At 33.2% G+C, this 57,671-nt stretch carries 48 protein-coding genes (2 of these 48 only partly in view); 22 read left to right on the forward strand and 26 right to left on the reverse strand.

The window, feature by feature from the left end:
* On the forward strand, nt 1-362 hold the 3' end of the coding sequence (locus JM658_RS03495; protein ID WP_236957840.1) for an amidohydrolase. 412 nt of this gene lie to the left of the window's left edge; the window shows 362 of its 774 coding nt (coding positions 413-774); its start codon lies off the left edge, out of view; its stop codon occupies nt 360-362.
* On the opposite strand, the gene JM658_RS03500 is transcribed toward JM658_RS03495, so the two are convergent.
* Together JM658_RS03500 and JM658_RS03505 are read right to left on the reverse strand one after the other, a co-directional pair.
* A complete protein-coding gene (locus JM658_RS03500) occupies nt 349-1,956 on the reverse strand; it encodes an Ig-like domain-containing protein (RefSeq protein WP_236957841.1) in 1,608 nt (535 codons plus the stop codon). The two genes, JM658_RS03495 and JM658_RS03500, sit on opposite strands and share 14 nt — an antisense overlap.
* Before the next feature lie 141 nt (nt 1,957-2,097).
* On the reverse strand, nt 2,098-2,796 hold the full coding sequence (locus tag JM658_RS03505) for a ComF family protein (RefSeq protein ID WP_236957842.1): 699 nt from the start codon (nt 2,794-2,796) through the stop codon (nt 2,098-2,100).
* Between the two features lie 40 nt (nt 2,797-2,836).
* Here JM658_RS03505 and JM658_RS03510 point away from each other — a divergent pair, with 40 nt between their 5' ends.
* Nucleotides 2,837-3,757 (forward strand): hypothetical protein, encoded by a 921-nt coding sequence (locus tag JM658_RS03510; RefSeq protein ID WP_236957843.1) that lies wholly within the window; start codon nt 2,837-2,839, stop codon nt 3,755-3,757.
* A 35-nt stretch (nt 3,758-3,792) separates the two neighbouring features.
* Nucleotides 3,793-5,337 (forward strand): glycine--tRNA ligase, encoded by a 1,545-nt coding sequence (locus tag JM658_RS03515; protein ID WP_236957844.1) that lies wholly within the window; start codon nt 3,793-3,795, stop codon nt 5,335-5,337.
* 61 nt (nt 5,338-5,398) lie between these two features.
* Here the strand turns inward: JM658_RS03515 and JM658_RS03520 are convergent, their stop codons facing one another.
* Nucleotides 5,399-7,456, reverse strand: a complete 2,058-nt coding sequence (locus JM658_RS03520) for a TonB-dependent receptor family protein (RefSeq protein WP_236957845.1) — start codon at nt 7,454-7,456, stop codon at nt 5,399-5,401.
* Nucleotides 7,457-7,628: 172 nt separating this feature from the next.
* Between JM658_RS03520 and JM658_RS03525 the strand changes: the two genes are divergently transcribed.
* The 3 genes from JM658_RS03525 (at nt 7,629) to JM658_RS03535 (ending at nt 10,563) form a co-directional block, all read left to right on the forward strand.
* Nucleotides 7,629-8,393, forward strand: a complete 765-nt coding sequence (locus JM658_RS03525; protein WP_236957846.1) for an exodeoxyribonuclease III — start codon at nt 7,629-7,631, stop codon at nt 8,391-8,393.
* Nucleotides 8,394-8,427: 34 nt separating this feature from the next.
* The gene (locus tag JM658_RS03530; RefSeq protein ID WP_236957847.1) at nt 8,428-9,387 is read left to right on the forward strand and encodes an OmpA/MotB family protein; all 960 of its coding nucleotides are present in this window, start codon (nt 8,428-8,430) and stop codon (nt 9,385-9,387) included.
* 135 nt (nt 9,388-9,522) lie between these two features.
* Nucleotides 9,523-10,563: an aldo/keto reductase gene (locus JM658_RS03535; protein ID WP_236957848.1), complete on the forward strand. Its 1,041-nt coding sequence runs from the start codon at nt 9,523-9,525 to the stop codon at nt 10,561-10,563.
* An 89-nt stretch (nt 10,564-10,652) separates the two neighbouring features.
* On the opposite strand, the gene JM658_RS03540 is transcribed toward JM658_RS03535, so the two are convergent.
* Both JM658_RS03540 and radA read right to left on the reverse strand, forming a co-directional pair.
* Nucleotides 10,653-11,441: an META domain-containing protein gene (locus tag JM658_RS03540; RefSeq protein ID WP_236957849.1), complete on the reverse strand. Its 789-nt coding sequence runs from the start codon at nt 11,439-11,441 to the stop codon at nt 10,653-10,655.
* Between the two features lie 21 nt (nt 11,442-11,462).
* Nucleotides 11,463-12,824 (reverse strand): DNA repair protein RadA, encoded by a 1,362-nt coding sequence (gene radA, locus JM658_RS03545; protein WP_236957850.1) that lies wholly within the window; start codon nt 12,822-12,824, stop codon nt 11,463-11,465.
* A gap of 231 nt (nt 12,825-13,055) precedes the next feature.
* Between radA and JM658_RS03550 the strand changes: the two genes are divergently transcribed.
* A complete protein-coding gene (locus tag JM658_RS03550; RefSeq protein ID WP_236957851.1) occupies nt 13,056-14,492 on the forward strand; it encodes a glycosyltransferase in 1,437 nt (478 codons plus the stop codon).
* A gap of 201 nt (nt 14,493-14,693) precedes the next feature.
* Entirely contained in the window at nt 14,694-15,188 is a 495-nt protein-coding gene (locus tag JM658_RS03555) for a DinB family protein (RefSeq protein WP_236957852.1), read from the forward strand.
* 91 nt (nt 15,189-15,279) lie between these two features.
* Here the strand turns inward: JM658_RS03555 and JM658_RS03560 are convergent, their stop codons facing one another.
* Genes JM658_RS03560 through panC form a run of 4 tightly spaced genes read right to left on the reverse strand, consistent with a single transcriptional unit; the run spans nt 15,280 to nt 18,638 of the window.
* On the reverse strand, nt 15,280-16,425 hold the full coding sequence (locus tag JM658_RS03560; protein WP_236957853.1) for an alpha/beta hydrolase: 1,146 nt from the start codon (nt 16,423-16,425) through the stop codon (nt 15,280-15,282).
* A 33-nt stretch (nt 16,426-16,458) separates the two neighbouring features.
* Nucleotides 16,459-17,424: a lysylphosphatidylglycerol synthase transmembrane domain-containing protein gene (locus tag JM658_RS03565; protein WP_236957854.1), complete on the reverse strand. Its 966-nt coding sequence runs from the start codon at nt 17,422-17,424 to the stop codon at nt 16,459-16,461.
* Nucleotides 17,425-17,426: 2 nt separating this feature from the next.
* Entirely contained in the window at nt 17,427-17,777 is a 351-nt protein-coding gene (gene panD, locus JM658_RS03570; RefSeq protein WP_236957855.1) for an aspartate 1-decarboxylase, read from the reverse strand.
* Nucleotides 17,778-17,789: 12 nt separating this feature from the next.
* Entirely contained in the window at nt 17,790-18,638 is an 849-nt protein-coding gene (panC, locus tag JM658_RS03575; RefSeq protein WP_236957856.1) for a pantoate--beta-alanine ligase, read from the reverse strand.
* A 108-nt stretch (nt 18,639-18,746) separates the two neighbouring features.
* Between panC and JM658_RS03580 the strand changes: the two genes are divergently transcribed.
* The 5 genes from JM658_RS03580 (at nt 18,747) to JM658_RS03600 (ending at nt 25,287) form a co-directional block, all read left to right on the forward strand.
* On the forward strand, nt 18,747-19,556 hold the full coding sequence (locus tag JM658_RS03580; RefSeq protein WP_236957857.1) for a glycogen/starch synthase: 810 nt from the start codon (nt 18,747-18,749) through the stop codon (nt 19,554-19,556).
* Nucleotides 19,557-19,574: 18 nt separating this feature from the next.
* On the forward strand, nt 19,575-21,203 hold the full coding sequence (locus tag JM658_RS03585) for a DUF4270 domain-containing protein (protein ID WP_236957858.1): 1,629 nt from the start codon (nt 19,575-19,577) through the stop codon (nt 21,201-21,203).
* A 16-nt stretch (nt 21,204-21,219) separates the two neighbouring features.
* On the forward strand, nt 21,220-23,067 hold the full coding sequence (gene glmS, locus JM658_RS03590) for a glutamine--fructose-6-phosphate transaminase (isomerizing) (protein WP_236957859.1): 1,848 nt from the start codon (nt 21,220-21,222) through the stop codon (nt 23,065-23,067).
* 400 nt (nt 23,068-23,467) lie between these two features.
* The gene (atpD, locus tag JM658_RS03595; RefSeq protein ID WP_236957860.1) at nt 23,468-24,976 is read left to right on the forward strand and encodes a F0F1 ATP synthase subunit beta; all 1,509 of its coding nucleotides are present in this window, start codon (nt 23,468-23,470) and stop codon (nt 24,974-24,976) included.
* 32 nt (nt 24,977-25,008) lie between these two features.
* On the forward strand, nt 25,009-25,287 hold the full coding sequence (locus JM658_RS03600) for a F0F1 ATP synthase subunit epsilon (protein ID WP_236957861.1): 279 nt from the start codon (nt 25,009-25,011) through the stop codon (nt 25,285-25,287).
* A gap of 279 nt (nt 25,288-25,566) precedes the next feature.
* Here the strand turns inward: JM658_RS03600 and JM658_RS03605 are convergent, their stop codons facing one another.
* The 7 genes from JM658_RS03605 to trmB all read right to left on the reverse strand — a co-directional run bounded on the left by JM658_RS03605 (nt 25,567) and on the right by trmB (nt 30,454).
* Nucleotides 25,567-25,896, reverse strand: coding sequence for a 2Fe-2S iron-sulfur cluster-binding family protein (locus JM658_RS03605; protein WP_236957862.1), 330 nt, complete (start codon nt 25,894-25,896; stop codon nt 25,567-25,569).
* A 90-nt stretch (nt 25,897-25,986) separates the two neighbouring features.
* On the reverse strand, nt 25,987-27,039 hold the full coding sequence (locus JM658_RS03610) for an NAD(P)/FAD-dependent oxidoreductase (RefSeq protein WP_236957863.1): 1,053 nt from the start codon (nt 27,037-27,039) through the stop codon (nt 25,987-25,989).
* Nucleotides 27,040-27,226: 187 nt separating this feature from the next.
* Complete coding sequence (locus JM658_RS03615; protein ID WP_236957864.1) at nt 27,227-27,466, reverse strand: NifU family protein; 240 nt, start codon at nt 27,464-27,466, stop codon at nt 27,227-27,229.
* An 11-nt stretch (nt 27,467-27,477) separates the two neighbouring features.
* Nucleotides 27,478-28,608, reverse strand: coding sequence for an Mrp/NBP35 family ATP-binding protein (locus JM658_RS03620; RefSeq protein ID WP_236957865.1), 1,131 nt, complete (start codon nt 28,606-28,608; stop codon nt 27,478-27,480).
* A 199-nt stretch (nt 28,609-28,807) separates the two neighbouring features.
* Nucleotides 28,808-29,134, reverse strand: coding sequence for an MGMT family protein (locus JM658_RS03625; RefSeq protein WP_236957866.1), 327 nt, complete (start codon nt 29,132-29,134; stop codon nt 28,808-28,810).
* A 4-nt stretch (nt 29,135-29,138) separates the two neighbouring features.
* Nucleotides 29,139-29,780, reverse strand: a complete 642-nt coding sequence (locus JM658_RS03630) for a LysE family transporter (protein WP_236957867.1) — start codon at nt 29,778-29,780, stop codon at nt 29,139-29,141.
* A complete protein-coding gene (gene trmB, locus JM658_RS03635) occupies nt 29,780-30,454 on the reverse strand; it encodes a tRNA (guanosine(46)-N7)-methyltransferase TrmB (protein ID WP_236957868.1) in 675 nt (224 codons plus the stop codon). Before trmB ends, JM658_RS03630 begins: the two co-directional genes overlap by 1 nt.
* Before the next feature lie 70 nt (nt 30,455-30,524).
* Between trmB and JM658_RS03640 the strand changes: the two genes are divergently transcribed.
* A complete protein-coding gene (locus JM658_RS03640) occupies nt 30,525-31,577 on the forward strand; it encodes a glycosyltransferase (RefSeq protein ID WP_236957869.1) in 1,053 nt (350 codons plus the stop codon).
* Here the strand turns inward: JM658_RS03640 and JM658_RS03645 are convergent.
* Entirely contained in the window at nt 31,551-32,600 is a 1,050-nt protein-coding gene (locus JM658_RS03645) for a sensor histidine kinase (protein WP_236957870.1), read from the reverse strand. The genes JM658_RS03640 and JM658_RS03645 overlap by 27 nt on opposite strands.
* Before the next feature lie 123 nt (nt 32,601-32,723).
* Complete coding sequence (locus tag JM658_RS03650; RefSeq protein ID WP_236957871.1) at nt 32,724-33,410, reverse strand: response regulator transcription factor; 687 nt, start codon at nt 33,408-33,410, stop codon at nt 32,724-32,726.
* Between the two features lie 279 nt (nt 33,411-33,689).
* On the opposite strand from JM658_RS03650, the gene JM658_RS03655 reads away from it, so the two are divergent.
* The 3 genes from JM658_RS03655 (at nt 33,690) to JM658_RS03665 (ending at nt 38,856) form a co-directional block, all read left to right on the forward strand.
* On the forward strand, nt 33,690-36,512 hold the full coding sequence (locus JM658_RS03655) for a TonB-dependent receptor (protein ID WP_236957872.1): 2,823 nt from the start codon (nt 33,690-33,692) through the stop codon (nt 36,510-36,512).
* 39 nt (nt 36,513-36,551) lie between these two features.
* Nucleotides 36,552-37,733, forward strand: coding sequence for a multidrug transporter (locus JM658_RS03660; protein ID WP_236957873.1), 1,182 nt, complete (start codon nt 36,552-36,554; stop codon nt 37,731-37,733).
* A gap of 148 nt (nt 37,734-37,881) precedes the next feature.
* Complete coding sequence (locus JM658_RS03665) at nt 37,882-38,856, forward strand: LuxE/PaaK family acyltransferase (RefSeq protein ID WP_236957874.1); 975 nt, start codon at nt 37,882-37,884, stop codon at nt 38,854-38,856.
* Between the two features lie 29 nt (nt 38,857-38,885).
* On the opposite strand, the gene JM658_RS03670 is transcribed toward JM658_RS03665, so the two are convergent.
* Together JM658_RS03670 and JM658_RS03675 are read right to left on the reverse strand one after the other, a co-directional pair.
* Nucleotides 38,886-39,059: a hypothetical protein gene (locus JM658_RS03670; RefSeq protein WP_236957875.1), complete on the reverse strand. Its 174-nt coding sequence runs from the start codon at nt 39,057-39,059 to the stop codon at nt 38,886-38,888.
* Nucleotides 39,060-39,153: 94 nt separating this feature from the next.
* Complete coding sequence (locus tag JM658_RS03675; RefSeq protein ID WP_236957876.1) at nt 39,154-40,020, reverse strand: hypothetical protein; 867 nt, start codon at nt 40,018-40,020, stop codon at nt 39,154-39,156.
* Nucleotides 40,021-40,144: 124 nt separating this feature from the next.
* On the opposite strand from JM658_RS03675, the gene JM658_RS03680 reads away from it, so the two are divergent.
* A complete protein-coding gene (locus JM658_RS03680) occupies nt 40,145-41,164 on the forward strand; it encodes a LacI family DNA-binding transcriptional regulator (protein WP_236957877.1) in 1,020 nt (339 codons plus the stop codon).
* Nucleotides 41,165-41,167: 3 nt separating this feature from the next.
* Here the strand turns inward: JM658_RS03680 and JM658_RS03685 are convergent, their stop codons facing one another.
* Genes JM658_RS03685 through JM658_RS03705 form a run of 5 tightly spaced genes read right to left on the reverse strand, consistent with a single transcriptional unit; the run spans nt 41,168 to nt 53,321 of the window.
* Nucleotides 41,168-42,067, reverse strand: coding sequence for a GyrI-like domain-containing protein (locus JM658_RS03685; protein ID WP_236957878.1), 900 nt, complete (start codon nt 42,065-42,067; stop codon nt 41,168-41,170).
* Nucleotides 42,068-42,079: 12 nt separating this feature from the next.
* Nucleotides 42,080-43,429: a vanadium-dependent haloperoxidase gene (locus tag JM658_RS03690; protein ID WP_236957879.1), complete on the reverse strand. Its 1,350-nt coding sequence runs from the start codon at nt 43,427-43,429 to the stop codon at nt 42,080-42,082.
* A 4-nt stretch (nt 43,430-43,433) separates the two neighbouring features.
* Entirely contained in the window at nt 43,434-46,688 is a 3,255-nt protein-coding gene (locus JM658_RS03695; RefSeq protein WP_236957880.1) for a VCBS repeat-containing protein, read from the reverse strand.
* Nucleotides 46,681-50,025, reverse strand: a complete 3,345-nt coding sequence (locus tag JM658_RS03700; RefSeq protein ID WP_236957881.1) for a VCBS repeat-containing protein — start codon at nt 50,023-50,025, stop codon at nt 46,681-46,683. The genes JM658_RS03695 and JM658_RS03700 overlap by 8 nt, the downstream gene beginning before the upstream one ends.
* Nucleotides 50,022-53,321: a VCBS repeat-containing protein gene (locus JM658_RS03705; protein WP_236957882.1), complete on the reverse strand. Its 3,300-nt coding sequence runs from the start codon at nt 53,319-53,321 to the stop codon at nt 50,022-50,024. The genes JM658_RS03700 and JM658_RS03705 overlap by 4 nt, the downstream gene beginning before the upstream one ends.
* A gap of 260 nt (nt 53,322-53,581) precedes the next feature.
* Here JM658_RS03705 and JM658_RS03710 point away from each other — a divergent pair, with 260 nt between their 5' ends.
* The gene (locus tag JM658_RS03710; protein ID WP_236957883.1) at nt 53,582-54,850 is read left to right on the forward strand and encodes a sensor histidine kinase; all 1,269 of its coding nucleotides are present in this window, start codon (nt 53,582-53,584) and stop codon (nt 54,848-54,850) included.
* A gap of 6 nt (nt 54,851-54,856) precedes the next feature.
* Nucleotides 54,857-55,549, forward strand: coding sequence for a response regulator transcription factor (locus tag JM658_RS03715; RefSeq protein WP_236957884.1), 693 nt, complete (start codon nt 54,857-54,859; stop codon nt 55,547-55,549).
* A 51-nt stretch (nt 55,550-55,600) separates the two neighbouring features.
* Here JM658_RS03715 and JM658_RS03720 read toward each other — a convergent pair whose 3' ends face one another.
* Nucleotides 55,601-55,792, reverse strand: coding sequence for a hypothetical protein (locus JM658_RS03720; RefSeq protein WP_236957885.1), 192 nt, complete (start codon nt 55,790-55,792; stop codon nt 55,601-55,603).
* Between the two features lie 377 nt (nt 55,793-56,169).
* On the opposite strand from JM658_RS03720, the gene JM658_RS03725 reads away from it, so the two are divergent.
* Together JM658_RS03725 and JM658_RS03730 are read left to right on the forward strand one after the other, a co-directional pair.
* Nucleotides 56,170-56,601, forward strand: coding sequence for a hypothetical protein (locus JM658_RS03725; protein WP_236957886.1), 432 nt, complete (start codon nt 56,170-56,172; stop codon nt 56,599-56,601).
* Nucleotides 56,602-56,703: 102 nt separating this feature from the next.
* Nucleotides 56,704-57,671 carry the beginning of a TonB-dependent receptor gene (locus tag JM658_RS03730; protein WP_236957887.1) on the forward strand. The gene runs 1,261 nt beyond the window's last position, so 968 of the gene's 2,229 nt are visible here — the first part of the coding sequence; the start codon lies at nt 56,704-56,706; the stop codon falls past the right edge of the window.

The following is a 57,671-nucleotide window of genomic DNA, read 5'->3' on the forward strand; positions in this document are numbered from 1 at the left end:
AGTTATGTACGCAGATATGTTATGACTTACGCTTTCCCGTTTGGGCAAGAAATACCGAAGATTATGACGTACTTCTATATGTTGCTAATTGGCCAAAAAAGCGAATAAAAGCATGGGATGTTTTGTTGCAAGCACGCGCTATTGAAAACATGAGTTACTGCATTGGAGTAAATCGTGTTGGGTTAGATGGGAATGATTTTGAATATACAGGGCATTCTGCAATATACAATCCTCTTGGAGATGCTATTGTTTATAGCGAGCAAGATGAAACTCTTTATGCTACACTTTATAAAGAGGAAATTGCAAAGTACAGAAGCGGACTTAAATTTTTAAATGATAGAGATGACTTTACTTTAAAATAAAAGTCTGCTCAATTTCCCAATTGGCCCTTAACTCAACAGGATCCGGATAATAACTGATTCTTTCAGGCTGGATTTTCTTTAGGTAATTTCCAGTATCCCATTTTCCATTAGCATTATCATCATGAATTACACGAATTAGATATGTGCCAGGGTCGATATTTCTGAATTCATAAGCATATTTCTTTTCCTCGATATACATCTCTTCCTTTACATCGCCATTTTTATCTGTAAGCTGAAGTATTAATGGGTACGATTCTACATTCTTTAGATTTACACGCATACTCCCAAGATCGGCCACACTTTTTGTGGAAACACCATAAGAAAGGGTGTCGTTTTTATCACCATAGAAATCAGTAATAGCTCCAGGAAGTAAGGTGATTCTATATTTCTGATCGGCCTCAGAATCCCATTTTAAATTAAAGATGTTTTTCTTTTTATCTAATAACGGAGTAAATTCTAAGGTTGTAGAATCTTTGTCTATTACAGAAATAAGCTCTTTGTTATAAGATTCGATTGGCGTAGAACCAAGAATTTTTAAGGAATCATTTATACTGAAACTTTTATTCATTTGTGCTACCACAAGGGTGTCTGCATAAAGTTCTTTAATACGGACAGTAAAGGTGTCTATTTCCTTTTTGTTTTTTACTTCAAAAATTAACGAATCGGACTCAAAAGGAGTGAAGAAGTATTTAAGTGTATCTTTTTCAGCATCTGGAAAAATTCGGTAATCATAATCTTCTGGTTTGTCAGAAATTAATTTTATTTCCATTCCAGTAGGATCGCCTTCGTAACCAAAAAATATTTTATTCTTAGCAATTAAAGAGGGTCTTGCTGCTTTATATGCAGGAACTTCCGTAAAGAGATTTAATCCGTATATAGAATCGTTTGGAATATTTATAAGATGATCTATAAAACCTATTTTATCTGTTTTTGGATCGAATTTATAATTTCCAGCTTTATCTTTTATAGCGACTAATTTATAAGTTCCCTTTTTAAGGTTTGTAAGTCTAAAATTTGTAGAACTATCTAATGTATTTGTTATATATGTAGGTGGTTTCTGGTATATAACAGAGTCGGTATAAGCGCTATCCACTTCGTAAAGCATAACAGAAATAAAAGAATCTGGCTTTTTCTGAACTGCATCAATCACAAAACCTTCCAACTCTAAAGAATCGATATATGATCCAGTGGAAAAAACATATTTAAAAAAAGAATATGGATTTGCTTCATTGTTATCTACTACACTTTGTCCGAAATTAAAAACATAAGTGGTATTTTCCTTCAAGGTGTCTAATAATTCAATCTCCAAATATTTACTCGCTCCAGATTGTGGATATACATAAGGAGTGTTTTTTAATGGAGGAGAAACAATAAGTTGCTTCTGTAGGTCTTTAAGTTTGATGTATTCATCAAAATCAATTCTAATTTTTTCTGAAGTAAAATTAGTGGTATTATTCTCAGGTCTAGCTGAAACAATAGATGGTGGCGTTAAATCTTTAGGTCCTCCTTGAGGGGTTCCTCTTCTAGCGCAGTTTATAAGACTGAATAATAGAACAAAAAATAAAATATAACTTAAGAGATTCTTAGCTTTCATCAGATAATACTTAATTGTTTTTCAGTGGTCAGCTAGAAAACTTTTTAGTAATGATTATTGTAAATTATTACTGATTAAAAAGGTATTTCAAGAAGCCCAATTGAAGCTGCAAATTAACGATTATTTTTAGTAACGTTGAAATTATGTAGTAATTGCAATAGTGATAATACTAAATTTAATATTCTGATCTTTCGGGAAGGCAATAATACAACTCTCCATAGTGGCTCCCGTAGTGATTACATCGTCAACAAGTAAAATATGTTTTCCTTTCAAATTGATGTTTTCATTATATAAAAAACGATTTTTTAAATCCGAGACACGCTCACTTCTGTTTTTTCTTGTATGTGTTTTCGAAAACTTAATATTATAAAGAATTTCTTCGGAATAATTTGCTGCTATCTGATCGGCTATTTCCTTGCCAAATTTTGCCACTTGATTGTATCCTCTTTCTTTTTTCTTCTTTTTGTGTAACGGAACTGGGATTACATAATCAATATTTTTAAATCTTTCTGAATTTAAAATTTCTACTCCAATCCATTTACCAAAGAGTGTTCCAAGCTCTTGGTGGCCTCTATATTTTAGGTTATGGATAAGCTCTCTGACGATTCCTTTTTTATAATATCGAAGAAAAGAAGCTGCATTTTCAATTTTAACACGTCCGTATAAAATTTTTTCGGTAGGATTAGCGTTTGTATTAATAAATTGAGTGAGTGGTAATTGATGTCGACATTCAACACAAATAGAAGCACTACTAGGTCCTATTATTTCTGAACACCCTAAACAAGTGATTGGAAAGAATAAATTTTGAAGATCATTTAGTATCTTTACAGCCTTAATCAATTATGATAGTTGAAGTTATATCCAAATCTAACTAATTTAAATGAGTGCTCAAAAAAAGCAACTTGGACAAAAAATAATATTAGGAGTTTTACTGCTTTGTATAGCAGCACTGACTGGGTTTTCTTACTTTAATTATGTAGAAAGCGAAGAGAAAGTTTCTTTTTTGGAGAATGCTAAAGGGATGATTGTTGAAGATTTAGAGAGTATCCAAACAGATTTGAATAAGTTAGCTGAGGAGAATGAGAACCATATTAAACAAATCGATTATAGCAGGAAACGTATCGCTATGTTGATGGACTCCATCCAAATGCTAGATGTAGATTATCAGATTTTAGGCAGATATAGAAGAGAGCTCGCCGAGATCAGAAAAGAAAATAATTATCTTCATAAAGTTACAGACTCTATTAAACAACAAAACTTCTTACTATCTAAAGAAATAGATAGTACAAGATTAAGATATACAGAGTTAGAGCGTTATTCTAATGCCTTAAAAAGCGCCAACGAAAATCTTACGCAATTCACAGATTCTCTAATTAATGAAAATATTGAGCTTACCAAGAAAGTAGACAGAGATCCCGCTTTAAAGGTATCTGCTTTGGCAGGAATGGCATATAAAGCTAGAGGCAATGGTAAAGTTATAGAAACCAATAGAGCTTCTAAAGCAGAACGTCTTCGTGCTTGTTTTAATATAGCTCCTGGTACACTATTGCAACCTGGTGAGCGTGTGTTCTATATTCAATTCATAGATCCTAAAAATCAGATTCTAGGAAGTAGAAATGCAGTTAATTTGAATGGTAAAAAACTAATTTACAGTAAAAAAGTTGTGGTAGACTATGAGAATAAACCCATGGGAATCTGCGATTATATTATTGTAAAAGACCTCGAAATGGATGGAGATTATCGAGTGAATGTGTTTTATAAAGAAAATTTATTAGCATCTTCTGTTTTTAAGCTGAAATAAAATTCTAATTCTCCTAAAAAGTATATTTTTGCGACATGGCAAATCAAGACGATCAATTTAAGAAAGTGATATCCCATGCTAAGGAGTATGGGTATATTTTTCCTTCAAGTGAAATTTATGACGGATTAAGTGCAGTATATGATTATGCACAAAACGGGGTAGAACTCAAAAGGAATATCCGTGAGTACTGGTGGAAAGCAATGGTGCAAATGCATGATAATATTGTAGGAATAGATGCATCTATTTTAATGCATCCTACCACATGGAAAGCTTCTGGCCACGTAGATGCATTTAACGACCCGTTAATCGATAATAAAGATTCTAAAAAAAGATACCGTGCAGATGTTTTGGTAGAAGATTATGTTGCCAAACTCGAAGGTAAAGTAGAAAAAGAAGTAGCCAAAGCGGCAAAACGTTTTGGAGATTCTTTCGATAAAGAACAGTTTATAGCTACTAATCCACGTGTTGTAAAATACAATGAAGAGGGGCAGGCTATTTTAAAGCGTCTAGGACAGTCTTTAGAGAAAGAAGATTTGGAAGATGTAAAAGCACTTATTGAAGAGCTTGGAATTGCAGATCCTGAAACGGGAAGTAAAAATTGGACTGATGTTAAGCAGTTTAATTTAATGTTCGGAACAAAGTTAGGAGCTTCTGCAGATTCAGCAATGGATTTATACCTGCGCCCAGAAACTGCACAGGGGATTTTTGTAAACTTCCTTAACGTGCAAAAAACAGGACGTATGAAAATTCCTTTTGGAATTGCACAAACAGGAAAGGCTTTTCGAAATGAGATCGTAGCAAGACAGTTTATCTTCCGTATGCGTGAATTTGAGCAAATGGAAATGCAATTTTTTATCAAGCCAGGAACACAGAAAGAATGGTATGATTACTGGAAAGATGCTCGATTAAAATGGCATATGTCTCTAGGTATGGGAGCAGATAATTACCGTTTTCATGACCATGAGAAATTAGCGCATTATGCTGATGCAGCTTCCGATATTGAATTTAGATTTCCATTTGGATTTAAAGAATTAGAAGGAATTCATTCGCGTACAGATTTTGATTTGTCACAGCATGAAGAATTTAGTAATAAAAAATTACAATATTTCGATCACGAAGAGAATAAGAGTTATACACCTTATGTTTTAGAGACTTCTATTGGTTTAGATAGAATGTTCTTAGCAGTATTCTCAAACTCACTTCAAGAGGAAGAATTAGAAAATGGTTCTACAAGAACTGTTTTAAAATTACCATCGGTTTTAGCGCCAACAAAAGTGGCTATTTTACCACTAGTTAAGAAAGATGGACTGCCAGAAGTTGCTAAAGAAATCTTAGAAGATCTTAAATGGGACTTTAGTGTTACTTATGATGAAAAGGATGCCGTCGGAAGGCGTTACCGTCGTCAGGATGCAGCAGGAACACCTTTTTGTGTTACCGTAGATCATGATACATTAGAGGATAACACCGTTACCATAAGATATCGTGATACGATGGAGCAGAAACGTGTTAAAATTGATGAACTTCGTGGTTTAGTGGCTAAAGAAGTTGATATTAGAAACTGGTTGATGAAAACCAAGTAATCACGTTTCTTAACATATATAAATCCCCAAAAGTTAGTGATAATCTTTGGGGATTTTCTTTTTATAATTTATAGTTTAATTTAATTCCGCCGTAATAATTAATTGGGAGTCCAGGGTAATAATAACGAGGTTCTGAGTCGCCAAAACCTACTGCATTAATAAGGATCGAAGAGGCATATTTTTCATCAAAAAGATTATTGATGCCTCCTGTAATTGCTAAGCTAAGATTCTTGGATATAAATTTTTGATATCCCCCTTTTAGGTTAATAAGATTGTAGGCGTCACTGTATAAAGAGTTTTCATCATTCATAGGCATTGTACCTAAATGTTGATACGTAGTTGTTAAGAAAAGTCCGTTTAGATGTTTTAGCTGAAACCCACCATTAATCATGTTTTTAGGAACCCCCGTAAGTTCATTTCCTGAGTAATCGACATTGTTATCTATAAAATCTTCAAACTTATGATGGTTAAAAGTAGCATTTATATAAGGCTGAAAGGTTATTCCCGCTGAAATATTAGTTACATAATTTAATGACAGTTCGATTCCTTTGTGAGATGTTTTTCCAGCATTTCTCCCTATATATTGATCTTCATCAACTCGATCTGCAACTAGTAAATTTTTAACATCCATAAAGTAAAAGGAAGCCGTAGCTTTTAGTTTTCTTCCGAAGAAATAATTTTCACTTCCAATTTCATAATTAGTTCCAGTTTCTGGGCCAATACTTGCATTAATTACACCTTCTGGAGTTAACGTTTCTTCAAGATTAGGGAAAGAGTAACCGTAGCTTATATTTCCATAGAGGAGATTGGTCTCAGTGAAGTTATATCGTACGCTAAAGTTTGGAGCCCAAATTCCATCAAAATTTCGCTTTGCATTCCTATTTTCTATCCCTTGATTGTAATAATCACGGAAGTTATAGGAAGTACTGTTGTAATTTAGCCCTAGTTCTACTACCAGTTTTTGGAAATACATGCTAAAAGTTCCAAAAGTATTTAAACGATTTCTATACTCTTTATTGTCGCTTAAAAGATTTCCTTCAAGGCTACCTTGGTTGTTGTTTTGTTCATATAAATTTTCAATAGTAGCCCAATTATAAGTGTCTGTATATAATTCTGCTCCAGCAGAAAATTTATTTTTAAAAGGCAATGATGCGATGTTTCCAGAGAAAACAGATCTAAATCCGTAGCTATTAGTAAATTCATCTAATATATTAAAAGGCCTTGGTTCGTAATGGTCTGTATAAGAGTAGAAAGCAGTGGTTGTATTTGTTAATCGATCAGAAAAATTATGCTCCAAGGAAATTCCAACAGTAGTTATTTTATTGTCTTCGTAGCCTTGCGCTTCATTCCAGTTTGAAGCGGCTAATTTTGGATTCTCATTAAAATCTGTAGCGCTAATAGAGCTCGCAATCTGTGCATTATAATCAAGTTGATTAAATAACAGTTTAATGGTGTTTTTAGCATCCAAATGATAGCCCATATCCAATAGAATAGCATTTCTTTTATAATTGCTATTCTCCCTATAACCATCGGTTTCCAAATGGTCTGATATTAAGTTGAAATAAAACTTTTCATCTCGATAGCCTGCTTGAAAGCTATTTTTTAAAAGACCAAAAGAGCCCAGTGTGATATTATTACTAACTGTAGTTGTATTCTTTTCTGGGATTTTTGTTTGCATTAAAAGAGCACCACCTAAATTGGAACCATAGGGAGTTGCTTTAGGACCTTTTATAATTTGTATGGAAGCTAGGCTCTCCGGGTCATAAATATTAAAAGATGTTTCCCCGATACCACTTGTAATAGGAATGCCATTAAAATAAGCTTGGATTTTATTAGTTCCATAAGGAGTCCTAGCTCCCATTCCTCTTACTGTGAGTCTATTTGTGTTGATAGCGCCAGAGAAAACATGTACGCTGGGTGTTTCGTTTAAAACTGTTGTTATTTCTGTAGGAGCATATCTTTCAATATCGTTACTACTTATGTTATCTACAGGGATTATGAGCGGGTTCTTTTGGAACTGTTTAGATTCTAAAATGACTTCTGCAAGTGTGTCGTTCTTCTTTTCTTGAGCTGTTAGAAAAAAGACGGAAAATATAAGAAATAGGAAGGTTTTGTTCATTAAGTAAAAATAATAGTTTTGACGGCGATGCCATAACTTTCTGATTAAAATGTAAAATGTTGATAATTTCACTCTTTACTTTCACTCCATATATCTTAGTTTCCTCTTAATATCCTTATTTTAGCTTTTTGTCATAAATCGACTTTATAATTCTTGAAAAATAAAAATAAGCATGAAAATTATCTCCTATAACGTAAATGGAATCCGAGCAGCATTAAAAAAAGGTTTTTTAGAGTGGTTGCAATCTGCAGATCCAGATGTAATTTGCCTACAAGAAATTAAAGCTAATAAAGAACAATTAGATTTATCTGTTTTTGAAGAAGCTGGTTATCCTTACCATTACTGGTATAGTGCTCAGAAGAAAGGATATAGTGGAGTCGCTATTTTATCCAAAACAGAGCCTAAAAATGTTACCTACGGAACAGGAATTGAACATATGGACTTTGAAGGGAGGAATATAAGAGTAGATTTTGATACCTGCTCAGTGATGAGTTTATATTTGCCTTCAGGTACTAATTTAGCCCGTTTGGAGCATAAATTAATGTATATGGCCGATTTCCAAGAGTATATAGATACGTTAAAAAAGGATATTCCAAATCTAGTTATTTGTGGAGATTATAATATTTGTCATGAAGCTATAGATATTCATGATCCTGTTAGAAATGCTAAAGTGTCTGGTTTTTTACCAGTAGAAAGAGAGTGGATAGGAAACTTTATAGATAGTGGATTTATTGATAGTTTCCGTCACTTTAATAAAGAGCCAGATAATTATAGTTGGTGGAGTTACCGTGCCAATGCTAGAAACAATAACAAAGGTTGGCGTATTGATTATAATATGGTAGCAGAGCCGTTACAAGAAAAATTAAAAAGAGCCGTTATATTACCAGAGGCTAAGCATAGCGACCATTGTCCAATACTTGTTGAGATTGAAGATTAATGGCAGCTTTGACTATAATTTTAAAAATATATCAATGTTAAAAAAAATATTTATAGGATTACTTTTTGTAGGGCTAACAACTTCTTGTGTTTCATCTAAAGTATATAATGACTTACAAAGTAAATATGATGCTTTAAAAGGTCAGAATGATGATACTGCCGCTAAAAACCAGGAGTTAAATGCAGCGAATAATCGCTTAGAGAACGATTTAAGTAAGCTCCAAAAAGAATATGATGCAGCTGTTGCAGAGCGTAATAGGCTACGACAAGATTATGAAGCGGCTAAAAATAATCTAGCAAACTTGGAGGCGTCTTATAATGCTTTAGAGAAAAATAGTAGTGCAGCAATAACAGCTAATTCTGAAAAGAATAGAGCTTTATTAAAGCAATTGGAAGAGAAGGAAAAAGCATTGGCGGAGGAGAGTTCACGTCTGGATGCTTTAAAGCAAGAATTGCAAGCACGTTCTCAAAGAGTTATAGAGCTTGAAGGATTGATTGCTGCTAAAGATGAAGCAATGAAAAATTTAAAAGATGCTATTTCTAAGGCATTATTAGATTTTGAAGGGAAAGGATTAACTGTAGAGCAACGCGGAGGTAAAGTGTATGTTTCTATGGAGAATAAATTATTGTTTCAGAGTGGAAGTTGGGCTGTAAATGCTAATGGAAGAAAAGCGGTGCAGCAACTAGGGACGGTATTGGCTCAGAATCCAGATATCAATGTGCTAATTGAAGGCCATACCGATAATGTGCCTTATGGAGGGAATGCGAGTCTTAAGGATAACTGGGATTTATCAACCAAAAGAGCTACATCTATTGTGCAGATTTTAGAGGAGAATAGTAGTATTGATCGTTCTAATTTAACCGCGGCGGGAAGAGGAGAATATCTTCCTATAGCAAGTAATGAAACCGCTGAAGGTAAGGCTAAAAACCGTAGGATTGAAGTGATCCTCACGCCTAAATTAGATGAGGTTTCTAAACTATTAAATGATATATAAATTATTCAATTTCAGATTTCTTAAGTTTAGATATAAGATTTTTGATTTTAGAATTTCGTATTTTTGAGAAGATTTCTAGAAGTGGAGTTAGAAGAGCCCTTTTAGAAATCTTCTTTTATTTTTAAAAATTGCTATATGAAATACACAAAACTACCTAATACTGATGTTGATGTCAGTAGAATCTGCTTAGGGACCATGACTTGGGGAAAGCAGAATACAGAGGCAGAAGGGCATCAGCAAATGGATTTTGCGGTCGATAAAGGAGTTAATTTTTTTGATACTGCAGAGTTGTATGCTATTCCGAAAGAAGTGGCAACTCAAGGAAGTACAGAGAAGATAATTGGAAACTGGTTTAAAAAATCGGGAAAGCGAGATGAAATTATTCTGGCTTCTAAAATTGCTGGGCCTCCAGAATTTAACGAACACTTTATTAGAAAAGAAGGTTTTACAAAAGCTGCTTTTGATGATGCAATTCATGGAAGTTTAAAAAGATTGCAAACCGATTATATTGATCTTTATCAGTTGCATTGGCCAGATAGAGATACTAATTATTTTGGGAACTTAGATTATCATACCAATAATGATGAAAAATGGGAAGATAATATTCAGCAAATACTTCAGATTCTAGAAGGATATATTAAGGAGGGTAAAATACGTTACATCGGACTTTCTAATGATGTTCCTTGGAGCGTAATGCGTTATTTAGAAGAGAATAAGTTTAATGGCCTACCGCGGATTAGTACTATTCAAAATCCGTATAATTTATTGAATAGAACTTATGAAATTGGTTTAGCGGAAATATCTATGCGTGAAAATGTTGGATTATTGCCTTATTCTCCGCTTGCTTTTGCACGTCTTACAGGTAAGTTTATTGAAAATAAAGGAATAGAAGATGCACGAATCGCATTATTTCCTGAGATGGCCAGGTATAATGGAGAGCGATCATTGGCTGCTACTCGTCAATATTATGATTTGGCTAAAAAACACAATATGTCTTTAGCTACATTAGCTTTAGCATTTATAAATGCGCAGCCTTTTGTAACAAGTAATATTATTGGAGCTACAAAAATGGAGCAGTTGGAAGAAAATATTGCAAGTATCGATGTTGATTTGGATAGAGAGATTTTTGAGGAAATCAATAAAATTCATAGCAATATACCCAATCCAGCGCCTTAATATTAGATTCGCGTTTTAAAAATATAATATTACAAAATAGCAAACCTCGTGGAATACACGAGGTTTGTTGTTTTATAGTGTTAATTTGGTTAATCTACTTTTCTGAAAGTAAGCTCATTATCTCCAGAAGTAAGAGTAAGAATAAGATTTTCGTATTTGTAGCTGAATCTTTTATTATTAACTGCACTTAAGAAATTACTTTCTAAGTTTTGGTTTTTACAAGCCATTCTTGTGCTTACCAATTCCCCAATTGCAAGAGAATCTTTTTCTACTACTAAAGTTCCATTAATTCTATTACATCCGCTGAAACCAAATACTTTTCCTGTTCGTAAATTGAACTCTAAATTAGGACGTTTCATGCTTTTGTCAACTGGATTTCCGTCAATTGTTTCTAATGCCCATATATCGTTTAAACGATAATCGCCTATATACTTTCCACAACCGTCAAAATCTTTGTAATCTTCCATGTCTTTCGTTTTCGTTGAAATACGAACCTTATAAGAGAAAGCTTCATCGCTGTTAGTTTCACATGGCTTTTTAAAGATGGTAACCTGTAGTGTTCCTGCTTCCGTTTCAGCAGAATAATTTACAGCATTCACATCTTGAGGGATGCGTTCTTCTGGAACTGGAGTGCTAATTTTCTTTGGTGAGTCTAAAGAAGTGAATGTCATCGATTTATCAAAATCGATTAATAAGCTCCATGAAGGATTTTCTCCTGTAGCTATAAAATCTACTCCTTCTGGAATGGTATTCTCTGTTTTCATGGGAGTTTCTTTAGTTACTTCTTCTTTTGGCGAATTAGCTTCTTTCTCTTTATTGGCTTCCTTGCAAGACGCAAATGTTATTAATGATAACCCTATTAATATTATTTTTTTCATGTCTATTCTTATGTGTTATTTCTATCCAAATAAAAAGGCTACAACATCTTCAATTTTAGAAACACGTTGGATTTTTATCTGATTGTTTTTTAATGATATTTTATTCAGTTTAGATACAAAAATAGTTGAAAACCCTAACTTTTCTGCCTCCAAGATTCGTTGCTCTACCCTTTGTACGGGTCTTATTTCTCCTGCTAAACCTATTTCAGCAGCAAAGCAAAAATCTCTTTCAATAGCAATATCTTCATTGCTAGAGAGAATGGCTGCAACAACTGCCAAATCAATTGCAGGTTCTTCTATAGAAATACCTCCAGTTAAATTTAAAAATACATCTTTAGCACCGAGTCTAAAACCAGCTCTTTTTTCTAGAACCGCCAAAAGCATATTTAAACGCTTTACGTTATAACCTGTTGTTGTTCGTTGAGGTGTTCCATAAACGGCGGTACTTACAAGCGCTTGAACTTCTATCATTAACGGTCGCATTCCTTCCAATGTAGCTGCAATTGCTGTGCCACTAAGCTCTTCTTCTGTTTTAGAAATTAATATTTCTGAAGGATTGCTCACTTCTCGGAGTCCTTTTCCTAACATTTCGTAAATTCCGAGTTCTGCTGTAGAACCGAAACGGTTTTTTAATGCTCTTAAAATTCTGTACACATGGTTTCTGTCGCCTTCAAACTGAAGTACAGTATCTACCATATGCTCTAAAATTTTTGGACCTGCAATATGACCGTCTTTAGTAATATGTCCAATTAGAATGACAGGTGTATTCGTTTCTTTAGCAAATTTTATAAGCTCTGATGTACACTCACGAATCTGACTAATACTTCCTGCGGAAGATTCGATATGGTCTGTGTGTAAGGTTTGAATAGAATCTATAATAAGGATATCAGGCTCTGTAGCTTCAATTTGCTTAAAGATGTTCTGAGTTTTTGTTTCAGTAAGAATATAGCAATGTTGACTACCTGAAAAGATTCGCTCGGCTCTCATTTTTATTTGTTTCTGACTTTCTTCTCCAGAAACATATAAGGTTTTAAAAGGAAGGTGTAATGCAATTTGAAGGAGTAGCGTACTCTTTCCGATTCCAGGTTCACCACCTAGCAGAATAACTGAACCAGGAACGATGCCGCCACCTAAAACACGATCGAATTCAATTCCACCAGAAGACATACGCATTTCTTGAGAACCATCAATCTCTTGGATTCTTAAGGGTTTAGCTGCTCTCTTAGAAGAAGTATCTGTAGGTTTCCATCCCTTTTTTTCTTCTTTTTGAACAACTTCTTCTACTAATGTATTCCAATCTTTACAAGAAGAACACTGTCCTTGCCATTTTGCGTATTGTGTGCCGCATTTCTGACAAAAAAATGTTGTTTTGACCTTTGCCATTCAGCTATAGTTTTTTGAAGCCGAAAGGTACGAAGAAGATTTTATAGTTTGGAGTCATAAAAGTAGTCACTGTATACTTAAGGAACACAAATTAGTGTATACTTGGAGACACTTATGTATAAAAATTATACACATTTTAATTACGGCGTATGACGTAAGTTGTTGTTTTTCAATCATTTTATCAAATGGTATCAAAGTTGTTTTAAAAGTAGCGAATCAAAGTAAACAACAATGAAGCAATCTATATTTTCAAAACCGTCAGAAGAATCACCAAATGAACCTACAAATCGTTTGGAGAGATTTATTTCCAATTCATCATCAACTTTTATTTTAACAGCCACATTTCTGTTGTTAGTAGGAGCTGCACTTTCATTTTATTTTTTACAACCTTATTTTGAAGAAATAAGATTAGAGAGAATGGCAACTAGTTGGGGTTCTTTTCTAGTAATATTGGGGATTACTTTATTGGCAGTTAAGTTTAGTTTTTTAATTTATATACTAAGTCTATACTTACGATACCGAGATATTAAGTCGGTTTCTGATAGTGAATTGCCGTTATGTACAGTAATTGTACCAGCATATAATGAAGGAGAGTTAGTTTATAAAACTTTGAAGAGTTTGGTGGCAAGTGATTACCCTGAAGAGAAGCTTCAGATAATCTCTATTGATGACGGAAGTCAAGATAATACTTGGGATTGGATGAAAAAAGCTCAAGAGGAGCTAGGGAATCGTATTGCAATATATCAGCAGCCAGAAAACAGAGGTAAGAGACATGCATTATACCGTGGTTTCCAATTAGGAAGTGGAGATGTGTTTATTACAGTAGATAGTGATTCTATTGTTTTAAAAGATACTTTACGTATTATGGCAAGTCCTTTTGTAGTGAATGAAGAATGTGGTGCTGTAGCTGGTAATGTGCGTGTATTAAATCGTGATAAAGCTTTAATACCGCGTATGTTGAATGTTAATTTCGCTTTTAGTTTCGAATTTGTACGTTCTGCACAGAGTAGTTTAGGTTCTGTATTATGTACGCCAGGTGCGTTGTCGGCATATCGTAGATCTGCAGTTTTTGGTTGTCTTCATGATTGGATTAATCAGACCTTTATGGGAGAAGTTTCTAAGATTGGAGAAGATCGTGCGATGACAAATATGATTTTAAAACAAGGTTTTAAAGTGTTATTTCAACGTAAAGCTTATGTGTATACTAATATTCCTGAGCATTACAGAAACTTGAATAAGATGTTTATCCGTTGGGAAAGAAGTAATGTTCGTGAGAATATTGCAATGAGTAGATTTGCTTTTGGAAACTTTAGAGAAGGAGCTAAAGCTGGAACTCGTGTATTATTATTAAACCAATGGTTGAAAATGGTAATGGCTTACCCAGCAATATTATTAATGTTATTCTTTGTGTTTACGCATCCATTATTATTCCTTAGCTCTACATTGGTCGGGATTATAGTTTTCTCAAGTATGCATGCTTTCTTTTATGCTAAGAAACACAGTATTTCTGAATCGTTTTGGGCATATCCATATAGTATCTTTTATGCATTTACACTTTTCTGGATTACACCTTATGCAATAGCAACAGCAGGAAGAAGTGGATGGTTAACAAGAGATTTAACTAAAAAAGAGCTTAAAGAGCAACAAATGGTTGCAATGACGTCATAATAAAATTCTTAATAGTCAATATATACTCAACAAACTAAAAGCGTTCATCAAGATTTTATCTTGTATGAACGCTTTTTTATTGGATTTAGAGAAGTTGTTCTTACTCTTCATTTTATTAGAGACATAATCTTTTAGAAAGCAATTGATTTAGTTGATTAAAAAAAGTTAAATTGATGTTTGAATCAAAAAACTATTGAATTGATGAAGGAAAGATATTTAGATTATGCTAATTATAACATTTGGGCCAACAATAGATTAATTAATGATTTAAAATCAGAAAGCGATCAGGTTTTTGAGCATGAGTTTGTTGGGAGTTTTCCGACAATCCGAGCTACAATTTTACATATTTGGTATGCTGAGACAGGTTGGCTTTCTCGTATGCAAAATCGTGGCTGGTCAGTAGAACATATTGTAAATTTTTCTGATGATAATGCAAAGCTTTTTGACAATTGGCAGAGTACGTCTTTTGAATTTAAAGAATTTGTAGCTAAAGCAGATTTAGAGAGGGAAATTAAGTTTCAGCATAAAGAAGAACAATTCTCTATTCCATCTCGCGAGATAATTCAGACAGTTTTTAATCATGGAAGTTATCACCGAGGGCAAGTGGTTATGATGATGCGGCAACTAGGAATTTCTAAAATCTCACAAACAGATTATATCGAGTGGGTTCGAGAAAAGAAAAGAGGGAATGTGTAAAATGAGCTTATTTAGGTAAGTTGAATAAAAAAACGTTCACCAATTAATTAAAGATGAACGTTTTACTATTTTTTACTGAAAGATATTTCGTCTACCAACCAAAGTCGGCTTTTAAAGCATCGATACGCTCCAGAGCAAGATCTTTAGTTACAAAATCTATCTCTTGCATCCCAAAAGCTTTTTCGTAAGTGCGCATAGCTTTTTTAGGTTCTCCCATTTGTTCTAGATATTCAGCTTCAAGGAAAAAACCAAGCATTGTATCTGGGTATTCGTCTTTAGCAATTTTACTGAGCTCATTTAAAGATTCCAAATCTTCTTTTTTCTTAGTGGCTGCATAAATTGCCATCATATCATTTAAGCTTACTTGCTTTTTAAAACTGAATAGTGTTTCTATTGTGCTGTATTTCTCTGTCAGATATTCTACTACAGGACCATCATGTTCTAAAACTTCATTTTTATACTCTTCTATACTTATGGGTTTATAAACTTTAAATATTTTATCTAATGCTTTAGGGGTTCCATAAGAAGCTACTCCGTAATGATTTGCATTATCAAATTCATCAAAGTAATAATGAACGTTATCATTGGTAATGCCTTTCATTGTGTTATCGAAAACACGAATTCGCTGCTGATTTTCTTTCTCATCATTTTCGCTAGTTGCTAAATAATAAAAAGTCATAGCATCTATGTCGCCTAACCTTTCAGGGATGTTTCTTTCCATAGTCGGTGCGAAAGTAGGTGATAAATTAATGTAGGCGTTAAATAATAGGTTTCCTTTAAATAGATAGTAATTAGAGAAATTGACAGTTATATCATGACCAACAATTGCTTTGAATTTTGCTAAGTTGTAATTCTTTTGGATCAAAGGAATGAGTTCCATACCTATAAATTCGAAGAAATCATTTCCTTTTTTATCAGGGAATCCACTTTCATCACTATAAAAACAATCTTCATAGCGAGTTTCACTTTGATTGATTCCGACCACAATACTTTCTGGCATTTCGTTGTTGTAGGTGTAGAATTTTACATTCCCTACCACAACATCAAAAAGATAATCGGCATCTAATACAACAATAAGTGGGTATGATTTTTCTGCGGAATAATTCTCCGGAACATACAGCTGTATGTCTCTTTTTTCTGCTAATTTAAAAGATTCTATTGTTGATGATTTTAGTTGTGCTTTTAAATTTAAAGCACACAAAAAGAGCATCATACAAATTAATGTAGTCTTTTTCATGATAATAAGATTTGGTGAAGGAAAGATATAAAATTATTTGTTTTTATTGTATATCGGAAGCAAAAGAAAAGATAAAGCTCCAAATATAACGACCATCAGTGTTTGTGAAGACCACATGATCCATCCGAAAGCATCTCCCGAAGTTTCAGAAATTCCATAAATAAGAAGAATTTTACTTACGGCAATTGGATATAGTCCTATCCCTCCATTAGTGGCAGTCATAGCAAATGCACCTGCTACAAAAGATGCTAAAATGGCATTTAAGGGAAGTGATGTAGTTTCTGGGATACTATATTTAATAACCCAGAACATTGCAATGTATAAAACCCAGATGCATAGAGTGTAAAAAATAAAGAGCCATTTATTCTTCATTTTAAAAATACTCAAGGCACCTTCAAGAAGGTCGAAGACGAAGTTTTTCACTTTTAAAAAAAAGCCACTTTTTGCTTTTCTTATCAGCAGTAAAAAAATAATCCCCAGAACAATTAATACACTTCCGATTGCAATTAGTTTTATATAATCTATATTTTTTTCAGCAAAATAATTGGCTATGATTTCTGTTTGTAGAATTGCAGTAATTAATACTATTGATAAAAGCATAATTACATCGATAACACGCTCTGCTATAATAGTACCGAAACCTTTTTGAAAAGGTACTTTTTCGTAAGATGTTAAGGTGGTGGCTCTTAATACTTCTCCAGATCTTGGGATGCCTAAGTTTGCTAAATATCCAACAAAAATAGCCATAATATTATTTGGAAAGCGTGGTTGGTATCCTATGGGTTCCAAAAGTAAATTCCAACGTAATGCCCGAGAGATATGGCTTAAAAAACCTAGTATAACCGATAGAATTACCCAGAAGTAATTAGCGTTTTTTATAGCGTTGTAAATATTTAATCTATCTTCTTGTGTGGTGTTGGAGTAGGAGTACCAAATTAAAAATACTCCCAGAAAAAGTGGGAGTATTTTTTTAAAGATATTTAGAATTTTTTTATTCACTTTTAGGTAAGAGAATTGTCTTTCTCATTAGGGAATATTAAAGATGGTTTAAAGTTTTTAGCTTCTTCAAAATCCATAATTCCGTAAGAGATAATTATGATGATATCTCCACGTTGTACTTTACGAGCTGCGGGTCCATTTAAAGTAATCACTCCACTATCTCGAGCGCCTTTTATGGCATAAGTTTCTAGACGTTCTCCGTTATTTATATTTACAATTTGTACTTTTTCACCTTCAATAATATTGGAGGCTTCCATAAGTGCTTCGTCAATGGTAATACTACCAATATAGTTTAAATCGGCACCAGTAACGGTAACTCTATGGATTTTAGATTTTACTACTTCAATTTGCATTTTACAAAGATATTAATTTAGAGCTACATTGTCTATAAGTCTTATATCGCCAGCATACACCGCGATGAAAAGTCTATAGCGTTCGTTCTCTTTTTTAGATTTAATAGGTTTTAGCGTTTCTTCATTAGCAATTTCTGCATATTCTAATTTGAAATTAGCTTTGCTGTCAAATTGCTTTTCTATCCAATTTATAGTATCTAAAGCACTTTCTGTGCCAAACTTTTCTTTTGCTTTTATAATAGTTTCATAAATAAAAGACGCCTCATTACGTGTTTCTTTTGGGAGGCGTTCATTTCTTGAACTCATGGCGAGTCCGCTTTCTTCTCTACTAATTGGGCAGCCTGTTATTGTTACTGGGAGCTTATTTTTAGCTACCATTTTTTTGATAATTTGGAGCTGTTGGAAGTCTTTTTCTCCAAAATATGCATTTTTAGGAGCAACAATTAGGAAAAGTTTTTTGACAATTGTGCCGACGCCGTCAAAATGACCGCTTCGGAATTTACCTTCCATTTCATGTTCTAAACCATCAAAATCGAAAGTTTCAGAAGTTACATTATTGTCGTAAATATCTTCAACTGATGGAGCGAAAATGATGATGTTATTGCTTAGGTTTCCTAAAATTTCAACATCTTTTTCAAAAGTTTTAGGATATTTAGCAAGATCTTTCTTGTTGTCGAACTGTGTTGGGTTAACAAAAATACTAACTACAACGACATCGTTATTTTTAAGAGCCATTTCAACTAGAGAAAGATGACCTTTGTGCAGAGCGCCCATTGTAGGTACTAAGCCGACGGTTTTTTTCTCTATTTTTTCCTTTTCTAGGAATTGAATTAATGCTTCTTTTTGAGTAAAAATTTGCATTTGATAAAAAATTAAAAGCGTGCAAAGCTATATAAATTAAACTAATTAGGCATATTTTTTGTATTTTTGCGTCCTTTAAAGATTAGTCTAAAGAAACAAATTGATTTTATGACAGACAAAAGAGTATTATTTGTCGCTTCAGAAATGGTTCCTTACTTACCGGAAAATGAAGTGTCTTCAATGGCTTACGAAAGCCCACGAATGGTGAATGATAGAGGTGGACAAATACGAATCTTTATGCCTCGTTTTGGTAATATTAATGAGAGAAGGCATCAGTTGCATGAGGTTATCCGATTATCAGGAATGAACCTTGTAGTTAACGATATGGATATGCCGCTTATTATAAAAGTTGCCTCTATTCCTAAGGAGAGAATACAGGTGTATTTTATCGATAACGAAGAATATTTTAAGCGTAAAGCTACTTTCACAGATGAAGATGGAAACTTGTTTCCAGATAACGATGAACGAGCAATATTCTTTGCAAAAGGGGTTGTAGAAACAGTAAAGAAACTTAATTGGAATCCAGATATTATCCATGTTCATGGATGGATGGCTTCCTTACTTCCTTTATATTTAAAGAAATACTATGCAGATGAGCCTTTGTTTGCAGATAGTAAAATAGTAACCTCTGTTTACAACAAAGGGTTCGAAGGAACGTTAGACAAAGAAATGATTAATAAGGTGAAGTTTGATGGTGTTGATGAAGAAACAATTAAGCCGCTAGAAGATCCTACGTATAGCAATCTTTTGAAAGTTGCTGTAGATCATTCAGATGCTGTAATTGTTGCTTCTGAAGAATTGCCAGAAGATTTGAAAGCTCATATCGATTCTTTAGATGTTCCTGTGCAATCACATGTTTCAATTTACGAATTTGAAGAGGCTTACAACACATTTTACGAAACCAAAGTATTAAGTTAATCTAAACGATAAATGAAGATGAATTTAAAAGGAGGTAATGTATTATCTGCATTATTTGTAATAGGTGTTATTGCTTTTTTTACTGCTTGTGAAAGAGATTATAATACTATCGGTGTAGATTTAGTTGATGAGGGAGATATAAATGCCAGTAAAGTCACTTATGATGTATTTGCATATAATAGAAAGCTAAATGGAGTTCGTACAAATGGACTTTCTTCCTATTTATTGGGAGAATATACACATCCAGTTTATGGTGTTTCTAAAACTTCTTTTGCAGCACAGTTGTCTTTAACAAGTGGAGATCCTGTTTTTGGTTCTAATTCTCAGTCAACAGAAAATTCTTCAGCAGACGAAGCGGAGAATGAAAGAGTTACAGCAGTATATTTAAATATTCCATTTTTTAGCACTGCATTAACTGATACCACAGATTTAGGAGAGGAAGAGCCAAAACCATACAGGGTGGATTCTATTGTTGGTAATAGAGACGCGGCTTTTACGCTTAGGGTGAATGAGTACACTAAATACTTACGAGATTTAGATCCAGAGAGTAATTTTCAAGAATCTCAAGAATATTTTTCAGATGAAGATCCTGCTCCTTATGTGAGTACAGTTTTATTTGATGAAACATATGAATTAGATGAGACAGAAATCTTATTCTTTGATGATGAAGATGATCCAGATACAGAAGATGTTGATGAGTCTGCAATTCCTTCAGAAAGACTTACGCCTCGTATTCGCGTAGCTTTAGATAGTCAATTTTTTCAAGAGAAAATATTGGATAACGAAGGTCAGAGTGTGTTAACAAGTCAGAGTAATTTCAAAGAATTTTTAAGAGGAATTTATATTTCTGCTGAAATGCCTAATAGTGATCTCGCAATGTTGCTTAATGTTAATAGCGCTTATGTGGAGATTGAATACGATTACGATAGTACAACTGATGGCGAAACAACTGTAGAGAGTAGTACTTATAGATTGCCTATGTCTGGTAATAAAATAAATTATATTAATGAGTCAGCATACCCTCAGTCTATTTTAGATCAATTTAATGACGCAAATGCTTCTAGGCTATATGTTAATGGAGCTGCAGGAAGTTATGCAGAATTAAATATGTTGGGAGGAGCGCCAGATGTAACAACTGCTTTTCAAGAAGCAAAAGAGCAAGGTTGGCTTATAAACGAGGCAAATTTGATCTTTTATGTTGATAAATCTGCTCTTTCAGAGGAGTCAGATATTACATTGCCTCCTAGAATGTATTTATATGATCTTGGTAATGGAAGAACATTAACAGATTATAGTAGAGATTTAGTTGGGAATACAGGAGTTGATTCAACTAGTTATAGTGTTTATGGTGGTATTTTAGATGAGGATAATGATGTAGGGCCACGTTATAAGTTTAGACTTACAGAGTATGTAAATGATATTGTTCGTAATGATTCTACTAATGTTAAGTTAGGATTAACAACTACAAATAATATTGCTAACATTTTAAACGTGTCTGCATTTAATCAAGAAGAAGAAATAGAATTGCCCCAAGCTTCTATAACCAATCTCTACGGAACTGTATTTTATGGAAATAATGTTCCGGCAAGCGAAGATGAAAGTAAATTACAACTTGAAATTTACTATACAGAAACAAAGAGTAATTAACCTAAAAAATTAATGTATGTGTGGGATTGTTGGATATATAGGCCCTAGAGAGGCTTATCCGATTGTTATTAAGGGATTAGAAAGATTAGAATATAGAGGATATGATAGTGCTGGAGTTGTGCTCTACAATGAAGGAGATACATATCTTTGTAAAACTAAAGGAAAAGTAGCTGACCTTAAAGAAAAAGCTTCTGCGGAAGGAATTACTAAAGGAAATATTGCAATAGGACACACAAGATGGGCTACACATGGAGTTCCTAACGATGTGAATGCACATCCACATTATTCTAATTCTGGAAACTTAGTTATCATCCATAATGGAATCATTGAAAACTACGGTTCTATTAAAAAAGCACTTATAGGAAGAGGATATACTTTTAAATCGGATACAGATACCGAGGTTTTAGTAAATCTAATTGAAGATATTAAAATAAACGAAGGCGTAAAGCTTGGGAAAGCTGTTCAGATAGCTTTAAATCAAGTGATAGGAGCTTATGCAATTGCTGTTTTTGATAAAACAAAGCCAGACGAAATTGTAACAGCAAAGTTAGGGAGTCCTCTTGCTATTGGAGTAGGAGAAGATGAGTTTTTCATTGCTTCTGATGCTTCTCCATTTATAGAATTTACAAATAATGCTATTTATTTGGAAGATGAGCAAATGGCGATTGTTCGTTTAGGGCGTGATGTTAAAATCCGTCAAATAAAGGATGATAAGCCTATTGCTCCTTATGTTCATGAGTTACAATTAAGTTTAGAGCAGATTGAAAAAAATGGTTATGACCATTTTATGCTGAAAGAAATTCATGAGCAACCTGAAGCTATAAAAGATACATATCGTGGCCGACTTCGAATTAACGAAGGGATTATCAAAATGGCTGGAATCGAAGATAATCTTGAACGAATTACAAATGCAAATAGAATCATTATTGTTGCTTGTGGGACTTCATGGCATGCAGGTTTAGTTGCAGAATATATTTTTGAAGACCTTATCCGTATTCCTGTAGAAGTAGAGTATGCGTCAGAATTTAGATATAGAAATCCAGTTATAACGTCTAAAGATGTTGTGATAGCGATTTCCCAATCTGGAGAGACTGCAGATACACTAGCGGCTATTAAATTGGCTAAGCAGAATGGAGCATTTGTATTTGGAGTTTGTAATGTAGTAGGTTCTTCAATTGCTAGAGAATCACATGCAGGGGCATACACACATGCAGGTCCTGAAATTGGAGTAGCTTCCACAAAAGCTTTTACAACGCAAATAACATTACTTACTTTAATCGCTTTAAAATTAGCGCAGTCCAAAGGGGCAATCTCTAAAACTGATTTCCATGAATACCTTGCGGAGATGGAGGCGATTCCATCAAAAGTAGAGGAGAGTTTAAAATTAGATGCACAGATTGAAGAAATCTCTGCGGTGTATAAAGATTCACCTAATTTTCTGTATTTAGGACGTGGATATAATTTCCCAGTAGCCTTAGAAGGAGCATTGAAGCTTAAAGAGATTTCGTATATCCATGCGGAAGGGTATCCAGCTGCAGAAATGAAGCACGGACCTATTGCTTTAATTGATGAGCAGATGCCAGTTGTGGTAATAGCAACAAAAAAAGGGCATTACGAAAAGGTTGTTAGTAATATTCAGGAGATAAAATCTAGAAAAGGTAAGATCATTGCTGTAGTTACTGAAGGAGATACTGAAGTGAAATCGATGGCAGATTATGTAATTGAAGTTCCAGAAACTATTGAAGGTTTAACTCCGTTGTTAACTACAATTCCATTGCAGTTGCTTTCTTATCATATTGCTGTTATGAGAGGTTGTAATGTAGATCAGCCAAGAAATCTTGCAAAATCCGTTACAGTAGAATAGTTTTTATTGCCTTAAATAAATTTCTATACTATATATAATTGCTCTTATGTAAAAATCATTTTTACATAAGAGCAATTTTTTTTGATGATACTTCTTTTTCCATTTATTGATGGCGCTTTATTTTATGTTGAAATAGTGACGATGAAAAAATATATTATATTTTTGGAATTAGAAGATTGATTTTACGTATTTGTTATAAAAATGGGTCGAGATGCTATTTCTATGTTGACTTTGTAACTTTCAAAATTTCAGCTAACTAGAAGAATGAAAAAAAAATGCATATTTTGACTTATTTTTTCAATTAAAAATATATCTTTGCACCGCGAAAAAAGGCTCAATTAACTATAGTTTTTTGTTCATTTTTCAGCAAATAAAAAGCTTAACATTAAACACTTAAGTAATGTCTAAAATTACAGGTAAAGTTTTACAAATTATTGGTCCAGTTGTAGACGTAGTATTTAATTCTGAATCAGAATTACCAAATATTTACGATTCTTTGGAAATTGATAGAAAAGATGGTTCAAAATTAGTACTTGAAGTACAATCTCATGTTGGAGAGGATACGGTAAGAACTATTTCGATGGACTCTACAGATGGTTTAAGTAGAGGTGCAGAAGTAGTTGCTACTGGAAACCCAATTAAAATGCCGATCGGAGACGATGTTTACGGACGTTTGTTTAATGTTATTGGTGATGCTATTGATGGAATTGGAGACTTGCCAAAAACTGGTGAGAATGGACTTTCAATCCACAGAGAAGCACCTAAATTTGAAGATTTAACAACTTCTACTGAAGTACTTTTTACAGGTATTAAAGTAATTGACCTTATTGAGCCTTATGCCAAAGGAGGTAAGATTGGTCTTTTTGGAGGAGCGGGTGTAGGTAAAACTGTACTTATCCAGGAGTTAATTAATAATATTGCAAAAGGTCACGGTGGTTTATCAGTATTTGCTGGTGTAGGAGAACGTACGCGTGAAGGAAATGACCTTTTAAGAGAGATGTTAGAATCTGGTATTATTAGATACGGTGACGATTTTATGCACTCTATGGAAGAAGGTGGATGGGATCTTACTAAAGTTGATAAATCAGCTTTAAAAGAATCTAAAGCTACTTTCGTATTTGGACAGATGAATGAGCCTCCAGGAGCACGTGCTCGTGTAGCTTTATCTGGACTTACTATTGCTGAGTATTTCCGTGATGGTTCTGGTGAAGGGCAAGGAAAAGATGTGCTTTTCTTCGTTGATAACATTTTCCGTTTTACACAAGCTGGTTCTGAGGTGTCTGCACTTCTTGGACGTATGCCATCTGCGGTAGGTTACCAACCAACATTAGCAACAGAGATGGGTGCGATGCAAGAACGTATTACATCAACAAAGAGAGGATCTATTACATCTGTACAGGCGGTATACGTACCTGCGGATGATTTAACGGATCCAGCTCCAGCAACAACATTTGCCCATTTAGATGCTACTACAGTACTTTCTAGAAAAATTGCTGAGCTTGGTATTTATCCAGCTGTAGATCCATTGGATTCTACATCAAGAATTCTTTCTGCTGATGTATTAGGTAAAGAGCATTATGCGTGTGCACAAAATGTAAAAGAGCTTTTACAGCGTTATAAAGAGTTACAAGATATTATTGCTATCCTTGGTATGGAAGAACTTTCTGAAGAAGATAAGTTAGCAGTATCTAGAGCAAGACGTGTACAACGTTTCTTATCTCAGCCTTTCCACGTAGCAGAACAGTTTACAGGTCTTAAAGGAGTTTTAGTTGATATTAAAGATACTATCAAAGGATTTAATATGATTATGGATGGAGAGCTAGATCACCTTCCCGAAGCTGCTTTTAACTTAAAAGGAACTATCGAGGAAGCTATCGAAGCTGGAGAGAAAATGCTTGCTCAGGCTTAATAAGCTTAGCGATTAATTAAAATTAAGTAACTATGTATCTTGAAATAGTAACACCAGAAGCAACATTATTTAGTGGAGACGTTACTTCTGTAGCCGTTCCAGGTGTTGATGGGGAGTTTCAAATGTTAGATAATCACGCGCCTATAGTTTCTATTTTAGGAAAAGGTAATGTGAAGATTTACGGAGATGTAAAAATTGATAAAGCTTACGCTTCTAAGTTTTCTAAAGGAGAAAAAGGAGAAACTGTTTTACCAATTTCTAGCGGAACTGTAGAGATGAATAATAATAAAGTAATTATTCTTGCAGATTAATTTTAGTAAGGATATACATTTATAATTTTTAAAAGCGTCACAAATCTTGTGACGCTTTTTTTGTATATAAGTCAACTTTGTTCTTCTGTTTTGGACTGATGCAGAATTGAATTAACTCATAGAGGGCTAAAACATTTAATTCTGAATTATAATACATATTAATCTATTATCAATAAAAAACCCTGTGAAATCATTTCACAGGGTTGATTTAAATTATTTATAACTGTTAGCCTATCTTATTAAGTCGGGATAAATGTAGTATGTTTTAAAGCTCTTGTTTTAAGACTCTGGAGCAAGTTCAACTTCCAGCCCATCTAAGTCGAAAGTCATTTGTATTTGGCATCCTAAGCGGCTATTTTCTTTTACATTAAAAGCTTCTGCTAACATTAAGTCCTCGTCATAACTCATTTCTGGGAGTTTGTGGTCAGATTCAACATAGCATTGGCATGAGGCGCACATTGCCATTCCACCACAAATTCCTATGGTTCCTTCTGGAGCAAGTTCGTAAGAACGTACAACTTCCATTAAATTCATAGCCATATCTGTAGGTGCTTGAATTTCATGAACTTCTCCTTCTCGATCTTTTATTTTAATTGTAATATCAGACATATGATTGCTTTTATAAAGCCACAAAAATAATTAAAACTTCAGTATTAATTGCAATTACTCTAGTAAAATGGTAGAGATTTGTAGAAATAATTAGTTAATCGATTTAACTACAGCTTTTTCTGCTTCTTTTCTACTTCCATCAAAACCATCTACACCACTAACAGTGGTATATTTCATTACATATTTTTTATCAGGGAAAATTCTTTTGTATGCACTTTGGCACATTAATGTAGCTTCGTGGAAACCACAAAGAATAAGTTTTAATTTTCCAGGATACGTATTTACATCACCAATAGCATATACGCCTGGGATGTTAGTTTGGTAATCTAATGTATTATCAACTTTAATAGCGTTTTTCTCTATTTCTAATCCCCAGTTAGCAATAGGTCCTAGTTTTGGAGAAAGTCCGAATAATGGGATAAAATGTTCTAATTCTTGTATGAATTCTTCTCCATCTCTTTTGATGGTGATACTCTCCAGCTTTTCTTTTCCGTTAAGTCCAGTAACTTCAGCAGGTGTAACTAGATTTATTTTTCCAGCTTTTTTTAGTTCTTCCACTTTTTCAACAGAATCTAATGCACCTCTAAATTCATTTCTACGATGAATTAAGGTAACTTCGGAAGCAACATCGGCTAAGAAAATACTCCAATCCAATGCAGAATCTCCTCCTCCAGCGATGGCTACTCTTTTATTACGGTATAATTCTGGATCGCGAATAATATATTCTACTCCTTTATCTTCGAAATCGGTTATGTTTTCTAATTGTGGCTTTCTAGGCTCAAAGCTTCCTAATCCACCAGCAATAGCGACAACTTTTGCATGATGTTTAGTTCCTTTGTTAGTAGTTACAATAAAGGTTTCATCTTCTTGTTTTTCTATAGTTTCTGCTCTTTCTCCTAAAGTAAAACCAGGCTCAAAAGATTCTATCTGTTTCATAAGGTTTGAAACAAGATCTCCAGCAAGTACTTCTGGGAATCCAGGGATATCATAAATTGGTTTTTTAGGATAAATTTCTGAGCATTGCCCGCCAGGTTGAGGTAATGCATCTATAAGATGGCATTTCAACTTTAATAATCCGGCTTCGAAAACAGTGAATAGACCTGTTGGGCCAGCTCCTATAATAAGGATATCTGTTTTAATCATTGTAACGTAACTTTTAAAGGCAAATTTATAATTGATTTGCCTCTCTTAATATGATATTTATCATTTTGCGTAAGGGATTGCGCTATTTGTTTGAGCTCTCTATGGCATGAAATGCCTAGAAGCGAGTAGCAAAAGCCCAGTTTTTATATTGACTGCGATAGCGAGTTAATATAAAAATACGCCCAAATTATTCTACATTTATAACTTGTTCTATTTGTGGAACATGTTTTTTTATGGTTAATTCCACACCACTTTTAAGCGTCATTTGGTTTACACTACACCCAACGCAAGCACCTTCTAATCTTACTTTTACAATCTTGTCGTTTTCTATAGATACAAGACTGATGTCTCCACCATCACTTTTTAAAAAAGGTCTGATTTCTTCTAGTGCTTTTTCGATGTTTACTTTAATATCTTCCGACGTCATCTCTTTATAAATTATTTCTTATTAACGGGTGAGCAACCTGCCATAGTTGTTATTTTGATTGCTTCAGTAGGAGGTAAGCTTTTGTTTCTACTTACCACTTCTTGAACTATATTTTTGGTAATATCTTTAAAAGAAACCTCTAATGGGGTACCCTCTTGCAATGCAGCAGGACGACCAACGTCTCCAGCCTCACGGATACTTTGTACTAAAGGAATTTCTCCTAAAAATGGTACATATAAGTCATTAGACAAGTTTTTTGCACCTTCCTTACCGAATATATAATACTTATTATCTGGTAACTCTTCTGGAGTGAAATATGCCATATTTTCTACGATTCCGAGCACTGGTACATTAATACTTTCTTGTTGGAACATGGCAACTCCCTTTTTAGCATCTGCAAGGGCCACATTTTGCGGAGTACTCACTACAACCGCCCCAGTGATAGGAAGCGCTTGCATGATACTTAGGTGAATGTCTCCAGTTCCTGGAGGTAAATCGATTAAAAGAAAATCTAAATCTCCCCAGGCTGCATCAAAAATCATTTGATTTAATGCTTTTGAAGCCATAGGTCCTCTCCAAATTACAGCTTGATTTGGCTGTGTAAAGAAACCGATAGAAAGTATTTTTACACCATAACTTTCAATAGGTTTCATTTTAGACTTACCATCTACATTGATGGCAAGTGGTTTTTCATTTTCCACATCAAACATAATAGGCGCAGATGGCCCATATACATCAGCATCTAAAAGACCCACCTTGAAGCCCATTTTAGAAAGTGTAACTGCTAAATTAGAAGTAACGGTAGATTTTCCTACACCACCTTTACCAGAAGCAACAGCTATAATATTTTTTATTCTAGGGATAGATTTCCCTTTTATTTCTGGTTTTTCTGGCGCTTCAACTTTTACATTAACTTTTACTTTCGCCTTTTGAAATACTTTATCGTGAATTGTTTTTAAAACCTCAACTTCAGTTTTTTTCTTTGCTTGTAAACTTGGATTATTGATAGTGATATCTACAACCACCTCATCGCCGAAAATCATTATATTGGTAACGGCTCCACTTTCTATCATATTCTTTCCTTCACCAGGAGCAGAAATCGTTTCTAGAGCTTTTACTACTTCTTTCTTATCTATTTTCATGGACAATTCTTCTTATTTATAACCTCTTAGAAATGAGGATTCTATTTTAAACTGATTCTAAATTACAAAGATAAGGATTAAAAATTAGAAGTTAATTGAAGTAAGTTATGAAGTTGGGGTGAAAATTACTTCTAATATAAAGAATGGTGTAGGAGGTTTTAAAGTTAATGTGCTTTTGATTATTTGAAGATTTTAGTGCCTAAAGTTCTATCGCAGGATCCCAGAAGATTTTTTCGAATTCTTGAATTTGATTATCAATTACAATAACACCTTCGCTTTCTAATAATTGTTGCATTAAGTTAGTGCCTTGAAAGTGATGTTTTCCTGTAAGAACACCTTTTCTATTAACAACCCGATGTGCAGGTACATTTTCCTTCAGACCGCTCCCATTCATGGCATAACCAACCATGCGTGCACTTCTAGCAGCACCGAGGTATTTTGCGATAGCACCGTAAGAAGTAACTCTTCCGTAGGGAATTAAACTAGCAACTTCATAAACACGGTCAAAGAAATTCAGCTCTTCCATTTTTTTATGAATAAAATAAACGAATGAAAGTAATTATGAGCAGTACCGCCATTAAAGCACTTAAAATATAATCGGAGTACCGAGCAAAAGTATCTGTTCGCTCTTGAAGTTTATCAAAATAAAAAACATACATATAAAGCATTGCAAATGTTCCGAGGCCAGCTGCAATTATAAAAACTAGAATATCCCAAAGTTGGAATTTAATCCACCCAGAAACATTCCAAGCAGCGTTGAGTCCACAGAAATAAGCGATAGGAAGTACATTTAGTGCTGAAATAAGCATTCCTTTTAAGAATACATTTTTCTTACTTTCTTCAATTTTCACATTTCTGGACTGTTGTTTTACATTTTTTTTTCGCTTGGCTAGAATAAAAAAGTAGATGGCAAAAAAAGCAAAAACTACCAATGCTATTTTCAGGAGGATGTCTATTACATTAGGGTTTTTATAAAGATACTTAGAAATTAAAACCCCAATATAAGCCTGAAGGATTACTGTAGTAGAAGCGCCAGCTGCAAACACCATTCCTTTTGTTTTCCCTTTCTTGGCACTCGTTTTTGCAGTGGTAATATTTATAAGCCCTGGAAATACTACCGCCATAAGAGCTGCAGAAAAAGTAGCAAAAAAAAGGATGAATAAATGCGACATTAGTTAGTTTTAAACTTAATATAAGTAATTGGTTTGTCTTTTTCTAGGTATTGCTTTTCATAGAAAGTCTGAATGGAGGTCACTTCTTCAGGGCTTCCTTCATTTTTGTAAATATGGTGATTAGCATATAATACCTCGTACCCTAAACCATGGAGCAGCCCCAATGTATAACCATGCATAAACTCGCTGTCTGTTTTTAAATGAACGATGCCGTCTTTATTTAAAACCTTATTGTAACGCGTTAAGAAATCGGCGTTTGTAAGCCTATGTTTTGTGCGTTTATATTTTATTTGAGGATCTGGGAATGTAATCCAAATTTCATCGATTTCATTTTCAGCAAATAAATATTCTATAAGTTCTATTTGCGTCCTTATAAAGGCAACGTTATTTAAGTTTTCTTCCACAGAAGTTTTAGCACCGCGCCAGAAACGAGCTCCTTTTATATCTACTCCGATATAATTTTTATTTGGATTACGCTGTGCTAAATTAACGGTATATTCTCCCTTTCCACAACCTAATTCTAGAACAATGGGGTTGTTATTTTTAAAGAATTCTTTATTCCATTTCCCTTTAAGGTCAAAACCTTTGGTTACTAATTCATCGCGCGTAGGTTGAAATACATTCGAGAATGTTTCATTTTCTTTAAAGCGCTTTAGTTTGTTTTTACTCCCCACAACAATTATTTAATTAAAAGACAAAATTAAGGAAATCTTTCACAGGGAAAAATTAAGTTGATTTGTAGTTATGATTAAAAAGAAAAGAATTTTGGTAGCCCCCTTAAATTGGGGCTTGGGGCATGCTACAAGATGTATTCCTATAATAAGAGCATTACTTTTAGAGGGTTTTGAACCTATTATTGCTTCGGATGGGGAGGCTTATAATTTATTGAAAAAGGAATTTCCTACCTTGGAATTTATAGAAATGCCTTCGTATAAGATAAAGTATGCTGAAAAGGGAAAACATTTTAAGCTTAAAATGCTTTGGGATTCACCAAAAATTCTAAAAGCCATAAAAAAGGAAAAGAAACGCACCAAAGAGCTAGTTAAAGAATTGAAGCTTGATGGGATTATTTCAGATAATCGTTTAGGAGTGTATTCTAAAAAGGTTCATTCTGTTTTTATAACACATCAATTAAATGTACTTACAGGAAATACGACGTGGTTTAGTTCTGAAATGCATCAGAAAATAATCAAGAAATTTAACGAATGTTGGGTTCCCGATGTTGCTGGAGAACCAAATTTGAGTGGTCGTTTAGGGCATCTTAAAAAAGAAAGTCACACGTTAAAATATATAGGGCCATTAAGTAGATTGGGAAAAAGGGTATTACCTATTAAATATCAGCTTATGGTTGTAATTTCTGGTCCGGAGCCACAACGGTCGTTGTTAGTAAACCTTCTTTTAAAGGAGGTGACTGAGTTTGATGGGAAAGTGCTTTTTATAAAAGGTAAAATCGAAGAAAAGCAGCAAGTTATAGAACAAGGAAATTGTACGATTTATAATTATATGAATTCTGAGCAGTTAGAAAATGCCTTTAATGAAAGTGAAGTAATAATTTCTAGATCTGGTTATACAACGGTATTAGACCTTGCTAAGCTTGGGAAAAAAGCTTTTTTTATTCCTACACCTGGGCAATATGAACAAGAATATCTAGCTGAGCGTTTACAAGAATCTCAATTAGTTCCTTATTGCACACAAGATGATTTTAGTATTGAAATGCTAAAAAGAGTGAACAATTATAACGGGTTGGTTGGTTTTGAATCTGATTTTAACTTACGAAGTTTGTTTGGACTTTTCTAACGTGAATGAAAATTCTGAACCTACTCCATATACACTCTCTACATATATTTTTTCTTTGTGAGCCTCTATAATGTGTTTCACAATAGAAAGACCTAATCCAGAGCCACCTTCTTTTCTGCTACCACTTTTATCAACACGATAAAAACGTTCGAAGAGGCGTGGGATATTTTGTTTTTCAATCCCTTCTCCGTTATCTGTAACTCTAATAATAACTTTGTTTTTTATAAGATTTTCGATGCTAATCTCTGTAGTACCACCCTCTTTTCCATATTTTATTGAGTTTACAATGAGATTAGTTAATACCTGTTGGATGCGTTCTCTATCTCCATGAACATAAATAGGTTTTTGATATTCTTGATCGAAAGTAAGAGTTATTTTCTTTTTAGCAGCTTTCATTTCTATGAGATCGAAAGTATTTTGAGTAAGCTCTACGATATCAAAATCAGCATGTTCAAGATGAAGGTCTCCAGCTTCAAGTTTGGTGATCATATCCAAATCTTTCACAATATAGATAAGGCGTTCTACACCTTTATTAGCTCTGCCTAGATATTTTTTTCGGATGGCTTTATCTTCCATGGCGCCATCTAAAAGCGTTAAAATATAACCTTGTACTGTAAATAGTGGCGTTTTTAGCTCATGAGAAACGTTCCCTAGAAACTCTTTACGATATACTTCTCGGATTTTAAGAGTTTCGATTTCTAGTTTCTTATTCGCAGCGAATTTTTCAATTTCCTCAGTTAGCGTTTTCATATCCGTCGTTACCGGCTGGTCTTGGAACGTTGTAGATTCTAATAGCGATACATCGTCATAGATTCTTTTAACACGCTTATAGATAAATTTTTCTGCTCTATATTGAATGATAAAAAATGATAAGATGAAAATGATAGCTATAAATAAAAATATGGAAATTGGACTATAAAGGTCAAAATAATAGAATAGACAGATGACAATTGCAGCACAAATAGTAATCATTCCAGAAGAACGTAGTGCAAAACGATATGATTTTTTAAGCTTGGTTTTCAATAGGTTTTTATTTGAGAAAATAAAGTTACAATAATTAAGAAAACTAATACTCCACGTATAAATTGCGAAGTATTAGTTTTAATTTTTGGTAGCTTATTAAGCCGTTATTTGTTGTGATGTAGTTTATAAAACGAATTTATAACCAACACCTTTTACTGTCTTAAAATGATCGTCTCCAATTTTTTCACGGAGTTTTCTGATGTGAACATCGATAGTTCTGCCGCCAACAATAACCTCGTTACCCCATACTTTGTCTAGTATTTCATCTCTTTTGAATACTTTTCCTGGGCGACTTGCTAAAAGTGATAGCAATTCAAACTCTTTTCTAGGAAGGATAATTTCCTCTCCAGCTTGAATGATTTTATATTCATCACGATTAATAGTGATGTCTCCAACTTTTACAATACTCTCTACCGTTTCTTCATCGTCTTTTAGACGACGAAGTAAAGATTTTACTTTACTAATAAGAACTTTTGGTTTGATAGGTTTTGTGATGTAATCGTCTGCACCAGCATCGAAACCGGCTACTTGGGAGTAATCTTCTCCGCGAGCTGTAAGGAAGGTAACAATTGTATCTTTTAAATCGTTAGACTTTCTAATGTGTTCACAAGTTTCAATTCCATCCATTTCGGGCATCATTACATCGAGAATAATAAGATGTGGTTTTTCCTTTTTGGCTTTGGCAATTGCTTCAACTCCATTTTTAGCTGTAGAAACGTTGTAACCTTCAGTAGATAAGTTGTATCCTACAATTTCTAAAATATCCGGTTCGTCGTCGACCAAAAGGATTTTAATTTCCCTCTTTTTCATCTGTATTATAAAGTTTAGTTATGTCTAGCTTCTTTTTTCAGCAAGAACAGTTTTTAAAGTTGATTCATTAAGATAACTAAAACATTTTTAATGATTTAAATGCTTGTTGAGTTATTCTTTCAGACGTCAAAAGTAAAGATAATATTAAAATATGAAAGCACTTAACGTTGATTTAATATGGTAACATAAATGTAACATTGGACTGGCTTATGTTTAACATGCGGATAACTTTCTTTTTGGATATCGCTTGTTTATTTGCAGCGGAATTAAAATCAAACAATGAAACATTTATTTACATTATTAATACTGTTTGTTAGCGCACTAACCATGGCGCAAGAAACTACAGGTTCTATAATTGGTGTTATTACCGATAAAGAAATGAATAACGATCCGTTACCATTTGCCAATGTTCAAATAAGCGGAGCCACAAAAGGGACAACAACCGATATGGATGGGTTGTATGAAATTAGTGGTATTACCCCTGGAACTTATACAATTGTTATTAGCTTTATAGGTTACGAAACATTGCAGATTCCAAACATTAAAGTAGAAGCAGGGAAAGTTACAGAGCTTAATACAGCTTTAGGAGCTGGAAGTGTAAGTTTAGATGAAGTAGTTGTAACAACAACTGCCCGTAGAGATTCTGAAACAGCTCTATTATTGGATCAGAAAAAAGCGGTAGAAATAAAAACATCTATTGGTGCTCAAGAATTATCTAGAAAAGGGGTAAGTGATGCTGCTGGTGCCGTAGCGAAAATTTCTGGAGTTTCTAAGCAAGAAGGATCTAGTAACGTTTATGTAAGAGGGCTTGGGGATAGATATTTAAATACAACATTAAATGGACTCTCGTTACCTTCAAATGATGTTAACAAGAAGAATATAGATTTAGATTTATTCTCTTCAGATATAATAGAAAGTGTTTCTGTTAGCAAAGCATATTCTACAGGTCAATATGGAGACTTTTCAGCGGGGAATATAGATGTTTCTTCGAAAGTATATAAGGGAAAGCAAATGTTTGAGATCGCATTAAGTGAGAGTATCAATACGAATGCTATCGGAGAAGATTTTGTGAGAAGTGAAGGTGCTGGGTTTTTTGGATATTATGGGAGATATGATCATAATCCATTTGCTGTAGTTCTTTCTCATGGCGTTGATCCTGTTTCTGTAGGAACACCTATAAATATAAGTTATGGAGGTTCAGCAGGTAAAACATTTGAGTTTTCGGATACTTCAAGGCTAAGTATCTTTCTTACAGGTTCTTTTGATAATAAATATGAATATAGAGAAGGGTCTGCCGTAGATTATACGTTAACTGAGAAAAAGGCATTTGAAGATAATGCTAAAGAATATGATTATTCTACCACAACTACTGGGATGGCTAATGTTAATTATAGAATTAATGATCAAAACACACTTCAGTTTAATTCATTATTTATTAATAATTCATCAGATGTAGTTGGTTATTTTGGTACAGATGGGAAAGGGCGTAGTAGAGATGCTATCTTGAATACGGATGAAGGTTTTTACCAAATGAACGTACAGTTTGATCAAACGCAGTTCTATGTGAATCAACTTATAGGAACTCATGCTTCTGGAAAATTTAAATTAGATTGGGGTCTAGGTTATAATGTGGTTTATTCTGATCAGCCAGATAGAAAACGTATTACGTTAGAGAACTATCAATATGCTTTAGATGATGATACTCAAACAAATCCTACTTTTTATAGCAATACAGACTTTGATAATCAACGTTATTTTCAGAAGATTGAAGATGAGGAGTACAACGGAAGGTTTAATTTAGCTTACGATCTTTCTGAGGCTGTTAAGTTTAATTTTGGATATAACGCAAGAAGTAAAACAAGAGGATTTAGTAATATTAGATACGGATACGATATTATAGACACGAGTTATCCTGTAACTGATGTAAATAATATTAATGAAGACTTGTCTTTAGAACATCTTAATATTGCAGACAATCCAGACGCTGTTTATGAGCTTACGGTTATTAATAACATAGAAGGACAATCGAATACAAACCGTCCTGGATTAGCAGAAAATACATATGATGGTAAATTAGATATCTATGCTGGGTATGTAAATGCTGAAATTAATATCGGGAAAAAACTATTGGTAACTCCTGGTGTAAGATTAGAATCTTTTAATCAAGAAATTAGTTTTGATGTAATTAACTTGGGGTCTTTAGGGAATTCGAAAATCACATCTTATGATAATTTTGTTCTTCCTAGTTTAAATATTAAATATGGATTAACTGAAAATCAGAATTTGAGATTTTCAGCTAGTAAAACAGTATCTATTCCAGAATTCAAGGAAGTTGCACCTTTTGTTTATGAAGATATTTCTACACGTGTTGGAGGTAACCCAGACTTATTAGAAAAAGGTTTCTCTAAAATTTACAATTTCGATTTAAAATACGAATGGTTTATTAGTCCAGGAGAGATCTTCTCAATTTCAGCTTTTACGAAACAGATTAATGATCCTGTTAATCTTGTTGTTGGAGCTGATGCAACTGGTACCCAAAGATATTTTAGAACAGGAGATAAAGCAGAAGTATATGGAGTTGAACTTGAAGCTCGAAAAGATATATTAAAAAATAGCAATACCTCTTCTTTACTTTCATTTGGTTTGAATGGTACTTATATGCACACAAAACAAGACTTATATAGTCAGATTGATGGTGAATTTTATGATGTTAGTTTTCAAAAAGAAGAAGATGAATTACAAGGAGCTTCTCCATTTATAATGAATGCAGATCTTAATTTCTCACCAGTAATTGGCGAAAACTATAAGCCATCAATGAATGTAGTGTTTAATTACTTCTCTAATAGAATCGATGCTCTTGGTTCTGGACAATTAGGAAATATAATAGAAAAAGGAATTCCAACGCTAGATTTTATCTGGAGAAATGAAATTAAAGATAGCTTTCAAGTAAACCTTTCCGTAAGAAACTTGTTTAACCCATCAATAAAGTATTACAGAGAAACAACGCTTGGAGATGTTGTTGTGAACTCTGTAAACGGAAAAGGGGTTTCAGATTATAAAAGAGGACTAGACATCGGACTACAATTAAAATATCAATTCTAAACAAACATTATTCTTTTCAAATTTAAAATTATCAAACAAATGAAAAATAACTTAATTATTGCAATAGCTTGTGTTTCAATGCTATTCTCATGTACAACAGACGATACTGCTGATATTATTATTAATGATAACAGTATTACAAATAATGGAACTGGAGGAAATACTGGAGAAGTAGTTGTCCCTATTACTTCAGGAACTATCACTTCTGATTTAACTTTACAAGCAAATACAACGTATTCTGTTAGTGGACCAGTTATTATGGCTGAAGGTTCTACATTAACTATAAATGAAGGTGTAACTGTTTTAGCAGATGCTAATGGTGCAGATGTTTATGTAGCTATTTCACAAGGGGCTAAAATTTTAGCTAACGGAACCGCTACAAACCCTATTATTTTTACTTCTGGTGCAGCTTCACCTGCTGCTGGAGATTGGGGAGGTTTAATTCTATTAGGTAAAGCACCTGTAAACTCTGTTTCAGGAACGGCTACATCTACTTCTGAAATTGCAAGCCTACCTTATGGAGGTACTAATGACGGTGATAGCTCAGGAACTATTCGTTATGTACGTGTTGAATATTCTGGAGGAGCAGCAGACGGGCAGTCTGAAAATAATGGATTCTCTTTCTACGGTGTAGGAAATGGAACTGTGGTAGAGTATATTCAAGCATTTGAAGGGAAAGATGACGGAGTTGAATTTTTTGGAGGAACTGTAAATGTTAGCAATGTTGTAGTAATGAATGCTGAAGATGATTCTATCGACTGGACTGAAGGATATTCAGGAACTATAACTGATGCCTATGTAAAGCATAAATCTGAGCATGATAAAGGAATCGAAGCAGATGGGTTTAATACAGACTTTAGTAATGAAGCTGGGTATTTCTCTAAGCCTTCTGTTAATAACCTTACTATTATTGGAAATGGTTCGGGTACAGCAAATGAAGCAATTCGTTTAAGAGCTGGTACGCAAGGATTATTTACAAATGTTCTTATCGAAGGTTTTGAAGAAGGTTTTGATTTAGACGGAGATCAAGGAGATAATCCTACTGGTGCAGGTGTACTAAGTGGAGATTTAAAAGTTACAAATGTTACTTTTACAGATGTACTTACAAAAATGCAAAACGATACTGGAGAAACATTTACTGAAGCTGATTTTATTTCAGGAGATGGAAATGGAACAGGTACAGATTTCTCTACTTGGGGAGCTGGATGGACAAAACAATAAAACATCTATACTTATAGCATTGACTATAATTAATTAATAGGAAAATCTCAACAGTTGTCTAGCTGTTGAGATTTTCTATTTTATTTTGATCTCTTAAGTTTCTTTACCTTATAACTAAAACTTATTTTTGCAACGTAAAATAAGGTTTATGAATCCAGAAAGTGTTTTTAAAATTAAAACGAATGCCTACTTTGATGAAGTGGCATTAAATGTTTTTGGATTTCAATATGAAAATAACCCTGTTTATCGGGAGTTCTGCAATTATCTTCATCGCAATCCCAATAATGTAAATGCTATAGATCAGATTCCATTCTTGCCGATTGAATTTTTTAAATCTCGTGAGATTTTAAGTACTCAGAGCCCTTTGGAGATCACTTTTACTAGTAGTGGGACCACAGGGAGTTTAACCAGCAAGCATTTGGTTACAGATTTAGCTGTTTATGAAGAGAGTTTTAGAAAAGGGTTTTCTTTTTTCTACGGAAATATAAAAGATTATACGGTATTAGCACTTTTACCAGCTTATTTAGAGCGTACAGGTTCATCACTTATCTACATGGTAAATGATATGATTGAGCAATCTGAAGCTCCTGAAAGCGGATTTTATCTAGATAATTTAGAAGAGTTAGCGCAGCACCTCAAAACGTTGGATGCTCAAGGAAAAAAAGTATTGCTTATTGGTGTTTCCTTTGCACTTTTAGATTTGGTAGAAGCATACGATTTCAATTTAAAGAATACCATTGTTATGGAAACTGGCGGGATGAAAGGCCGTCGTAAAGAGATGATTCGAGAAGAGCTACATTCCGTTTTATCAAAGGGGTTTGGGGTGAATAAGATACATTCTGAATATGGAATGACCGAATTACTTTCTCAAGGATATTCTAAAGGAAATGGTGTTTTTGAATGCCCACCGTGGATGGATATTATAATTCGGGACACCGAAGATGCACTTACTATTTTTGAAGACGGTAAATCTGGAGGAATTAATGTAATCGATTTGGCAAATATTAATTCTTGTTCTTTTATTGCCACACAAGATTTAGGGAGAAAAAAGGGAAAAGAATTTGAAGTTTTAGGTCGTTTTGACCATTCTGATATTCGAGGCTGTAATCTTATGGTGCTTTAATTTTATGATGCTTTTTGAAGAAGGACTAATTAACGGCCAATTAATTTGCCAGTAATTAAAGTAATGCTTCCAATCCCAAATAGTATACCAGCTATAAATCCGATTCCATCATTATCAAAATAAATCATACCAATTACAGAAGTAATAACTAATAAAAGGCCTATAGCTCTAATTTTATTCATACTAAAAAAGGAAGGTTTCATGATTATATTTTTGAAATGATTGTAGGTTGTAAGTTAGCTAAAAAGCATTAATTAGCAAAATTATAGTTTGAGTAAGGAGTTAGAATAATAGTTTTTATTTTAAATCTAATCTGTAGATATTACCTCCTATAGATTTTGTTTTTTCATCCGTAATATAAAGAGCGTTTTCATTTATAAAAGTAATACCTTCCTTTTGAGAGTCGTGGCCTAACGATAGCACTTCAATAGTTCCATTAAAAAAATTGTCGTCAGAGAAATCTTTCAAGATCCATACTTTATCATGTCCTAATAAAGCGACTTTCTTTTTGTTTGGACTGATGTCTGCTCCAGTAATAGCGCATTTTCGAGGCTGTTCGCAAGTTTTATAACTTGAAATTAATTCAGCTTTATGATTTCCTTTCTTTGCAGGAATTTTATATAGAAGTGTAGTGCCGTCAAATTTATGAGCTCTATTTTTTGTGAATATATATAAGTTGTTATTCAGATAAAAAAAGGCTTCAGCATCATAAAAGCGTTCTTTCTTCTTTGGCGGGAATTTCTTTTGCTCAGGATAATAGAAATTGATTTCTATGGCTTCCAGTTCATCTCCTTTATGAGTTTCAGGGTTTGGAATTTTATAAATTTTTAAATCCTTTCTTTCGTTATCATTATTCCCAAAATCTCCAATAAAGATGTTTCCTTCTTCATCTTTTGTAATTTCTTCCCAATCTTTGTTTTTAGCATGCTTAATATTAATATCCCTAGTAATATTCCCATTGGTGTTTACAGCATATATATGGTCGTCGTTACCAGAATCTGCTACCATCCAAAGAGAGTTTGGATCATTAATTATTTGTATTCCAGAGTTTTCTTCTAATAAATCTGGAGTGTTTGCTATAATTTTTAATTGTCCATAATCCGCTGTACAAGAAAACAGAAAAAAGGACATTATTATATTTGTTATTAAAGTTTCGGTTTTCATATTTAGATAAATGTCTTTACTATCTCGTTGATAGGAGTAAATTACGGGTTACTTAGCGAAATAAAAAGCTTAATTTAATCGAAAAAGCTTATTTTTGATTTAAGCAAAAAAGGAAGATATAAAGATGAGGCAAAAAATAACGCTTAAGGAGATTTCAAGAAGATTTAATGTTTCTATTTCTACAGTTTCGAAAGCATTGAAGGACAGTCCTGAAATTAGTGAAAAAACTAAAGAAATAATACAAGCCTTTGCGAAGGAACACCATTATAAGCCTAATAATATCGCCTTGAGCTTAAAGAATCAAAAGACCAAAAATATTGGGATCATTTTACCAGAGATCGTGCATTATTTTTTCTCTTCCGTAATTACAGGGGTTGAGCGTTTAGCAACTGCAAAAGGCTACAATGTAATTGTTTGTATCTCTAATGAATCTTTCGATAAAGAGGTTATAAATATGCAAATGCTTGCCAATGGAAGTATAGACGGATTTATAATGTCACTTTCTAAAGATACCGAGAAGAAGCAGGATTTTCATCATATAAATGAAGTTATCAATCAGGGGATGCCTGTAGTAATGATAGACCGAATTACCGAGCAGGTAAGTTGCGATAAAGTTATTATTGACGATTTTCATGGTGCTTATAGTGCCGTTTCTTTCTTAGCGCAAAGTGGACGTAAACGTATCGCTTTAATTACGATGCCAGATTATATGAGTGTTGGTAAATTACGTACAGAGGGATATAAAAAAGCATTAGAAGACGCAGGATTAGAAATTGACGAAAATCTTATTGTAAAGGTAGAGGATTCTTATAGTGGATTTGAGCCTGTAGAAGAGATGATGAAAAACAATGATGTAGATGCTGTTTTTGGAGTTACCGAATTTTTTGCAGTATCTGCCATGAAAATAGCTCAGAAAATGGGCAAATCCGCGCCTAAAGATATTTCTGTAATAGGTTTTACAGATGGAATTATATCTATAAGTAGTAGTCCATCTTTAACCACTGTGAGCCAACATGGAGAGGAGATAGGAGAAAAAGCTGCCGATTTATTAATTAAAAGGTTAGAGGAAGAAGATTTTGAATCTCGCCCTTATGAAACCGAAATTATTAAATCAACATTAGTAAAAAGAGAATCTACAAATTAGAATTTACTGTGCTATAGGAATATAAATTTCCGATTTCCATGATAATGCATCTCCACCAAAATTTGGATTGTTATGGAATTTTTCAATTATTTTATTCTTTAGATTTATATCGTGACTTTTAGCATAGTTGTAGATTCTAAACCATGCATGTTGTGAGTACATATAATTCCCATTAAATACAGCTTTAATTGCAGGGACGCTCTTTATATCTCTAAAGAAAATTTCTGGATGTTCCGGGATGCTACTAACTCCTTTTATAGGGAAGCAAAAGTCCATGTCAATCGTATTTTTTTCCTTGTCAAAATCATTAATAACAACCATAGGTCTACCTTGCGGTTGTATATTGTTATCTGCTACATAAGCGCCTATATAATTGTAATTTCGCATCATATGTTTTGCTTTCCCTTCAGGGGTAGTTTTTGCATTTACACACGCACAAATACTGTTAGGAGAGTTTTCTTCTTTAATACCACTGACTTTAAAAGTAGATAGGTTTGTTTTCAATTTACTTATAAAGCTAACTGCTATTTTTTTGGATGTTTTTTTAAATTCCGATTCGTAGAAAGGGGCTGTAATTCTATTTATAACATTGTTTTCATGCGCTCTAACCCCTAAATTCACTTTTGCTAGAGAATCATTTTCAGTATTGATATCCCAATAAAGGGTGTATTCTTTATCTAAATATTTTAGATTTTGAGTGATATGATTGTATAGAGTGCTGTCTATTGTTTCTGTAACTATAGAATCGTTTGTTTTCTCCCAATTTGAGATGCTATAGAAAACTGTAGCATCAGTAGTCTTTGCTTCAAATCTATAGATATAATCACTTTTTTTAATAAATAAATACCATCCTAATACACATACAAGGAGTAGAATTAGAATACTCAGAATTTTTTTAATCATAAGATAACCTTATTAATTTCTACTTGTTTTGTTATTCATTTTTTCAAGCTTGCTAATAATATGTTCCGCCATCGATCTTCCTTGTTCCACTCCAACCTCAATAGCAGCTCTGTAATGAATCCCGCCGTAAAGTCTACTCATTGCAGCTTCGTTTGCAGCTTCGTTAAAAGAGGAAAAGGATCTTATTGGGAGTCCGTAAGCGGTTTCTGTATCATCGTCAAAATAAAAATCATCTCCAAAAATAGAAGTTAATGTCTTTGCTGCAGCTCCAGAAACTACAGAATGTCCACTTGTATATTCAGGAAAAGGAGGTGTCTGTAATATAGGTTTCCAGTTTTCGTCTATATATTGATTTATAACTGTTTCTGGACGGATTAAATTACTTCTATATTTTTCATCCCAACAGCTTATAAAACCATCAAAAATAGCAATAGCAGTTTTAGTATAAGCAAATACTGTTTTGTTGAAATCTGTCTTTTCATTTCGGCAAGCAATTTTTGTAATTCCAATCCAATGTGCTCCAGGAGTAATTTTTTTGGTAGCAAACATTAAGTGACCTTTTGTTACAGAAACATACGGATTACAGTCCCAAAATTTGGCGATTGCAATTCCTTCAGAAGTATCTCCTTCTTCCGTAATTTCATTTCCTACCTCATAAACTTCCATTGTTTCTTTAAAAAACTTACTTTCTTTATCTAAAGAAAATGCTGGAGGAGGAAGGGGTTTAAACTGAGAAGAAGAGTCTATTGCAAGAGGTCTAATTTTCATCCAATGTGGTTCTATACCATCCATATAAGCTGGTGGCGTAGGTTGCCAACGCGCAGGGTCGTCACTGTTTACTGTGAACTTAGGCATGGTACGCGTTTGTTTATAATTATCTGTGTCTATCCATTCTTTTAAATGACTTACAACAGACATTGCGTAGTTTTTTGAAACTTCAAATTCAGATTCATTTGTTTTTTTCCATGAAGTGTACAAACTGTCTTGATAAACTTCAATCCGATCTTCAGAAAAGATTAGACTTTTACTTATCTCTAAATGAGCAATAAGAGCAGCCAATTGGTAGTTCAGGTTTGTAGTGTCTTTTGGAGAGGGGATAGGCTTTAAATCTGTAACCACACCTGCAAGCGAATTATATTCGGAATCTTGTTGTGCTATAATCTCATAGGCTGCAATATCTGCATACACAAAAATTCTGCTCGCTACTGGAGGAGAAAAGATATCATGAATCATAATATCTACAACTACATCAATTGCTTCATGCATGTTTTCTGAAGTAATTTCAATTGGTTTTTCTTCCTTATTACATGCAATAAAACATAGGGGTGATAAAATTAATAAGAATATAAGAATGCGTTTCATCGGGCTATTTATTATTTAATTTATACAGTTCTACACTGTTGTTGTTTATGGTAACCAAGAGATATTCTTGGTTTTTTATGGTTATAATATTTAATTGTGAGATTGCTTTCCTAGAAAAGTCCAATCCTAGACTTGCAGTCGATTCTATTTTATTAGTATTGTAAATAAGGGCTCCAGGAAAAGCATCTAATCTTCCTTGAAAAGGCTTTACACCAAAATAATTCCCAGCGGCAAGAACTTCTTCTTTTCCATTGCCAGTAAAATCATGTTTTAAGAAATTTGTTATTGGCGACATTTGCATTTGATTATTAAAAGCATGAAAAGTAAACATTCCTTCTTTATTTTCTAACCAACCAGATTTTAAAGTATGTACTTCAAGGAGCGTTGCTTTTTCTAGTGCTTCAGAACCCATTACTTCTTCGATTGTTTTACCAGCAAAATCTTTATAATTAGTAAACTTTTTACGCATCATGGATACCATCTGTTCGGAAAGTTCATCTAAATTAGCCAATGTGTAATATTCGCCATTTTTTTCTGTAGCAACAACAGTTTCTGTTCGTTTGTTATTATCAAAATCGCCATAATACATTCGCATCGGGAATTTTTCTGAAGCTATAAATTTCGAGTTTGTTCCCCAGTTACCTAATAAGTAATCTTTATCTCCATCACCATCTATGTCAAATTCAATAATGCTTCTCCATAGTCCGTTTAACTTTTCTTCAGTAGGGAAAGCTTCTTCTAAAATTCCATTTTTATTACTGAAAAATTTTGGAGACATCCACTCACCAATAACGATGAGGTCTTTTGTGCCATCATTATTAAAGTCACTCCAAATAGCATCTGTTACCATTCCAGACTTTTCTAATTCTTTGTTATTTATAGCTTTGAATTGTCCGTTTTCATTTTCTAATAGGTAAGATGTAGGAATCGCACCAAAATCATATGAAATCGCATTATTTCCAATAAATAGATCTAAATCACCATCACTATCAAAGTCATAAGGTTTTATTACTGAAGTATTGTCAAAATATTCTTTAAGTGCACTTTTTGTAAAAGTTGTATCCTTATTTAAATACAAAATATTATTTAGAGGCTTCATTTTTCCGTAGAAATCTCCACCGCCAGTTCCAGAGAAGATATCGTTTTTACCATCTTTATTGAAATCAGCAATAAGAGCAGTTATAATTTCGTAAATCGAATCATTTTTGATGATGTCATCTTCTTTTTCAATAAAACTTGTATCATTTTGATAGTATATATGGGCACGTTTAAATTTTGAACTTCCAAAGAAAATATCATCTTTCCCATCTCCATTTAAATCTCCAATGGCAGTTGCTGGCCCACGATCTGAAATCTGATATGGGATTAGTTTCTGACGGTTGAAATCGATATAATTATCTTCTTCATGTTTAAAATTGATTCCTAAGTTATTATCAACTTTTGAGAATAAAATATTTTTGTTACTTCTAAGACTCGAATAATCAAATGGTTTTCTGTTATTTTCTGCTGATATATCTAATGTTTGGTTAACAGCAATATTTTTTAGTGTTTGAAAAGTATTGTCTGGCCAAATAACGACCAAAGAATCTATGTTTTCTTTATCAGCATATCCAAAATATATAAATGGTTCTGATGAAGCTTGGAAACCTCTAACAGTATATAGCTCGCGGTATTGTAATATTCCTTTTTGATATGAAAACACCTTTGTTCCAATACCGAAGCTGTTAGGTTCATTATAATTAAACCTTAGTTTTAGGTAGTTTCCTTTTTTATTAGATTTATTAATATATAGTGTTGCAGGCTGATTAATATTATTTGTTATCAAGTCGATATCCCCATCGTTATCAAAATCTGCCATTGCTGTAGCTCCAGAAATTAGGGTGTCATTTAAAATCCATTTATCAGATTGATTTACAAATTGGAGGTCTTTTTTACCTTCAAAAATAAAGTTATGATAACTCCCAGAAGGCATTAATTCTAAAGCCTTTTGATCGACTAATTTTGTGTTATTAAGTTTTTTTCTGATTTGTTGATCAGAAGTAAACTTGATGTAATCTAAATCGTTAGGACGTTTAGGAATTCCGTTAGAAATAAAAATATCTTGCTCCCCATCTTTATTGAAATCTGCAAATAAGGCACTCCAACTCCAGTCTGTTGCTGCAATACCGCTCATAAGGGCAATTTCTGCATAATTATTTCCTAGCTGGTTTAGATGCAACATATTCCTAGTAAATTGATAATGGTAGCCTAATTTTTCAGTACGCATTTTCATCATCTGGATATTATCATCTCCAGCAGAAGATTTTAAAACAGTTTCATTTTCAGGTAGCATATCTAATGAGAGTATGTCTGGAAATCCGTCATGGTTTATATCGGCTACATCATTTCCCATTGAAAATCTGCTTGTATGTCCAAAATGATCTTTGATACTTTCAGTAAACGTTCCGTCACCATTATTAAGATAATAATAGTCGTCTTCATGAAAATCGTTACCTACATAAATATCTGGAAACCCATCTTGATTAAAGTCAGAAACAGCCAATCCTAATCCATAGCCATTTATACCTCCATATATTTTTGCTTGCTCGCTTACGTCGGTAAATCTCCCGTTATCATTCCGTAGTAACTTATCTCCTGTAGCATAGTTTCTTTTATTGCGTAGTGAAACATTTCCGAAGGAGTTTTGTGTATGTACAGCATGATTTAATAGGTATATATCTAGATCTCCATCTAAATCGTAATCTATGAAAGCAGCCGAAGAACTGTAAGAATCAAAATCGAGACCATATTGCTTTGCGCTTTCTGTGAAAGTGGCATCTCCATTATTTATATACAACTCATTATACCCTCTAAAGCCATTAATTCCTACAACTGCACAAACATAAATATCCAAAAGACCATCTCCATTTACATCGCCCATTATGGCTCCAGTATTCCATGTACTATTCCCTTGGATACCGGCAGCAGTAGAAATATCTTCAAACTCTAAATTTCCTTTATTAAGGTAGAGTTTGTTCTTTACTTGGTTTCCAGAAAAGAAAATATCTGGTAGGTTGTCATTATTAATATCTCCAACAGCAACACCGCCACCATTATAAAAATAAAGATAGTCTAGGATGTTTAAGTCATCGTTTTCAGTTAGCATATTTGTGAAAAATATACCCGTAGTTTCTTGCTTTGGAGTGGAGAATAGGTCCCCTTCCTTTTTACAAGAAAAAGTGATGAGAATTAATGCTATGAGAAAGACGGATTTATTCATTTATCTTGAATATTCTGGGTTGCTCATTGTTTAAAGCAATTAGTATGTATGGTGTTCCAGATGCATCTTTAAAATGCGCTATTTTTTTAACCTCACCTTTAATGAATAATCCTGATTCATTATAATCTTGCCATTTAAAGCCACCGCTACCATCTCCAAGTAGCACGCTTCCATAATTTGCATCTAGTCTAGAGAATTGAGGTTTGAATTCATAATTATTTCCTGCCATGATAAGATCTAAGTTTCCATCATTATTAATGTCGGTGCTTGTTATATCGCAAACGCATGATAATTGGACTTGTTGAGGAAGTTCTTTTATCTCAAACTCACCATTCCCATTATTTATTGCAATTACGGATTCGGAGATATTCACTTTCTTTTCTATTGAGTTGTCAAAAATCTCTTTAGGAAAAAGCTCTTGAATAGATTTTTTAGAATATTCTGCAGCTTTAAGGTTCTGTTTTTTCAAAGAAGACAACTGATTTGTTAATTCTTTTTTCATGTGGATAGGCATGTCCTTCCCATTAATAGTATGCGTAACTATTTGCTCTATGGTTCCATTATTGTCATAATCGTTAATAAACATTTTCATTGGTGCATCTTTTGAAGCTTTGTATGCAATATTAGAGCCTTGATTACCTAAAATAAGATCCATATCACCATCTTTATCTACGTCTAAACTTTCTATAGTATTCCACCAACCGCTATAACTATCTAAAGTCGATTTCTCTAATGTAAGTCTATGTCCGGAGTTCTTTAGAATTTTTGGAGCCTCCCAATCTCCGACTAAAATGAGGTCTTTAATTTCATCATTATCTACATCAACCCATTTAGCGCCTGTAATCATACCTGCATCTTTAAGGTCATATGCTTTACTTTCCGTTACATTTTTAAAAGAGCCATCTCCTTGATTCTCTAAAAATAGATGTTTAGGGTTTACTCCATAAATTCCAGGAACACTTCTAGAGCCTATAAATACATCTATGTCATTGTCGTTATCAAAATCGTAGGGAGCGATTATAGAAATATTGTGTTTAGTGTAGGGAATCTCATTTTCACTGAGCACAAAATTTCCGTTGCCATCATTAATATATAGTCTTGTTTTGTGAGTATGGGCTGTTATCTCTTCATTTCCTCCAGAGCCTACCATAAGATCTAAATCTCCATCATTATCAACATCAAAAAAATCAGCACATGTATCTTCATAAATACCATCTTCAGAAAAGGCGGGCTGGTTTGTTTTTACTAATTTCCCATTTCCTTTGTTAATATAAATATTCCCTAGCTGATTTTTAGCACCTCCAATATAGAAATCATCATTCCCGTCATTGTTTATATCGCCAACTGCTAATGCAGGCCCCTCTTGGGAGAGCATTTTGGAAATAAGTCCTTCGTAATTAAAATCAATAAAATTATTTTCTTTATGTGATTCAAGACTTGTATTTTTTAATTCGGTAAGAAGTGTTCTTTTAGCATGTTTTTTTTGGATTTTATAAACTTCGTGAGCCTCTTTTTGATTTAGGGTTAACATTTGGTTGGTTTGTACCTTTTCTAATTTATTTGTATGTCCGTTAGGCCATATAATTCTTATGGAATCAATACTTCTTTCTTTTCCAACTCCAATAGTCATCGTGTAGTCCATAGAAGATTGAAAACCCCTATATGGAATGTTTTCTTGTAGTAAGGTTTTGTCTTTTATATATAGTTTTACAGTTGCTCCTATTGCAAAAATATTGGGACTTTCTCCTATCAATTTTATTTTTAAGTAATTGTTGTATGTTATTTTCTCACTATTGTTTTTATATAGAAATGCTTGCGAGTTTACATTGTTTACAATAAGATCCAAGTCTCCATCATTATCAAGGTCTCCATATGCAACACCATTAGACATACTAGGTCTGTAGAACCCCCAGTTTTTTGTTTCATCATCAAAAGTTAGGTCATGGTTGTTTTTAAAAGCATAGTTAGGGATAGGTTTAACAGGCATTTTGCTAATAATCGAATCTATAGCTTGTTTTTGCCCCGTTAAAGCCATTTTCTGAATGATTTCATTAGCAAAGAAGTTTACAAAATCTATATCTGTTAAATCATGGTTTATACCATTGGCTACATAAATATCTCGATATCCGTCATTATCCATATCGAATAGAACACCACCCCAACTCCAATCTGTCTTTGCGACGCCACTGAAGTAGGCTGTTTCTGAAAAAGTCCCATTTCCATTATTTACTTGTAGTGTGTTTTGCATAAACTGCTGATAAAAATCTTTGCTTTGCTTTAGCTTGAAAATATCATAACCCTCAAATTCAGTTACTGTTTTTGTTCTTTGGTCTCCTTCAGGCAGCATATCTGTAATAAAGATATCTGCAAGTCCATCATTATTAATATCTGACATGTCCACTCCCATGGAAGATAGACTAAGGTGAGAGGTCCAATCTTTTATTTCTTCTCTAAATGTTCCATCTTGGTTATTTATGTAGAGATAGTCACGCTCATAAAAGTCATTTGATACATAAATATCTGGATACGTATCTTGGTTTATATCACTAACCATAACACCTAATCCGAACCCAATTAAGCTACCATAAATACCTGCTTCTTCACTAACATCTACAAATTTCCCATTATCATTTCTAAGTAACATATCGCCAACACCTTTAAAAATATCTGGCACACCTTCCCAGTCTTGAGCTCTTACTTGTCTTTGGGCTGCATATCCTAGACTACTTACAGGGATATTACTATTATTAAGAATGTAAGCATCTAAGTCTCCATCTTTATCGTAATCAAAAAATGCAGCGTGTGTTGTAAATCCACTTTTTGCTAAATTATATTCTTCTGCTTTTTCTGTAAATGTTAAATCACCATTATTGATATAGAGATCATTATCATGATTGTTGCCCTCCATATTTCCTGCATTAGCTACATAAATATCAAGAAAACCATCACTGTTAATGTCTACTAAAGTGACTCCTGTAGACCAAGGTTTATTCCCTTTAACACCTGCCTTTTCTGTAATGTCTTCAAATTTGAAATCTCCTTTATTTAGAAAAAGTTTATTTCCACCCATATTAGCAGTTAGATAGATATCCGGAAGGCTATCGTTATTAATATCGCCAATGGCAACACCACCTCCGTTATAAAAATTTCTATATTTAAATATGTTGAAATCCTTTTGGTTTTCAATTTCATTTATAAAATCTAATCCGCTGTCTTCATGTGAAATAAGGGAGAATAAAGTTTCTTTTTCTAGTTCCTTGCTTTCACCTTTTTCTAAACTTTTATTACATGAGGTAAATAGCGCAAGGAAGGATAGTGTTATGAATATTCTTTTCATTGTGTTGTTGTCTCTTTTTGTAAAAAAACAGGTTCGCTATTATTAATGGTAATAATATAGTAAACCTTGTTTTGTATTGTTATTTTATTGATATCTCTAGCTGGTCCTGAGATTTTGAAACTTTGTTTTCTTTCAACATTAAAAAAACCATGTTGGTCGTTTATTAATAAGAGGCCATTCAAAGCGTCTAATCTTCCTAACTGTGTGCTAATCTCGTAGTTGTTTCCAACTAAAAGTAAATCTTTAAAACCGTCGTTATTAAAATCCTCTATTTCAATATCATTAATAGAGGAGTTTTGTGTCGGGAATGGCAGTTTATGCGCTGTAAAAGTGCTGTTGCCATTATTTTCAAAGTAGGTAGACTCTAATTTAAAAACTTGCTTTTTATAGGCTTTATCTATTTTCTCTTTTGGAAAAATCTCATCGAAAGGAGCAGAAGCAAAGTCAGCATAAGAGAGATATTTTTTGTTCAATATAGGAAGTTGTTTTACTAGTTCTTCTTTTGATGAAAAAGTAGTTTCTTTTCCTTTATAAAAATAAGAAACAATAGGTTCTATGCTTCCATTATCATCAAAATCGTTACTGTATAATGTTATAGGCTCTTCCTTAGAAGCCTTTAATCTGGTGTTCAGTCCCCAATTTCCAGCTACAAAATCTATATCTCCATCTTTATCGAAATCTGCCGCTTCAATACTATTCCACCAACCGTTGGTATTATTTAGATTAGTGTCCAGAAGTTTTAACTCCTCTCCGTTATTTATAAATATTGAAATTGGCATCCAATGTCCCACAGCAATAGCATCTATATAAGAATCGTTATTTAAATCAATCCACTTTATATCTTGGACATTTCCTATATGCTGAAAATCTTTAGCATATGTTGCTGTAATATCTATAAATTTCCCGTTACCATCATTCTGAAAAATATATTGTGGAGTTGTTTCTCCAAATGTTTTTGCAGTTCCATTAGACGTAATTATTAGGTCGTTATAATTGTCATTATCTATGTCTATAGCTTTAACTGATGATGCATTTATAAATATGTTTTTAAACTGAAGTGTGTCTTTTACCATCATCCCACTTTCGTTAAAGTAGAGTCTGGGGGAAAGTGGGTTTCCGGTAATGAATTCGTTTCCTGCGCTAATAACTATTAAATCGTTATCACCATCGTTATCCGCATCAAAAAAAATATTATCAATATCTTCATTCAAAGCATCTTCTTTAAAAAGGTCATTTTGAATAGCAGTAAAATGCCCATCTTTTTCTTGTAGGTAAAGTGCGGAAGGAAAAGATTTTGATCCGCCAATAAATAAATCTTCACGACCGTCATTATTTATATCTCCAACCGCTGTTTTTGGTCCTAGATTGGTGCTTGCAAAAGGAATAAGGGGATTTCGGTTGAATTCAATAGAAGAAAAATCTTTGTGTGTAAATGGAATTTTAGGAGCTACATTACTTAGAAAGAGATTTTTTTTATCATCGTTATATTTAAATTTTTGTTTTGCATTTTTGTGAGAAAGCTTAAGAGTTGAGTTTATTTGTGGTGTTTCTATTTTTTCGGTATTTCCATCTGGCCAAATAACTCTTAAAGAATCAACTTTAGTTACTGCGCCTAATCCAAAATGTAATTCAGGGGCTATGGCCGACATAAACCCTCTTGTATTGTAATTTTCAGAGATAAGTTCTAATGTATCTGAATATACTCTTACAGTTGCTCCGATTCCAAACCTATTTTTCTCATTACCCTTAAAATTTATTTTCAGATAATTATTATTTTTCAATAGTTCTCGAGCATTATTCTTTATTACAAATGCATTTTCGTTTACATTATTAACAACAAGATCTAAATCTCCATCATTATCTAAATCAGCATAAATACTTCCATTGCTAAAAGAAGGGATTTCTTTAAACCATTTTTTGTTTACGTTTTGGAAGGTATTATCGCCATTATTTTTAAAAAAATAATTAGAGATATGTTTTTCAGGAATTTCATTTACAAGAATTAGATCTTCCTTTTTCATGCCTTTCCCTAACCTTTTTTGGATATTTTCATTCGCTATAAAGTTTATAAAATCCATATCGTTCGTAGCACCTGAAATTCCGTTAGAAATATAAATATCCTTAAGGCCGTCATTGTCAAAATCTGCGATTAGTGGTGCCCAAGACCACTCTGTAGCTGCAATACCACTTGAAAAAGCAGTTTCTGTAAATTGAAAACTCCCATTATTTAAATGCAATGTGTTTTGCATAAACTGTGGAGTATATCCATTTTTTAAGTAGCCATTGTAGGTCTGAAAATTATACTCTGTTCCAGAAGTTTTAAAGCTCTCTAAATTTTCAGGAAGCATATCAACAGATAAAATATCGGTTAATCCATCGTTGTTAATATCTGCGATGTCATTTCCCATAGAGTAGTGGGTGGTATGCCCTAAAATAGTTTCATCTATGGTATTAAAATCTTTGAAAGTCCCGTCTTTTTGATTGATATATAAATAATCATTTTCAAAAAAATCATTTCCTATATAGACATCTGGATAGCCATCGTTATTTATATCTGATATAGAAATTCCCAATCCATATCCAATACTTCCTTGGTGAATTCCTGCCACAATTGAGTTGTCTTTAAAAAATCCATTTTCATTTTTATACAAGCGATCCCCAGACAAAGAATCTATTGTATTTCTTTTGTTTCCGTTGCCGTAAGTGCGGTTGGGGTGTACGGAGTGGTTAAGTAAATACATATCTAAATCCCCATCCAAATCATAATCAAAAAAAGCTGTTTGTGTAGCGTATGTGGAAATATCCAAACCATATTTTTTTGCTTCTTCTTTAAATTTAGGAATCCCTTTTTCATCAATTCCCTGGTTTATATACAATAAATTGTGACTGTTTTCTGAGTAAGCTCCCACTTTCGCAATATAAATATCTAGCAGTCCATCATTATTTACATCTGCTGTGGTAACACCAGTTGTCCAATTTTTAGCATTGTTAATTCCAGAAATCTCAGTGATATCTAAAAATTTAAAATCTTTCTGATTTAAATAAAGCTTATCTTCTGTTTGATTTCCTGTAAAATAAAGATCTATCCATCCATCATTATTAAAATCTGCAGCAGCAACTCCAGCGCCATTATAGTAATATAAATAGTTGAGAATATTTAATTCTGGAGTATTAGTAAGAGTATTTTTAAAGTCTATAGAAGTTTCCTTGGAGCTTAAAAGTGTAAACTGTTTGTTTTCCTTAGAACAGGAAAACAAGAGTATAATAATTAGGAAGGTTATAATCCGATCTTTCACTTTTAACTAAATTCTATTATTTTACTTCTGAGTTTCAAATTAGTGTATGTTATCAACTAAAAAAAGCTAACTTGGGAGCTAGCTTTTTTTATAGTTTATAGTATGAAGAACCCTAAACTAACTGAACACTGCTAATATATAGAATTGGAAAGGTAATGAGGTTAATGATAAAACAAAAAGATTAACGAAAGGTTAATTTGATTAATGAAGTATTAATTACGCAAAAGAGTTGTTATATTTTACTTATTTAGATACTTGTAATGCTGAATTTTAAGAAAGGATATATTATAGTTTTTGTAATCTCGGTTATTGGTCTGTCTTTTATTCAGTATCAATATTTAAAACTTGGATTGAATTTAGCTAAGATTCAGTTCAATACAAAGGTAGGTCAAGCCTTACAGACTATAAAAACGGATTTAAGCAGTCAGAATGAACTCACTTTTTTAATAGACCAAGCAATAACTAAAGACGAATCTTATTTTACATTAAGTGTAGATAGTATTCAAGATGCTTCTAGTCATTTTCTGAATGATTTTTTAGTGGATCGACTCTTAGAAAGAGGAGTGAAATCAGATTTTCAATATCGTCTATATAAGAATGATAGTACCGTTTATTTAGTATCCCCAAGTTTTGAAAAATATGATAATGAAGAGCTAAAATTCCCTGTTGTATTGTCTGGATATCTTCCCAATAAATTGGGCGAAAGATTAATCTTAGAGCTTCAATTTAAAGATCTAGCCACTTATTTTCTTTCGCAATTAAATGGTTTAACAATTCCGAGTTTAATCTTTATGGTAGCTATTATTATAGTTGTTGTTTGGGTTTTTAGATCACTTTATTGGCAACGGAATGTTATTACTACTACAAATGATTTCATAAATAACCTGACCCATGAATTGAAAACACCCGTTTTTTCGATAGGTTTAGCAACCAAATTATTAGAAGAAAAAGCAACAGAAGAAACCAAACCGATAATTGCAATTGTGAGGGAGCAGAATGATAAATTAAAGGTGCATGTAGAAAAAGTATTGGATTTAGCAGGAATTGAGAGTAATCGTAGTATTCTTAAGCTTGAAAGACATAATTTCTATCCTGTCTTGGAGAATTTATGTGCTTCATTTTCCAAATTATCTGAACTTGAAAAGGTAGATTTTAAATATCTTTTAGAAGGGGATTCGTATATGATTTTTTGTGAGATCGCCCATTTAGAAAATGCAATTAATAACCTCTTAGATAATGCGAAAAAATATTCTGAAGGGATTCCTAAAATTAGGTTGAAGTCTTTTATAAAAGATGGTTACTTTTATGTGACGGTAAAAGATGAAGGTATAGGAATCCATGAAGGGGAATTGAAAAATGTATTTAAAAAGTACCATCGTATTTCCTCAGGAGACCTTCACAATGTTAGAGGTTATGGACTTGGATTAAGTTATGTTAAACAGGTTGTAAAGTTACATAATGGTAAAGTTCAACTGGAAAGTAAACCAAGTATAGGAACAACAGTAACAATAAAAATACCAGTTAAATAAATAAGAATGGATAAGATATTATTGGTTGAGGATGATAATTCTCTTGGTTACCTACTCAGTGAATATTTGAAGATGAAAAGCTTTCAATTGGTATGGGCTAAAGATGGATTGATGGCACTTGAAATTCTAAAAAAAGAGGATTTTGATTTAATCATTTTGGATGTTATGATGCCAAAAATGGATGGTTTTACCTTAGCCTCAAAAGTGCGAGATTCGTTCCCGTCGATTCCATTTATTTTTTTAACAGCAAGATCTCTAAAAATCGATGTTTTAAAGGGGTTTTCTTTAGGTGCTGTAGATTACTTAAAAAAGCCAATAGATGAGGAAGAGCTTGTAGTAAGGATACAGACCTTATTATCTCGATTAAAAATTAATAGTCCAGAAAATTCTGATAGTGATGAAATTTCTATAGGAAACTATAAGTTCCATTATAAAAATCAGCAATTAAAGTATAGAGAAGAAGATGTTGTTTCTTTAACAGCAAGGGAAAGCGAGCTTTTAATGTTTTTGTATAGACATAAAAATGAATTATCGTTACACAAAGATATTTTAGTTACAATATGGGGTGAAAATGACTATTTTAATAGAAAAAGCTTGAATGTTTTTATTTCTCATTTAAGAAAATATCTAAGTAAAGATGCATCTATTTCAATTGAAAACGTGCATAATAAAGGCTTCTTATTTAAAATTGATCAATAAAAAACGCCTCGTTATCGAGGCGTTTCTAAATATAATTTTATAAATAAGCTTTTAAGCTGTTAATGTACATTCTTCACAATCTTTAATAGTACCGTAGTAAGTTTCTCTGTATTTGTGCAGAGTTTTTAGAGGCACACCAAGTAAGTGCTTTTTAATGTAAGTTACTTTAACACTTACACTCCCCATTTTTCTACTGTACCTTTTTTCTAATTTTGTTTTTCTTTTTATTGTTATAAAAGCCATAATGTGTGTGCCCTTAAGTAAGAGCCAAATACGCCAAAATAAATTCGGAATATTATTAAGATAAATTTTTAGGTGAATGCAACTAGGTCTCTCCATGTTGCGAACGACACAAATATCGTAAATATAATGCTCAAATTCAAATAGTTATATACTATACTAATTATTATACCATAATAAAAACCTATGACTACAGTTATTTTTCAATAAAATTATTGATAATTCAGGTGACTGATAATACTTGTAATCTTGCTTTATTACTATTATTGAAGGGGTTTCATTAACTTTGTTTTTTATAATCTGTTGACGCTAATTTTTTGAAGGGTATAATTCATATAAAACTAATCTTATTACGCTGTTTTCTGTTAGGAATTGTATGTATGTATCTCTTTATCCCATATAAAAGTCATATTTTTAATGTACTTCACAGTTTATCCCATAAATTAGAATTGGTTTTTGATGAGGATCATCATGCTCAACCGCATACTCATACACATATAGATAATCATTCTCATTCTAGTGAACACCATCATCAACCCCATTCTTCAGAACATGCACATCTAAAAAAGGTAGCTCATCATCAACATGATTATTTGGCTTCTTTGATGGATTTTTTTACTTCAGCAGAGAAGAGTAAAAAAAAGGATGATAAAAATTTTATACTGAGTAATTTGGATGAACATATTCATCCAGAAATATATGTTTTTCAGCATCAAAATGTATTTGTTAACATTCAAAAAGAGTGGCTTTTGTGTCATTCTTCATACTATGTTATGCTTTCGGTTACAACGCCGCCTCCTAAATTAGTTTAAGCACATACGTATATTTTATAGACTTCTTTTTTTAAGAAGCTATTGATATGCCTTTAAATTAAAAGGGAGGAATCCCTATGGTTAAATTTTTAAATTATTATAATGAAATATATAATAACAGCATTTTGTATGCTTGTTGTCAGCATAACTTATGCACAATCTTTATCGGGAAAAGTGGTAAATTCTGAAGGGTCGCCACTTACCGATGTAGGAATATTTAATAAATCTACTGGAAGTCATTCTCATTCTAATGAAACAGGGTCTTATAGCTTGATAAAAACTCAAGTAGGGGATTCAGTTTATTTTTCTAGATTAGGATATAAAACGGAATTAGCAATTATAACCAAGACCGATTTATCTGGAAAAAAGAATATTGTACTTTCCGAAGCAAACATCTCTTTAGATCAAGTAGTATTGGTGTCTGAGGTGAACGCACTCAGCAAGTTTGTAGATGTAGATATTCAAACAAATCCAGTAAAATCGTCCCAAGAAATTTTAAGAAAGGTTCCAGGATTAATTATTGGTCAGCATGCAGGAGGAGGAAAGGCTGAACAGATTTTCCTTAGAGGTTTTGATATAGATCACGGTACAGATGTTTCTATTAATGTGGATGGAATGCCAGTAAATATGGTTTCACATGCACACGGGCAAGGATATTCAGATTTGCACTTTGTGATTCCAGAAACTATAGACGATATTAATTTTGGTAAGGGCCCTTATTATGCCAATAAAGGTGATTTTACCACTGCAGGATATGTAGATTTAAATTTGCGTAAATCGTTGGAAAAAAGTGTCGTTTCTGTAGAAGTAGGCCAGTTTAATACAAGTCGCTTTATGGGGATGCTTAAAGTATTAGATACTGAAAAAAGTAATGCCTATGTGGCATCTGAGCTTTATTTGACAGATGGTCCGTTTGATTCTCCACAGAATTTTAATAGGATAAATGTGATGGGTCGCTATAATTATAAGCTTGCAGATGATGAAGATCTAACGATAACAGCTTCTCATTTTCAAAGTAAATGGGATGCTTCTGGTCAGATTCCACAGCGTGCTGTAGATGAAGGATTAAT

The sequence above is a fragment of the Joostella atrarenae genome (genome assembly GCF_021764745.1).
Lineage (GTDB): Bacteria > Bacteroidota > Bacteroidia > Flavobacteriales > Flavobacteriaceae > Galbibacter > Galbibacter atrarenae.

What these genes read in the sequence shown, in the direction of transcription:
- JM658_RS03500 (WP_236957841.1), bottom strand. Translation starts at nt 1,956, where the DNA reads ATGAAAGCTAAGAATCTCTTAAGTTATATTTTATTTTTTGTTCTATTA.
- JM658_RS03510 (WP_236957843.1), top strand. Translation starts at nt 2,837, where the DNA reads ATGAGTGCTCAAAAAAAGCAACTTGGACAAAAAATAATATTAGGAGTT.
- JM658_RS03515 (WP_236957844.1), top strand. Translation starts at nt 3,793, where the DNA reads ATGGCAAATCAAGACGATCAATTTAAGAAAGTGATATCCCATGCTAAG.
- JM658_RS03520 (WP_236957845.1), bottom strand. Translation starts at nt 7,456, where the DNA reads ATGAACAAAACCTTCCTATTTCTTATATTTTCCGTCTTTTTTCTAACA.
- JM658_RS03525 (WP_236957846.1), top strand. Translation starts at nt 7,629, where the DNA reads ATGAAAATTATCTCCTATAACGTAAATGGAATCCGAGCAGCATTAAAA.
- JM658_RS03530 (WP_236957847.1), top strand. Translation starts at nt 8,428, where the DNA reads ATGTTAAAAAAAATATTTATAGGATTACTTTTTGTAGGGCTAACAACT.
- JM658_RS03535 (WP_236957848.1), top strand. Translation starts at nt 9,523, where the DNA reads ATGAAATACACAAAACTACCTAATACTGATGTTGATGTCAGTAGAATC.
- JM658_RS03540 (WP_236957849.1), bottom strand. Translation starts at nt 11,441, where the DNA reads ATGAAAAAAATAATATTAATAGGGTTATCATTAATAACATTTGCGTCT.
- radA (WP_236957850.1), bottom strand. Translation starts at nt 12,824, where the DNA reads ATGGCAAAGGTCAAAACAACATTTTTTTGTCAGAAATGCGGCACACAA.
- JM658_RS03550 (WP_236957851.1), top strand. Translation starts at nt 13,056, where the DNA reads ATGAAGCAATCTATATTTTCAAAACCGTCAGAAGAATCACCAAATGAA.
- JM658_RS03555 (WP_236957852.1), top strand. Translation starts at nt 14,694, where the DNA reads ATGAAGGAAAGATATTTAGATTATGCTAATTATAACATTTGGGCCAAC.
- JM658_RS03560 (WP_236957853.1), bottom strand. Translation starts at nt 16,425, where the DNA reads ATGAAAAAGACTACATTAATTTGTATGATGCTCTTTTTGTGTGCTTTA.
- panD (WP_236957855.1), bottom strand. Translation starts at nt 17,777, where the DNA reads ATGCAAATTGAAGTAGTAAAATCTAAAATCCATAGAGTTACCGTTACT.
- panC (WP_236957856.1), bottom strand. Translation starts at nt 18,638, where the DNA reads ATGCAAATTTTTACTCAAAAAGAAGCATTAATTCAATTCCTAGAAAAG.
- JM658_RS03580 (WP_236957857.1), top strand. Translation starts at nt 18,747, where the DNA reads ATGACAGACAAAAGAGTATTATTTGTCGCTTCAGAAATGGTTCCTTAC.
- JM658_RS03585 (WP_236957858.1), top strand. Translation starts at nt 19,575, where the DNA reads ATGAATTTAAAAGGAGGTAATGTATTATCTGCATTATTTGTAATAGGT.
- glmS (WP_236957859.1), top strand. Translation starts at nt 21,220, where the DNA reads ATGTGTGGGATTGTTGGATATATAGGCCCTAGAGAGGCTTATCCGATT.
- atpD (WP_236957860.1), top strand. Translation starts at nt 23,468, where the DNA reads ATGTCTAAAATTACAGGTAAAGTTTTACAAATTATTGGTCCAGTTGTA.
- JM658_RS03600 (WP_236957861.1), top strand. Translation starts at nt 25,009, where the DNA reads ATGTATCTTGAAATAGTAACACCAGAAGCAACATTATTTAGTGGAGAC.
- JM658_RS03605 (WP_236957862.1), bottom strand. Translation starts at nt 25,896, where the DNA reads ATGTCTGATATTACAATTAAAATAAAAGATCGAGAAGGAGAAGTTCAT.
- JM658_RS03610 (WP_236957863.1), bottom strand. Translation starts at nt 27,039, where the DNA reads ATGATTAAAACAGATATCCTTATTATAGGAGCTGGCCCAACAGGTCTA.
- JM658_RS03615 (WP_236957864.1), bottom strand. Translation starts at nt 27,466, where the DNA reads ATGACGTCGGAAGATATTAAAGTAAACATCGAAAAAGCACTAGAAGAA.
- JM658_RS03620 (WP_236957865.1), bottom strand. Translation starts at nt 28,608, where the DNA reads ATGAAAATAGATAAGAAAGAAGTAGTAAAAGCTCTAGAAACGATTTCT.
- JM658_RS03625 (WP_236957866.1), bottom strand. Translation starts at nt 29,134, where the DNA reads ATGGAAGAGCTGAATTTCTTTGACCGTGTTTATGAAGTTGCTAGTTTA.
- JM658_RS03630 (WP_236957867.1), bottom strand. Translation starts at nt 29,780, where the DNA reads ATGTCGCATTTATTCATCCTTTTTTTTGCTACTTTTTCTGCAGCTCTT.
- JM658_RS03640 (WP_236957869.1), top strand. Translation starts at nt 30,525, where the DNA reads ATGATTAAAAAGAAAAGAATTTTGGTAGCCCCCTTAAATTGGGGCTTG.
- JM658_RS03650 (WP_236957871.1), bottom strand. Translation starts at nt 33,410, where the DNA reads ATGAAAAAGAGGGAAATTAAAATCCTTTTGGTCGACGACGAACCGGAT.
- JM658_RS03655 (WP_236957872.1), top strand. Translation starts at nt 33,690, where the DNA reads ATGAAACATTTATTTACATTATTAATACTGTTTGTTAGCGCACTAACC.
- JM658_RS03660 (WP_236957873.1), top strand. Translation starts at nt 36,552, where the DNA reads ATGAAAAATAACTTAATTATTGCAATAGCTTGTGTTTCAATGCTATTC.
- JM658_RS03665 (WP_236957874.1), top strand. Translation starts at nt 37,882, where the DNA reads ATGAATCCAGAAAGTGTTTTTAAAATTAAAACGAATGCCTACTTTGAT.
- JM658_RS03670 (WP_236957875.1), bottom strand. Translation starts at nt 39,059, where the DNA reads ATGAAACCTTCCTTTTTTAGTATGAATAAAATTAGAGCTATAGGCCTT.
- JM658_RS03675 (WP_236957876.1), bottom strand. Translation starts at nt 40,020, where the DNA reads ATGAAAACCGAAACTTTAATAACAAATATAATAATGTCCTTTTTTCTG.
- JM658_RS03680 (WP_236957877.1), top strand. Translation starts at nt 40,145, where the DNA reads ATGAGGCAAAAAATAACGCTTAAGGAGATTTCAAGAAGATTTAATGTT.
- JM658_RS03685 (WP_236957878.1), bottom strand. Translation starts at nt 42,067, where the DNA reads ATGATTAAAAAAATTCTGAGTATTCTAATTCTACTCCTTGTATGTGTA.
- JM658_RS03690 (WP_236957879.1), bottom strand. Translation starts at nt 43,429, where the DNA reads ATGAAACGCATTCTTATATTCTTATTAATTTTATCACCCCTATGTTTT.
- JM658_RS03695 (WP_236957880.1), bottom strand. Translation starts at nt 46,688, where the DNA reads ATGAATAAATCCGTCTTTCTCATAGCATTAATTCTCATCACTTTTTCT.
- JM658_RS03700 (WP_236957881.1), bottom strand. Translation starts at nt 50,025, where the DNA reads ATGAAAAGAATATTCATAACACTATCCTTCCTTGCGCTATTTACCTCA.
- JM658_RS03710 (WP_236957883.1), top strand. Translation starts at nt 53,582, where the DNA reads ATGCTGAATTTTAAGAAAGGATATATTATAGTTTTTGTAATCTCGGTT.
- JM658_RS03715 (WP_236957884.1), top strand. Translation starts at nt 54,857, where the DNA reads ATGGATAAGATATTATTGGTTGAGGATGATAATTCTCTTGGTTACCTA.
- JM658_RS03720 (WP_236957885.1), bottom strand. Translation starts at nt 55,792, where the DNA reads ATGGCTTTTATAACAATAAAAAGAAAAACAAAATTAGAAAAAAGGTAC.
- JM658_RS03725 (WP_236957886.1), top strand. Translation starts at nt 56,170, where the DNA reads ATGTATCTCTTTATCCCATATAAAAGTCATATTTTTAATGTACTTCAC.